The 56,359-nt window shown below is 72.3% G+C and carries 52 protein-coding genes and 1 tRNA gene (2 of these 53 running past the window's edge); 26 read left to right on the plus strand and 27 right to left on the minus strand.

Annotation, left to right across the window (positions count from 1 at the left end; all coding sequences use genetic code 11):
• Together AB0J76_RS04965 and AB0J76_RS04970 are read right to left on the minus strand one after the other, a co-directional pair.
• Positions 1-153: the 5' portion of a flotillin family protein gene (locus AB0J76_RS04965; RefSeq protein ID WP_352318339.1), read on the minus strand. It extends 1,944 nt beyond the left edge of the window; 153 of the gene's 2,097 nt are visible here — the first part of the coding sequence; the start codon lies at positions 151-153; its stop codon lies off the left edge, out of view.
• Entirely contained in the window at positions 153-704 is a 552-nt protein-coding gene (locus AB0J76_RS04970; RefSeq protein ID WP_352318337.1) for a hypothetical protein, read from the minus strand. The genes AB0J76_RS04965 and AB0J76_RS04970 overlap by 1 nt, the downstream gene beginning before the upstream one ends.
• A gap of 155 nt (positions 705-859) precedes the next feature.
• Here AB0J76_RS04970 and AB0J76_RS04975 point away from each other — a divergent pair, with 155 nt between their 5' ends.
• On the plus strand, positions 860-1,774 hold the full coding sequence (locus AB0J76_RS04975; RefSeq protein ID WP_352318481.1) for an NADP-dependent oxidoreductase: 915 nt from the start codon (positions 860-862) through the stop codon (positions 1,772-1,774).
• 78 nt (positions 1,775-1,852) lie between these two features.
• Here AB0J76_RS04975 and AB0J76_RS04980 read toward each other — a convergent pair whose 3' ends face one another.
• Complete coding sequence (locus tag AB0J76_RS04980) at positions 1,853-2,374, minus strand: CGNR zinc finger domain-containing protein (RefSeq protein WP_352318336.1); 522 nt, start codon at positions 2,372-2,374, stop codon at positions 1,853-1,855.
• A gap of 97 nt (positions 2,375-2,471) precedes the next feature.
• Here AB0J76_RS04980 and AB0J76_RS04985 point away from each other — a divergent pair, with 97 nt between their 5' ends.
• Together AB0J76_RS04985 and AB0J76_RS04990 are read left to right on the plus strand one after the other, a co-directional pair.
• Entirely contained in the window at positions 2,472-3,332 is an 861-nt protein-coding gene (locus AB0J76_RS04985) for an alpha/beta hydrolase (protein ID WP_352318334.1), read from the plus strand.
• A 12-nt stretch (positions 3,333-3,344) separates the two neighbouring features.
• Positions 3,345-3,992: an HPP family protein gene (locus AB0J76_RS04990; protein WP_352318333.1), complete on the plus strand. Its 648-nt coding sequence runs from the start codon at positions 3,345-3,347 to the stop codon at positions 3,990-3,992.
• Positions 3,993-3,996: 4 nt separating this feature from the next.
• Here the strand turns inward: AB0J76_RS04990 and AB0J76_RS04995 are convergent, their stop codons facing one another.
• Genes AB0J76_RS04995 through AB0J76_RS05005 form a run of 3 tightly spaced genes read right to left on the minus strand, consistent with a single transcriptional unit; the run spans position 3,997 to position 6,350 of the window.
• Positions 3,997-4,914, minus strand: a complete 918-nt coding sequence (locus AB0J76_RS04995) for an aminoglycoside phosphotransferase family protein (protein ID WP_352318332.1) — start codon at positions 4,912-4,914, stop codon at positions 3,997-3,999.
• A 34-nt stretch (positions 4,915-4,948) separates the two neighbouring features.
• Entirely contained in the window at positions 4,949-5,827 is an 879-nt protein-coding gene (locus tag AB0J76_RS05000; protein WP_352318330.1) for a 1,4-dihydroxy-2-naphthoyl-CoA synthase, read from the minus strand.
• Between the two features lie 10 nt (positions 5,828-5,837).
• On the minus strand, positions 5,838-6,350 hold the full coding sequence (locus AB0J76_RS05005; RefSeq protein ID WP_352318329.1) for a PadR family transcriptional regulator: 513 nt from the start codon (positions 6,348-6,350) through the stop codon (positions 5,838-5,840).
• Between the two features lie 76 nt (positions 6,351-6,426).
• Between AB0J76_RS05005 and AB0J76_RS05010 the strand changes: the two genes are divergently transcribed.
• Positions 6,427-6,990 (plus strand): hypothetical protein, encoded by a 564-nt coding sequence (locus tag AB0J76_RS05010; RefSeq protein ID WP_352318327.1) that lies wholly within the window; start codon positions 6,427-6,429, stop codon positions 6,988-6,990.
• On the opposite strand, the gene AB0J76_RS05015 is transcribed toward AB0J76_RS05010, so the two are convergent.
• On the minus strand, positions 6,983-7,315 hold the full coding sequence (locus AB0J76_RS05015; RefSeq protein ID WP_090938046.1) for a metalloregulator ArsR/SmtB family transcription factor: 333 nt from the start codon (positions 7,313-7,315) through the stop codon (positions 6,983-6,985). The two genes, AB0J76_RS05010 and AB0J76_RS05015, sit on opposite strands and share 8 nt — an antisense overlap.
• A gap of 86 nt (positions 7,316-7,401) precedes the next feature.
• Here AB0J76_RS05015 and AB0J76_RS05020 point away from each other — a divergent pair, with 86 nt between their 5' ends.
• Entirely contained in the window at positions 7,402-7,572 is a 171-nt protein-coding gene (locus tag AB0J76_RS05020; RefSeq protein ID WP_352318325.1) for a DUF3073 domain-containing protein, read from the plus strand.
• Positions 7,573-7,760: 188 nt separating this feature from the next.
• Here the strand turns inward: AB0J76_RS05020 and AB0J76_RS05025 are convergent, their stop codons facing one another.
• Positions 7,761-8,588, minus strand: coding sequence for an alpha/beta hydrolase (locus AB0J76_RS05025; protein ID WP_352318323.1), 828 nt, complete (start codon positions 8,586-8,588; stop codon positions 7,761-7,763).
• 115 nt (positions 8,589-8,703) lie between these two features.
• Here AB0J76_RS05025 and AB0J76_RS05030 point away from each other — a divergent pair, with 115 nt between their 5' ends.
• Positions 8,704-9,270, plus strand: coding sequence for an NAD(P)-binding domain-containing protein (locus AB0J76_RS05030; protein ID WP_352318322.1), 567 nt, complete (start codon positions 8,704-8,706; stop codon positions 9,268-9,270).
• Positions 9,271-9,351: 81 nt separating this feature from the next.
• On the opposite strand, the gene AB0J76_RS05035 is transcribed toward AB0J76_RS05030, so the two are convergent.
• From AB0J76_RS05035 to AB0J76_RS05045, 3 genes are all read right to left on the minus strand, one after another.
• Positions 9,352-10,761 carry an LCP family protein gene (locus AB0J76_RS05035; protein ID WP_352318320.1) on the minus strand — a complete coding sequence of 470 codons (1,410 nt, stop codon included), beginning with the start codon at positions 10,759-10,761 and terminating at the stop codon, positions 9,352-9,354.
• A 135-nt stretch (positions 10,762-10,896) separates the two neighbouring features.
• Entirely contained in the window at positions 10,897-11,568 is a 672-nt protein-coding gene (locus tag AB0J76_RS05040) for a response regulator transcription factor (RefSeq protein WP_352318318.1), read from the minus strand.
• On the minus strand, positions 11,565-12,695 hold the full coding sequence (locus tag AB0J76_RS05045; RefSeq protein WP_364388801.1) for a sensor histidine kinase: 1,131 nt from the start codon (positions 12,693-12,695) through the stop codon (positions 11,565-11,567). The genes AB0J76_RS05040 and AB0J76_RS05045 overlap by 4 nt, the downstream gene beginning before the upstream one ends.
• 166 nt (positions 12,696-12,861) lie before the next feature.
• Here AB0J76_RS05045 and AB0J76_RS05050 point away from each other — a divergent pair, with 166 nt between their 5' ends.
• Positions 12,862-13,899, plus strand: coding sequence for a carboxymuconolactone decarboxylase family protein (locus tag AB0J76_RS05050; RefSeq protein WP_352318313.1), 1,038 nt, complete (start codon positions 12,862-12,864; stop codon positions 13,897-13,899).
• On the opposite strand, the gene AB0J76_RS05055 is transcribed toward AB0J76_RS05050, so the two are convergent.
• Positions 13,888-14,370, minus strand: coding sequence for an MSMEG_6728 family protein (locus AB0J76_RS05055; protein WP_352318311.1), 483 nt, complete (start codon positions 14,368-14,370; stop codon positions 13,888-13,890). The two genes, AB0J76_RS05050 and AB0J76_RS05055, sit on opposite strands and share 12 nt — an antisense overlap.
• A gap of 88 nt (positions 14,371-14,458) precedes the next feature.
• Between AB0J76_RS05055 and AB0J76_RS05060 the strand changes: the two genes are divergently transcribed.
• Positions 14,459-16,738 carry a xanthine dehydrogenase family protein molybdopterin-binding subunit gene (locus AB0J76_RS05060; protein ID WP_352318309.1) on the plus strand — a complete coding sequence of 760 codons (2,280 nt, stop codon included), beginning with the start codon at positions 14,459-14,461 and terminating at the stop codon, positions 16,736-16,738.
• A gap of 61 nt (positions 16,739-16,799) precedes the next feature.
• A complete protein-coding gene (locus AB0J76_RS05065) occupies positions 16,800-17,483 on the plus strand; it encodes a DUF2267 domain-containing protein (RefSeq protein ID WP_352318307.1) in 684 nt (227 codons plus the stop codon).
• Here AB0J76_RS05065 and AB0J76_RS05070 read toward each other — a convergent pair.
• Complete coding sequence (locus tag AB0J76_RS05070) at positions 17,480-17,779, minus strand: hypothetical protein (protein WP_352318305.1); 300 nt, start codon at positions 17,777-17,779, stop codon at positions 17,480-17,482. The two genes, AB0J76_RS05065 and AB0J76_RS05070, sit on opposite strands and share 4 nt — an antisense overlap.
• A 195-nt stretch (positions 17,780-17,974) precedes the next feature.
• Here AB0J76_RS05070 and AB0J76_RS05075 point away from each other — a divergent pair, with 195 nt between their 5' ends.
• The 4 genes from AB0J76_RS05075 to AB0J76_RS05090 all read left to right on the plus strand — a co-directional run bounded on the left by AB0J76_RS05075 (position 17,975) and on the right by AB0J76_RS05090 (position 26,449).
• Entirely contained in the window at positions 17,975-18,442 is a 468-nt protein-coding gene (locus AB0J76_RS05075) for an ATP-binding protein (protein ID WP_352318303.1), read from the plus strand.
• Between the two features lie 74 nt (positions 18,443-18,516).
• Positions 18,517-21,780, plus strand: a complete 3,264-nt coding sequence (locus AB0J76_RS05080; protein ID WP_364388807.1) for a BTAD domain-containing putative transcriptional regulator — start codon at positions 18,517-18,519, stop codon at positions 21,778-21,780.
• A gap of 67 nt (positions 21,781-21,847) precedes the next feature.
• Positions 21,848-23,572, plus strand: a complete 1,725-nt coding sequence (locus tag AB0J76_RS05085; RefSeq protein WP_352318486.1) for an acetolactate synthase large subunit — start codon at positions 21,848-21,850, stop codon at positions 23,570-23,572.
• 90 nt (positions 23,573-23,662) lie between these two features.
• Entirely contained in the window at positions 23,663-26,449 is a 2,787-nt protein-coding gene (locus AB0J76_RS05090; RefSeq protein ID WP_352318488.1) for a BTAD domain-containing putative transcriptional regulator, read from the plus strand.
• A gap of 93 nt (positions 26,450-26,542) precedes the next feature.
• Here the strand turns inward: AB0J76_RS05090 and AB0J76_RS05095 are convergent, their stop codons facing one another.
• The gene (locus tag AB0J76_RS05095) at positions 26,543-27,922 is read right to left on the minus strand and encodes an MFS transporter (RefSeq protein ID WP_352318490.1); all 1,380 of its coding nucleotides are present in this window, start codon (positions 27,920-27,922) and stop codon (positions 26,543-26,545) included.
• A gap of 85 nt (positions 27,923-28,007) precedes the next feature.
• On the opposite strand from AB0J76_RS05095, the gene AB0J76_RS05100 reads away from it, so the two are divergent.
• A complete protein-coding gene (locus tag AB0J76_RS05100) occupies positions 28,008-28,988 on the plus strand; it encodes an Lrp/AsnC family transcriptional regulator (protein ID WP_352318492.1) in 981 nt (326 codons plus the stop codon).
• A 94-nt stretch (positions 28,989-29,082) separates the two neighbouring features.
• Positions 29,083-30,057, plus strand: a complete 975-nt coding sequence (locus AB0J76_RS05105) for a zinc-binding dehydrogenase (protein ID WP_352318494.1) — start codon at positions 29,083-29,085, stop codon at positions 30,055-30,057.
• Positions 30,058-30,232: 175 nt separating this feature from the next.
• Here the strand turns inward: AB0J76_RS05105 and AB0J76_RS05110 are convergent, their stop codons facing one another.
• The 6 genes from AB0J76_RS05110 to AB0J76_RS05135 form a co-directional block, all read right to left on the minus strand.
• Positions 30,233-32,371 (minus strand): peptidase domain-containing ABC transporter, encoded by a 2,139-nt coding sequence (locus AB0J76_RS05110; RefSeq protein ID WP_352318496.1) that lies wholly within the window; start codon positions 32,369-32,371, stop codon positions 30,233-30,235.
• The gene (locus AB0J76_RS05115) at positions 32,371-32,604 is read right to left on the minus strand and encodes a hypothetical protein (protein ID WP_352318497.1); all 234 of its coding nucleotides are present in this window, start codon (positions 32,602-32,604) and stop codon (positions 32,371-32,373) included. The genes AB0J76_RS05110 and AB0J76_RS05115 overlap by 1 nt, the downstream gene beginning before the upstream one ends.
• A gap of 155 nt (positions 32,605-32,759) precedes the next feature.
• Positions 32,760-33,446 carry a hypothetical protein gene (locus AB0J76_RS05120; RefSeq protein ID WP_352318499.1) on the minus strand — a complete coding sequence of 229 codons (687 nt, stop codon included), beginning with the start codon at positions 33,444-33,446 and terminating at the stop codon, positions 32,760-32,762.
• Between the two features lie 151 nt (positions 33,447-33,597).
• On the minus strand, positions 33,598-34,800 hold the full coding sequence (locus AB0J76_RS05125; RefSeq protein WP_352318501.1) for a cytochrome P450: 1,203 nt from the start codon (positions 34,798-34,800) through the stop codon (positions 33,598-33,600).
• Between the two features lie 9 nt (positions 34,801-34,809).
• Positions 34,810-35,469, minus strand: coding sequence for a helix-turn-helix domain-containing protein (locus tag AB0J76_RS05130; RefSeq protein ID WP_352318503.1), 660 nt, complete (start codon positions 35,467-35,469; stop codon positions 34,810-34,812).
• Positions 35,470-35,549: 80 nt separating this feature from the next.
• A complete protein-coding gene (locus AB0J76_RS05135; RefSeq protein WP_352318505.1) occupies positions 35,550-36,428 on the minus strand; it encodes an NAD(P)H-binding protein in 879 nt (292 codons plus the stop codon).
• Positions 36,429-36,537: 109 nt separating this feature from the next.
• On the opposite strand from AB0J76_RS05135, the gene AB0J76_RS05140 reads away from it, so the two are divergent.
• The 3 genes from AB0J76_RS05140 (at position 36,538) to AB0J76_RS05150 (ending at position 39,467) form a co-directional block, all read left to right on the plus strand.
• On the plus strand, positions 36,538-37,416 hold the full coding sequence (locus AB0J76_RS05140; RefSeq protein WP_352318507.1) for a LysR substrate-binding domain-containing protein: 879 nt from the start codon (positions 36,538-36,540) through the stop codon (positions 37,414-37,416).
• Positions 37,417-37,497: 81 nt separating this feature from the next.
• Positions 37,498-38,829, plus strand: coding sequence for a histidine kinase (locus AB0J76_RS05145; RefSeq protein ID WP_352318509.1), 1,332 nt, complete (start codon positions 37,498-37,500; stop codon positions 38,827-38,829).
• Complete coding sequence (locus AB0J76_RS05150; RefSeq protein ID WP_352318511.1) at positions 38,814-39,467, plus strand: response regulator transcription factor; 654 nt, start codon at positions 38,814-38,816, stop codon at positions 39,465-39,467. Before AB0J76_RS05145 ends, AB0J76_RS05150 begins: the two co-directional genes overlap by 16 nt.
• A 17-nt stretch (positions 39,468-39,484) precedes the next feature.
• Here AB0J76_RS05150 and AB0J76_RS05155 read toward each other — a convergent pair whose 3' ends face one another.
• The 4 genes from AB0J76_RS05155 to AB0J76_RS05170 all read right to left on the minus strand — a co-directional run bounded on the left by AB0J76_RS05155 (position 39,485) and on the right by AB0J76_RS05170 (position 44,320).
• Complete coding sequence (locus AB0J76_RS05155) at positions 39,485-40,930, minus strand: MDR family MFS transporter (protein WP_352318513.1); 1,446 nt, start codon at positions 40,928-40,930, stop codon at positions 39,485-39,487.
• 875 nt (positions 40,931-41,805) lie between these two features.
• Positions 41,806-43,518 (minus strand): transporter substrate-binding domain-containing protein, encoded by a 1,713-nt coding sequence (locus AB0J76_RS05160; protein WP_352318515.1) that lies wholly within the window; start codon positions 43,516-43,518, stop codon positions 41,806-41,808.
• Positions 43,439-43,831 carry a hypothetical protein gene (locus AB0J76_RS05165; protein WP_352318517.1) on the minus strand — a complete coding sequence of 131 codons (393 nt, stop codon included), beginning with the start codon at positions 43,829-43,831 and terminating at the stop codon, positions 43,439-43,441. Before AB0J76_RS05165 ends, AB0J76_RS05160 begins: the two co-directional genes overlap by 80 nt.
• Before the next feature lie 327 nt (positions 43,832-44,158).
• On the minus strand, positions 44,159-44,320 hold the full coding sequence (locus AB0J76_RS05170) for a hypothetical protein (RefSeq protein ID WP_352318519.1): 162 nt from the start codon (positions 44,318-44,320) through the stop codon (positions 44,159-44,161).
• Positions 44,321-44,472: 152 nt separating this feature from the next.
• Between AB0J76_RS05170 and AB0J76_RS05175 the strand changes: the two genes are divergently transcribed.
• Entirely contained in the window at positions 44,473-45,099 is a 627-nt protein-coding gene (locus AB0J76_RS05175; protein WP_352318521.1) for an ATP-dependent Clp protease proteolytic subunit, read from the plus strand.
• A complete protein-coding gene (locus tag AB0J76_RS05180) occupies positions 45,096-45,686 on the plus strand; it encodes an ATP-dependent Clp protease proteolytic subunit (protein ID WP_091081201.1) in 591 nt (196 codons plus the stop codon). The genes AB0J76_RS05175 and AB0J76_RS05180 overlap by 4 nt, the downstream gene beginning before the upstream one ends.
• Before the next feature lie 26 nt (positions 45,687-45,712).
• Here AB0J76_RS05180 and AB0J76_RS05185 read toward each other — a convergent pair whose 3' ends face one another.
• Together AB0J76_RS05185 and AB0J76_RS05190 are read right to left on the minus strand one after the other, a co-directional pair.
• Positions 45,713-46,075, minus strand: coding sequence for a helix-turn-helix transcriptional regulator (locus AB0J76_RS05185; protein WP_352318523.1), 363 nt, complete (start codon positions 46,073-46,075; stop codon positions 45,713-45,715).
• Positions 46,076-46,614: 539 nt separating this feature from the next.
• Positions 46,615-46,700 (minus strand) — tRNA-Leu (locus tag AB0J76_RS05190).
• 319 nt (positions 46,701-47,019) lie between these two features.
• On the opposite strand from AB0J76_RS05190, the gene AB0J76_RS05195 reads away from it, so the two are divergent.
• Together AB0J76_RS05195 and AB0J76_RS05200 are read left to right on the plus strand one after the other, a co-directional pair.
• A complete protein-coding gene (locus tag AB0J76_RS05195; RefSeq protein WP_352318525.1) occupies positions 47,020-47,601 on the plus strand; it encodes a hypothetical protein in 582 nt (193 codons plus the stop codon).
• A gap of 252 nt (positions 47,602-47,853) precedes the next feature.
• Positions 47,854-49,965 carry a chaplin family protein gene (locus AB0J76_RS05200; protein ID WP_352318526.1) on the plus strand — a complete coding sequence of 704 codons (2,112 nt, stop codon included), beginning with the start codon at positions 47,854-47,856 and terminating at the stop codon, positions 49,963-49,965.
• 122 nt (positions 49,966-50,087) lie between these two features.
• On the opposite strand, the gene AB0J76_RS05205 is transcribed toward AB0J76_RS05200, so the two are convergent.
• Positions 50,088-50,273 carry a DUF5703 family protein gene (locus AB0J76_RS05205; RefSeq protein WP_125641854.1) on the minus strand — a complete coding sequence of 62 codons (186 nt, stop codon included), beginning with the start codon at positions 50,271-50,273 and terminating at the stop codon, positions 50,088-50,090.
• A gap of 189 nt (positions 50,274-50,462) precedes the next feature.
• On the opposite strand from AB0J76_RS05205, the gene topA reads away from it, so the two are divergent.
• The 4 genes from topA to tmk all read left to right on the plus strand — a co-directional run.
• Entirely contained in the window at positions 50,463-53,147 is a 2,685-nt protein-coding gene (gene topA / locus AB0J76_RS05210; RefSeq protein WP_352318528.1) for a type I DNA topoisomerase, read from the plus strand.
• 13 nt (positions 53,148-53,160) lie between these two features.
• Positions 53,161-54,390, plus strand: a complete 1,230-nt coding sequence (locus tag AB0J76_RS05215; protein WP_352318530.1) for a metallophosphoesterase — start codon at positions 53,161-53,163, stop codon at positions 54,388-54,390.
• A 72-nt stretch (positions 54,391-54,462) separates the two neighbouring features.
• Positions 54,463-55,035: a helix-turn-helix transcriptional regulator gene (locus tag AB0J76_RS05220; RefSeq protein WP_352318531.1), complete on the plus strand. Its 573-nt coding sequence runs from the start codon at positions 54,463-54,465 to the stop codon at positions 55,033-55,035.
• A 142-nt stretch (positions 55,036-55,177) separates the two neighbouring features.
• Positions 55,178-56,359 carry the 5' portion of a dTMP kinase gene (gene tmk, locus AB0J76_RS05225; RefSeq protein WP_352318532.1) on the plus strand. The gene runs 855 nt beyond the window's last position, so the window shows 1,182 of its 2,037 coding nt (coding positions 1-1,182); its start codon is at positions 55,178-55,180; its stop codon lies off the right edge, out of view.

The following is a 56,359-nucleotide window of genomic DNA, read 5'->3' on the forward strand; positions in this document are numbered from 1 at the left end:
GAACGTCACGTCCACCTTGTTGACCTTCGACACGATCAGCGCCTTGCCCTGTTCCACCTTGCGGAAAAGGCGGCCGATGATGACCAGCAGGCCAATCACGATGACCAGGACGACGGCGAGAAATACGCCGAAGCCCGTGGAGATGACGTCCATCAGATCTCGCTTTCGTAGGGCATGACCCAGAAGAATTCGCCGTCTTTGTCGTATTCGAAGATGAGTGCTTTGTCGCCGCGGCCCAGGCGGTCCCGTCCGGTCGTCCGGACCTGGACGACCGCGGTCGAGCCGTCCTCGGCGGTGACCTCGGCCTGGCCGAAGTCGGGGGTGGCGGCCCCGGTGCGGATGACGCACGGGCGGCCCACGAGGTCGCCTCGCGAGTGCTGCCCGCCGTCCTGGAACGCCCTGCGCAGCGGCCTGATCAGGGCGCGCGTGGCGAGCCAGCCGCCCGCCGCCGCGGCGAACGGCACGGCGGCCAGCGCGGCGTCCGGCAGCACCTGGCTGCCGACCAGGCTCAGCAGCCACGCGACCGCGACCAGCAGGGAGATGACGATTCCGGCGGGGACGCCGCCGAACCCCAGCCATGGCGCGTCGTGGTCGAGATCCAGCAGGCCCGCGATGACGGCCAGCCAATAAGCCAGGACGGCCGCGAGGAGGAAAGTGAAAATGACGGTCGGAAAGCCCAGAGCGGCGTGGAAGAACTCGGTCATCAACCCTCGGTTTGCCCCATCCCCCGGTGTGTCCTGACGGACTATATACATATAAAGCGCGACTAAAGGGGAAAGTTCCCGACTTCATATCGAAAGTTGGCCGACTTGACCTCAAGGGCGGTTGAGGTAGCACGCTCGACGACATGACTGACGTGATGAGGGCGGCCGCGTTCGCCGAGCCGGGCGGCCCCGAGGTGCTGAAGGTGATGGAGGTGCCCGCGCCGCAGGCGGGCCGGGGACAGGTGCGCGTCCGCGTGCGGGCGGCCGGCGTGCAGCCGTTCGACACGGCCGTACGGGCGGGGTGGCTGCCGCCGTACCTGGGGGAGGTGCCCTGGCCGCGCATCCCGGGCAACGAGTTCGCCGGCGTGGTCGACCAGGTGGGCGACGGGGTCGCCGGGGTGTCGGCCGGGGACGAGGTGCTGGGGTTCTCGCGCCTGTTCGCCTACGCCGAGTACATCGTGGTCCCGGCGGCCGACGTGGCGCCCAAGCCCGCCGGGATCCCCTGGGAGGTGGCCGGCGGGCTGACCTCCGGCGTGCAGACGGCCGAGCTGGCCCTCGACGCCCTGGCGGTCGGCGCCGGCGAGACGCTGCTCGTGCACGGCGCGGCCGGGTCCGTGGGCACGGCGGCCGTGCAGATCGCCCGCATGCGCGGCGCCACGGTGATCGGCACCGCCCGCGAAGCCAACCACGACCACCTGCGCGACCTCGGCGCGATCCCGGTCGCCTACGGTGACGGGCTCGCCGACCGGGTGCGCGCGCTCGCCCCCGGCGGCGTGCACGCGGCCCTCGACGGCGCCGGCGGCCACGCCCTGGAGGTCTCGCTCGACCTGGTCGCCGACCGCGGGCGCATCGTCACGCTGGTCGAGCACGGCCGGGCGGCCGAGCTGGGCGTCAAGGTCGTCCAGGGCGAGCGCACGGCCGAACGGCTCGGCCGGTACGCCGCCCTGTACGCCGAGGGCCGCTTCGCCTTCCCGGTGCGGCGGACGTACCGGCTGGAGGAGGCCGCCGACGCCCACCGCGAGATCGAGACCGGCCACGGCCGGGGGAAGGTCGTCTTGGTGACGGACTAGAGGTCCGCCCCGATTTCCGGGCGGGCCGGTTCGGACGGCGTTCCTGTGACGCCGGTCGAGCCGGCCCGCCTTCGCGGTTCAGACGGCGTTCCTGTGGCGCTGGTTGAACCGGCCCGCCTTCGCGCGGTTGCCGCACACCTCCATCGAGCACCACCTGCGGCTGCCGTTCTTGCTCACGTCGAGGAACCACAGGACGCAGGCCGGGTTCGCGCACTTGCGCAGCCGTTCGGGACGTTCGCGCAGGAGCCGGACGAAGTCGGCGGCCGCCGTCCAGGCCGCCTCCCAGGCCGGATCGCTCACCACGACGGTCTCGCGCGGCCCGTCGTCGTCCATCCGCGGCCTGGTCGAGCCCTCGGCGAGCACCGCGTTGAGCGCGTCGTGCCCCCGGCCTTCGAGCGAGCCGCGCAGCGCGTCCCGCGTCCGGACGAGCCGGTCGCGCACCCGCTCCAGGTCGTCCTCGCCCGGCAGGCCGTGGTCGCCGAGCCAGGAGCGCACGCCTTCCAGGTCGTCGAACTGGTCGAGCAGGGCGCCGTGCTCCACCCAGACGGTGTCGACCAGGTCGAGCGCCATGGGCTCGTCGCGAAGCGGCCGTATCCTCACTGCCTCTAACCCCCAAAAGCGATTTGACCGGTTATCCATCGCCATGCTATCACTTAACCAGCAAAACGGATTTAGCCGGTTATAGCTGGAGGATGAGATGACTGTTCGGTACCGCACCGCTGTGGTGGACGGCCTCGACGTGTTCTACCGGGAGGCCGGTGACCCGTCGGCGCCCACGCTGGTGCTGCTGCACGGGTTCCCGACCTCGTCGGTGGCCTACCAGGAGCTGATCGCCGACCTGGCGGACGAGTTCCATCTGATCGCGCCCGACTACCCGGGCTTCGGCCACAGCTCGGCCCCCGCGGCCGACGAGTGGGAGTACAGCTTCGACCACCTGGCCGACGTGGTGGACACTCTCCTGGACACCCTCGGCGTCACCAGGTACGCGCTCTACGTGCACGACTACGGCGCCCCCGTCGGCTTCCGCCTCGCCGTCCGGCACCCGGAGCGCGTCACCGGCATCGTCACCCAGAACGGCAACGCGTACGAGGAGGGTCTGACGCCGTTCTGGGAGCCGCTGCGCAAGGCGTGGGCCGACCCGTCCGAGGAGAACACCTCCGCGCTGCTCGGCCTGCTCACCCCCGAGGCCACCCACTGGCAGTACACGCACGGCGTCCCCGACGCCGCCATGGTCAACCCGGACAAGGCGGCCCTCGACCAGGCCCGTCTCGACCGGCCCGGCAACCACGCCGTCCAGCTCGCCCTCTTCGTGGACTACGGCCGCAACCCGGGCCTCTACCCGCAGTGGCAGGAGTACCTGCGCACGCACCAGACGCCGGTGCTGGCCGTGTGGGGCCGGCACGACGAGATCTTCGGCCCCGACGGCGCCCTCGCCTTCGACCGGGACACCAAGCGCGCGCAGATCCAGCTCCTGGACGCCGGCCACTTCGCCCTGGAGACGCGCGGCCCGCAGATCGCGGCCCTGGTCCGCGACTTCCTCCGCCGCCTCTCCGACTGACGGGAGCCTCCGATGAGCCAGCCCCGCCGCCGCGGGAACACCACGGCCCGCACCGGCCTGTCCGCCGCCGCCGTCCACGCGCACCGATCCCTGGGCTCCCGCCCCGCCCCCGCCCCCCACGGGCGCGCGGCGGGCCCGGCGGCCGGGCCGCCGCCCTCCCGGAGGCGGGGGTGGGCCGGGACGTCGGGGGCGCCCGCCCGGCCGTCCGCCAGGGCGGTGGCCCTGGCCACCGCGGCGGCGCTGGCCGGACTGTCCTTACTGGCCCTGCTGGCCGGCCTCACCGGCATGGAGCTGTTCGCGCTGCCGTTCGCCGCCTCCGCCGGGATCGTGGCCCTGGCGCCCGCCGCGCCGTTCGCCCAGCCGCGCAGCATCCTCCTCGGCCACCTGAGCGCCGCCGCGCTCGCCCTGGCGCTCACCGCCCTCACCGGCCCCTCGGTGTGGACGGCGGTCGCCGCGGCGGCGCTCTCCACGGCCCCGATGTTGCTGCTGCGGGCCCCTCACCCGCCGGCCGGGGCCACGGCGGCGCTGGTCGGGCTCACCGCCCCCGACCCGGTGTACCTGCTCGACCCGGTCCTGGTCGCCAGCCTCGTGGTGATCGTCGCCGGGGTGGCGCTCGGAAGGGCGCTGCCGGGCCGCCGATACCCCGCCTACTGGCGGTGACCCGTCACTGGCGGCGGCGCATGGCCTCGGCGATCACCAGGGCGACGTCGTTGAGCTCGTGCTCGCCGTCCTCGACGTCCCAGAGGGCGTTCTGCAGGATCCGGCCGAGGGTCCAGCCGGCCGCCCTGGCGGGGTCGAGGCCCAGCCCGTCCACCATCAGGTCGAACCGCCGCAGCACGCCCCTGATCGGGTCGCCGGTGGCGACGACGGCGTCCCAGCGGTTGTCCAGGGCGGGCCACAGGTCGAAGCCGGGGTCACCGGCCAGCGGCTTGGGGTCGATGGCGAGCCACGGCTCCCGCTCGGCGGCCAGCACGTTGTCGTAGTGCAGGTCCCAGTGCAGCAGCCGGTCGCCCGGCTCGCCGACGAGCTCGGCGACCGCGTCGGCGCACCAGCGCAGCCAGTGCCTGTCCTGCTCGCGGGGCAGCGCGGCCGCCGCGCGATCGACGTCGGCCAGCATCTGCGCGGCGATGTCGCCCAACCGGCGCAGCCCCTGCGGGGCGGGGAAGGCGGTCAACCGGCCCAGCAACCCGGTCAGGATCGTCAGCGCCTCGGTGTCGTCAGGGACGGCCGACAGCGGGCGGCCGGAGTCGAGGCGTTCCAGCAGCAGGGCGCCGGTCTCGGGGTCGTCGTCGAGCAGCAGCACCGAGCCCTTCCCGGCCCACGTGCGCAGGCCCGGCGCCTCGGTGGCGTTCTCGTCGGTGACGGGCTGGAGCTTGAGCGCCGCCCTGGTGCCGTCCTCCCGCACGACGGGCAGCACGAGGGAGACCACGCCGTGCATGGGGCGGCCCTCGTCGAGCCGCAGCCCCCACTCCTCCAGGTAACGCTCGGCCAGCGCGGGCAGGCCGGCCGACCAGGCCCGCCCCCGCTCGCCGTCGATCTTCACGTGTGATGCGGTCAACGCCTCGGGAACCATGATCCTCATCGCCCCAGTCTGCCTCCGGCCGGGGCGCCCGCGGCTAGAAGTGCCAGGGGAAGGGCGACCAGTCGGGCGCCCGCTTCTCCAGGAAGGAGTCGCGCCCCTCGGCCGCCTCGTCCGTCATGTACGCCAGCCGCGTCGCCTCGCCCGCGAACACCTGCTGCCCGACCAGCCCGTCGTCGATCATGTTGAAGGCGAACTTCAGCATGCGCTGCGCGGTGGGCGACTTGCCGTTGACCTTGCGCGCCCACTCCAGCGCCGTGGCCTCCAGCTCGGCGTGCGGGACGACGGCGTTGACCATGCCCATGCGGTGGGCGTCGGCCGCGCTGTAGGTGTCGCCCAGGAAGAAGATCTCGCGCGCGAACTTCTGCCCGACCTGCCGCGCCAGGTAGGCCGAGCCGAAGCCGCCGTCGAAGCTGGCCACGTCGGCGTCGGTCTGCTTGAAGCGGGCGTGCTCGGCGCTGGCCAGGGTGAGATCGGCCACGACGTGGAGGCTGTGCCCGCCGCCCGCGGCCCAGCCGGGCACCACGCAGATCACGATCTTGGGCATGAACCGGATCAGGCGCTGCACCTCCAGGATGTGCAGCCGCCCGGTGGCGGGGGTGCCGTCGGCGTACTGGTAGCCGTCCTTGCCCCTGATGCGCTGGTCGCCGCCGGAGCAGAAGGCCCACCCGCCGTCCTTGGGCGAGGGGCCGTTGCCCGTGAGCAGCACGCAGCCGACGTCGGTGGCCTGCCTGGCGTGGTCGAGCGCCCGGTAGAGCTCGTCGACCGTCTGGGGCCTGAAGGCGTTGCGCACTTCGGGCCGGTTGAACGCGACCCGCACCGTGCCCTGGTCGAGGGCCCGGTGGTAGGTGATGTCGGTGAAGTCGAAGCCCTCGACTGCCTGCCACATCTTCGGATCGAACAGCTCGGAGACCATGGAGGCGAGCCTAACGGATCTGCCCCTCGGCCCACTCGGCCCACGCCTTCTGGGCGGCCCCGAGCCGCAGGCCGTACTCCAGGGCGAGCCGGCCGTAGACCGACAGGTTGTCCTGGCCGCTCTCGACGAAGCCCTTGATGGCCTCCATGTGCTCCATGTGCTTGCCCACCACCTCGGCCTGCCGGCGCAGGTAGGCGCGGGCCTGCTCGGGATCGACCTGGCCGAGGAAGAACACGCGCAGCAGCATGTCGCTGCGCCCGACCCGGACCGGCTCGACCTCGATGATCCAGCGGCGCAGCTCGGCCCGGCCCTCCTGGGTGATCGCGTACTCCTTGCGGCCGCGGGGGCCCTCGGCCGCGACGCTCACGAGCCCGGCGTCGGCCAGCTTGCCGAGCTCGGCGTAGAGCTGGCTCTGCGTGGCCGGCCAGACGTTGGACAATGAGACGTCGAAGGTCTTCAGCAGGTCGTAGCCGCTGGCCGGGCCCTCGGCGAGCAGACCAAGCACGGCGTGTCTCAAGCTCATATTCCTATATTGACATATCTCCACAGGAGGTTCTACATTCGACATGTCTACATAGGAATGTCAAAGGAGTTGCGCGATGCGCGGTCTGCTCGGTTTCCTCCCCTGGGTCGTCTACGCGGTCATCGCCACCGGCGACGAGTGGCGCTGGGGCGCCATCACCGGCCTCGTGATCGCCCTCGCCCTCGTGGCCATCGACCGCCGGTCCGGCCGGGCCTGGGACGAGATCGTCATCGAGACGAGCGCCGCCGCCTTCTTCGCCCTGCTCACGGTGCTCTCCCTGGCGGCCCCGCACTCGCCGCTCACGCCGTACGGGCCCGCGCTGGTCAACGTGTGGCTGGCCGGCACCGCCTGGGGCTCGCTGGCCATCGGCAAGCCGTTCACGCTGGGCATCGCGCGCACGATGGCGCCGAAGGAGATCTGGGAGACCCAGGCGTTCCGCCGCGTCAACGTGGTGATCACGACGGTGTGGGCGGCGGCGTTCACGCTCGCCGCCGTCTCGCTGACGTTCGTGCTGGCTGCGGCCCCCCACGCCACCACGGTCGTCATCGCGATCAAGGTGCTCTCGTTCGTCGTCCCCGCCGTCTTCACCGCCCGGTACCCGAAGGTCGTCAGGCGCCGCGCCGAGGCCGCCGCTAAGTGACCTCCGCCCGCAGCTCGGCCAGGAGCTCCCCCTGGTCGGCCAGCATGTCGGTGAGGATGCGGCGGGCGGCGCCGAGCAGGTCTGCCAGCTCGGGAGTGGCCAGGGTGTAGACCACCGTGCTGCCTTCGCGGATTGCGCTCACGATCCCGGCCCTGCGCAGGACCGCCAGCTGCTGTGAGAGGCTCGACGCCTCGATGTCGATCTGGGCCAGCAGGTCCCTGACGGGCAGTGGACCTTCCTGGAGTAGCTCCAACACTCTGATGCGAGCGGGGTGGCCGAGTGTCCGGAAGAAGTCGGCCTTGGCCTGGTGGACCTCCACGTGCATATTGCAAGACTAATCGAGCGCAGTTGCATAATTCTTCAAGTCACCATGTTGTTGGATAGCATGACAGCGGGGACTAGGGAGTAGCCATGGGCCGAGGAAGAGCCAAGGCGAAGCAGACGAAGGTCGCTCGCCAGCTGAAGTACGCCAACCACAACATCGACTACGACCGGCTGCGCGAGGAGCTGGGCGCGGACTCGCCACGCGAGGAGATGTACACGTCTACGGCGCCCGAGCAGGAGTCCGAGCGCGCGCAATGACGCGCGCCGGCTTCGCGGGGGCGTCCGCGACGTTCTCGGGCCGCCTGGCCTCCGGCGCCTGACCGGTCGCCGCGAGTTCCAGGCGGTGTTGCCGTGCCCGATGTCGTGCCTGATCCCGGGCCCGATCCCGTGCCCGCCCGGCGGCGTGCCGCAGGGTGCGGGGCGGGCCGCAGTGGTCCGGCGGGCTGCTAGCCCGTCACCGCTTCGAGCAGCCGGCGCGCGTCGGCGAGCAGGCGGCCGGTGGCGGCCTGCGACACCGGGTCGGCGTTCTGCTGGAATCCGTGCGTGAGGCCGGGCTCCCTGCGGCACGTGACCGGCACGCCCGCCTCGGCCAGCCGGCGGGCGTAGGCCTCGCCCTCGTCCCTGAGGGCGTCGTGCTCGGCGGTGACCACCAGCGTGGCGGGCATCCCGCTCAGGTCGGGCACGAGCAGCGGGCTCAGCCTCGGGTCGCCGCGCCGCGCCGGGTCGGGCGCCCACTGCCGCACGGCCCAGGCGAGGAAGCTCTCGTCGAGGCCGTGACCGGTGCCCTTCTCCCGCACGCTGGGGCAGGAGAGCGTGAGGTCGGTGTTGGGGCAGACCAGGATCTGGGCGGCGGGCAACGGGTCGCCCGCGTCCCGCAGCGCCAGGCAGGCCATCGTGGCCAGGTAGCCGCCCGCGCTGTCCCCGGCCACCGCCACCGGACGGGCCGCGCGCAGCACGTCCACGACGTCCTCGACGGCCGCCGGGTACGGGTGCTCGGGCGCCAGCCGGTAGTCCACGGCCAGCACCTCCACCCCGCACTCGCGGGCCAGCAGGCGGCAGATCCGGTCGTGCGTGTCCAGGCCGCAGAACACCCACGCGCCGCCGTGCACGTACACCACCAGCGGCCGCCGCTCCCGCGCGGGCCGGTAGTGCCGCAGCGGCAGCCCGCGCGGCCCGGCCAGGTCGCTCACCCGCGGCAGCTCGGGCCCCCGCGCACGCAGGTGCGCCCGCTCGGCGCTGCCCCTGCGCAGCTCGTGGACGTCGGGATCGTTCATGGACGACGAGTGTAGGGATCACCGGCGGGCAAAGATCTCGCGGCGCAGGCGCAAAGCCAGGCATGCGGGGAAGGCCGATGGGCAGGTGCCGATCGGCCGACAAGGAGATCCAGACATGCGCGTAGGAATCGTGGGTTCGGGCCGGCTCGGCGCGCCGCTCGGCCGGCTGTTCGCGGCGGCCGGCCACGACGTGCTCTTCAGCGACGCCCGGCCGGCCCTCGCCGAGGAGGCCGCGGCCGCCGCCGAGGGGCAGTCGGGCGTCGGTTCGCCGATCGAGTCGGCGCGCTTCGGCGAGGTCGTCGTCATGGCGGTGTGGTGGGAGGCGTTCCCGACCGTGGTCGAGGAGCTGGGCGCGGCGCTGGGCGGCAAGATCGTCATCGACCCCAGCAACCCGATCACCCGGCTCGACGGCGCCGAGGCGGTGGTGGCCGTGCCGGACGGGCTCACCAGCCCGCAGTACCAGCAGCACGTGCTCGGCCGCGAGGTGCGGCTGGTGCGCACGTTCAACACCAAGTACCCCAACGAGCTGCTGGACCTGGGCACGGCCGGGCAGCGGGGCGGCCCGCGGGCCGACATGCCCTACTGGGGCGACGACGAGGCCGCCAAGAAGGCCGTGGTGCCGCTCATCGAGGACGCCGGCTTCACCGCCATCGACGGGGGCGGCCTGGCCGACGCCCTGTGAGCCGGGCCGGGCCGAGCGGGGCTGGGCCCGGCCGGCCCTGCGTGAGCCGGGATGGGCCTGAGGGAGCCGAGGGTGGGCCGGTCAGGCCGCGCAGGTGTCGTGGGTGGCGTCGAAGCCCTTGATCGCCTCGGTGTCGTCGGCGCGCAGCGGCTTGAGCCCCTTCCAGTCGTCGCCGAGCACCAGCACCAGGTGGTTCGTCCGGGCGCCGGGGACCAGCTTCGGCGTGGCGGCGAGCAGGTCGTTGGTGAGGGTGGGCACCCGCGTCTCGGCGTTGGGGCCGTAGAGCAGCGTGGTCTTCGCCTGCGGCTTCCTGGCCGTGTCGCCGATCTTGCTGATGTGGTAGCCGCGCTGTTCCAGGAACGCGGCCACCTGCGTGCCGAGGCCGCCGCGGTAGGTGCCGTTGCGCAGCTCGACCTGGATCTTCGACCGCCCCACCTTGGCCTGGCCGCCCTTGACGCCCTGGACGCTCTGGTCCCTGGCGACGATCTGGAACAGCCGGCCCGCCTGCGGCTGCACCCACTCGACCCGGCCCGGCTGGGTCAGCGAGTAGTGCCAGGGGGTGGTGATGAACCGGATCTGCCCGGCGTTGAGGCCCTGGAGGCTGGTGGCGAGGTCCTTCATGACGCCCACCGACAGGTCGTCGTCGACGGTCACCGACTTGGTGCCGGCGTCGAGGAAGCCGAACAGCTTGGACGGGTCGGTGAGCGTCTCGCCGCTCATCACCTTCTTGAGCATCGAGGCGATGAACATCTGCTGCCGCTGGATGCGCCCGATGTCGGAGCCGTCGCCGAGGCTGTAGCGGGCGCGGACGTAGCCGAGCGCCTGCTCGCCGTTGAGCGTCTGCCGCCCGGCGGGCAGGTGGAGCAGGGCCTTCTTGTCGTTCACCGGCGAGGGCAGGCAGACCTCGACGCCGCCCACGGCGTTGACCATGCTCTTGAAGCCGGTGAAGTCGACCTTCACGAAGTGGTCGATGTGGATGCGGGTGAGCGACTCGATCGTCTTCCAGGTGCAGGCGATGCCCCCGGAGTTGAACGACTCGTTGATCATGCCCAGGTGCGGCTGCTGGCCGGGCAGGCCGCCCGTGGCCCGGCAGGCGGGCAGCTGGACCAGCGAGTCGCGCGGGAAGCTGATCACCATGGCGTTGTCCCGCTTGGACGACACGTGCGCCAGCATGATCGTGTCCGTGCGCTCGCCCGCGATGCGGCGGCCGTACCTGGCGTTCTTGCCGTCGCGCTGGTCGGAGCCCACGATCAGGACGTTCATCGCCGAGGTGGCGACCTTGGGGGGCCGCGTCTCGCCGAGGTCCTCCTTGGTGACCGTGGAGCGCTTGAGGTTGCCGCTGAGCTTGGCGGTGACGCCGACGGCCACGCCGGCGACCAGCAGGACGACGGCGACCGCGATCGCGATCACCCAGCGTAGCCAGCGCCGGCGGCGCCGCTTGGGGGCGCCGGGGTCGCTGGAGGGCGGAGCATCGACAAGCCCGCTGCTCACGTGACTCCAGAGGGACGGGGGCCGAGGGGCCACCGCCCCGGGCCAAGAGCCTCGCCGTACAAGTCTCGGCCGTTGAACGTGCCCGAGTGTACTCAGTCCGGGACGGGTATGCGGAGGGACCGTGTTCCTTGACGGTCAAGCCTCGCGTCCGCGCTCGCGCGGGGTCACCAGGCCGGACTCGTAGGCGAAGACCACGAGCTGGGCGCGGTCGCGGGCGTGCAGCTTGGTCATGGCCCGGCTGACGTGCGTCTTGGCGGTGGTCGGGCTGATCACCATCTGGGCGGCGATCTCGTCGTTGGACATGCCGCGGGCGACAAGGGCGGTCACCTCGCGTTCGCGGTTGGTGAGCACGTCCAGGCCCTGGGGTTCGGGTTCGGGGCGGCGGGCGACGTACTCGCCGATCAGGCGGCGGGTGATGGCGGGGGAGAGCAGGGCGTCGCCGCGGGCGGCCACCCTGACGCCCTGGAGCAGGTCCGCGGGCTCGGTGTCCTTGACCAGGAAGCCGCTCGCGCCGGCGCGCAGCGCGTGGAAGACGTACTCGTCCAGGCCGTAGTTGGTCAGGATCACCACGTGGACCTCGGCCAGGCGGTCGTCGGCGGCGATGCGCCTGGTGGCTTCGATGCCGTCCATGACGGGCATCTGCACGTCCACGAGCGCCACGTCGGGGCGGTGTTCCAGGGCGAGGGCGATCGCCTGCTCCCCGTTGGCGGCCTCGGCGACGACCTCGATGTCGTCCTCGGCCTCCAGCAGGGCGCGGAAGCCGCCGCGGATGAGGGCCTGGTCGTCCACCAGCAGCACGCGGATCACCGGGCCTCCTGCAGCGGCAGCTCGGCGCGCACGGTGAACCCGCCCTCGGGACGCGGCCCGGTCGCCAGCCGCCCGCCGAGGGCCGTGACGCGCTCGCGCATGCCCAGCAGGCCCACGCCGGGGTCGCAGGGGCCGCCGTTCGCGCGGCCGTCGTCGTCCACCTGCACGATCAGCTCCTCCTCGCCGTAGTCGACGCGTACCGAGGCGGTGGCGGGCCCGGCGTGCTTGGAGACGTTGGTCAGCGCCTCCTGGACGATCCGGTAGGCCGCCCGGTCGACCTCGGCCGGCAGGTCGCGGCGGTCGCCGGTAACCGTCACCGTGGCCGGGACGCCGGTCGAGCGGGCCCGTTCGACCAGGTGGGTGAGCCGGTCGAGGCCGCTGGCGGCGGGAGCGTCGTCGTCCTCGCGCAGCACCTCCAGCGTGGCGCGCAGCTCGCGCATGGCCTCGCCGCTGGCCTCCTGGATGGCCAGCAGCGCCGCCGGCACCTCCTCGCCGCGCTTGCGCGCGAGGTGCACGGCCACGCCCGCCTGCACCTTGATGACCGAGATGGTGTGGGTGAGCGAGTCGTGCAGCTCCCTGGCGATGCGCAGCCGCTCCTCGCCGGCCCGGCGCAGCGCCGCCTCCTCGCGGGTCCGCTCGGCCTCGGCGGCCCGCTGCTCGACCTGCACGAGGTAGGCCTGCCGGTGCCGGGTCACGGTCGCGGTCACCCCGGCCGCCAGGAACCAGCCGAGCAGCAGCGTCGTCTTCTGCACGATCTCCTGCGCGGTCTGCCCGTCGGGGGAGGCCAGGTTGACCGCCAGGGTCCCGCCCAGGAACAGCGCGCCGGCCGCCGTGGCGAGCGCCCGGTGACCGGCCCTGACCGTGGCGAACACGGTCACCATCACAGGGAAGGCGGCCGGCGGGCCGGGCTGCGCGTGCGCGGAGTAGACCAGCATGCACAGCGTGGTGACCAGCAGCGCCGGGATCGGCGCCCGCCGCCAGGCGACGAGCGCGAACGACCCGGCGAGCACGGCGGCGTAGTCCGCGGGCCCCGCGTCCGGCGTGGCCACCACGGTCGCCGTCAGCAGCACGGCCACCACGGCCGCGAGCGCCGCGTCCATGACGGCGGGGTGCCATCGCAAGCTCATGCCAAGCACAGTAAAGCCTGATGTGTCGATAATCGTCCTCACGTGGGCGGAATGGGGGACTACTCCCGCCGTCGTACTCCGCCCGCCTCTGCGCCCCGTGCCGTAGCCGCGGAAGTCATCCCGGGCAGGACGACTCCGGCCCGTCCCGCGCCCCACCATGGCGGCCATGAACACGACGCAGACGCCCGCAGGCCAGTTCCGCTACGTCACGCCCGTCCGGCCGCAGGACGCCACGGGCCGGGTGGCCCAGGTCTACGCGCGCCTCGCCGACGACTTCGGCATGGCCCGCATGGCGGTCTTCCTGACGTTGTCGCCCGCCCCCGCCGTGCTGGCCGGGACCTGGGCGCTGCTGCGGGAGTCGCTGCTGGCCGGGCCGGGGTCCAGGACCGGCAGGGAGGTGGTGGCGCTGGGGGTGTCGCTGGCCAACCGGTGCCCGTTCTGCGTGGCCGCGCACACGACGCTGCTGCACGCCACCGGCGACCACAGGCTGGCCGAGACCGTCGCGGCCGGGGGCGTGCCGGCGGATCCGGAGCACGCCGCGCTGCTGCGGTGGGCCAAGGACCGGCGGGTGCCCGCGCCCTTCCCCGCGGACCAGGCGCCCGCGTACGTCGGCACCGCGCTGACCTTCCACTTCGTCAACCGGATCGCCTCGTCCCTGCTCACCGAGAACCTGCTGCCGGGCAACCTGCAGAAGTCGCGCCTGGTGCGCAGCGTGGGCGGCCGGGCCATGTCCCGGACGGTGCGCAGGCAGCTGCCGCCCGGCGCGGGCCTGGACGTGCTGGACGGCCTGCCCTCGTCCACCGAGCCCGCCTGGGCGGCCGGCACGCCGGTCGGCACGGCGTACGCCACGCTCATGGCCGTCGCGGGCACGGGCGGGGAGCTGCTCGGCGAGGCGGCCAGGACGGCCGTCACCGAGGCGGTCGCCGCCTGGGACGGCGAGCACCCGCCGATGGGCGGCGACCGGCTGTCGGGCCCGCTGGCCGGCGTGCCCGACGACGAACGGCCCGCAGCCAGGCTCGCGCTGCTCGCCGCCCTCGCGCCCTACCGGGTCACCGACGCGGACGTCGCCGCCTGGCGCGGCGCCGCGACGACGGACGAGGACCTGGTGCGGCTCGTCGCCTTCGGCGCCGCCACGGCGACGCGGCACGTGGAGGCCGCACTCACCGGGACCCGCCTGGACGCCGGAGGGCGGTCAGGTCGGTAGGCAGGCGGGCGGGCGGCCCGAGACGGGCCAGACGTATGCGAGGTCGTCGGGCTCGTCGCCGAAGAGGGGGCGGTAGTGGCCGGGGTCCTTGCGCAGGAGGGCGGAGCGGTGGCTGCGGTGGAAGGCGTCGTCGCCGAGCCAGGGCGGCAGCTCGCCGGCCGCCGCCAGCTCGTGCTGGGTGCGGATGACGGGCGTGCCGCAGGCGCGGCCCAGCTCGACGGACATCGTGGCCGCGCAGGTGTCGGCCCGGCCGGTCGAGCACCAGCGGTCGCAGACGTCGAGCCCGTAGCGCACGAGGGCCTCCTCGTAGCCGGCCCACATCTTGACGGCGGGGTGGTGGCGCCAGCCGTAGCCGGGGACGATCAGGGCGCGCAGCACCTGCAGGGCCTCCACCCGCTGCTTGCCCAGCCGCAGCGCATCCAGGACCCCAGCACTGGCCGTGAAATCCGGATATGGAAGAAAAGTCTGCATCGACGCCCCCGCTGACCTGGTCTTTCTCGCCTTCCGCCCCGCGAGATCGTATATGGACCGCACGCCTCGCGGCGCGCACAATCGGCCCATGGGCTATGTCGGCGCGCGGACGCCTCGCAGGGAAGACGCCAGACTGCTGACCGGAAAGGGGAGATACGTCGGCAACGTACGCCTGCCTGGCATGGCGTACGCGGTGGTGGTGCGCAGCCCCGTCGCGCACGGACGGCTCCTCGGCTGCGACGCCAAGGCGGCCTGGACGGTCGAGGGGGTGCTCGACGTGATCACCCCCGCCGACGCCGCGGAGCTGCTGCTGCCCTGCGTCACCCTCGCCCCCGGCCAGCGGCTGACCTCCTACCGGGTGCTCGACGACACGATCAGGTACGCCGGCCAGCCGCTGGCCGTCGTCGTGGCCGGCACCCCCGCCACCGCCCGCGACGCCGCGGACCTGCTGGACCTGGAGCTCGACCAGTCGCCCGCGACCGTCGGCGCGGAACGCGCCCTCGACGAGGACGCGCCGCTGCTCTACCCCGAGTGGGGCACGAACCTGGTCACCGACTTCCTGCTCGGCGACGCCGACTGCGCGGAGTTCGTCGAGTCCGCCGAGCACGTCGTCGAGATGACGTTCAGGATGGGCCGGATCTCGCCGCATCCCGTCGAGCCGCGCGGCGTCGTGGCCTCCTACGCCGACGACGAGCTGACCGTGCACCTCTCCTCCCAGGCCCCGCACCACGTGCGCGAGCACCTGGCCGACGCGTTCGGGCTCACCCACGACCGGGTACGCGTGATCAGCCGGGACGTCGGCGGCGGGTTCGGCGGCAAGGAGCACGTCTACCCCGACGAGGCGCTCGTCTGCCTGGCCGCGATGCGGACGGGCCGCCCGGTGAGCTGGACCGAGTCGCCCGGCGACCGGCTGTCGGCGACCCTGCCCGCGCGGGCCGCCGTCCACCGGGCCAGGCTGGCGCTCGACGGCCGGGGCCGGTTCGTCGCCCTGGACGCCGACATCCTCGGCGACCTCGGCGCCCATCCCTCGAACGTGGGCATCTCGCCCTTCGCGGTCTCGGCCACCCTGCTGCCGGGGCCGTACCGGTTCGAGCGGGTCGGCGTACGGGTGCGCGGGGTGGTCACCAACACCACCCCGACCGGCTCCTACCGCGGCTTCGGGCAGCCGGAGTGCACCTGGACCAGGGAGCGCCTGATCGACGAGGCGGCCCGGCGGCTCGGCCTCGACCCGGTCGAGCTGCGGCTGCGCAACATGCTGACACCGGACGAGCTGCCGTGCACGAGCCGCGTCTACCAGCAGTACGACTCCGGCGACTACCCCCGGGCCCTGCGCACCCTGCGCGACCTGGTCACCCCGGTCACCGGCGTGGACGACGGGCGCCGGCGCGCCATCGGCTACTCCTGCCACGTCGAGACCACCGGCCTGGGCCCGTCGATGGAGATGAAGGCGTCGGGCATCCAGGCGGGCGGCTACGAGACGGCCGTGCTGCGGATGGAGCCGGACGCGTCGGTGGTGGTGTCGGCCGGGGTGGTCTCGATCGGGCAGGGCATCGAGACCGCGCTGGCCCAGGTCGCGGCCGACCGGATGGGGGTGCCGATCGAGCGGGTGCGGGTGGTGCTGGGGGACACGGCGGCGACGCCGTACTCGTCGATCGGGTCGATCGCCAGCCGGTCGCTCGCGGTCGGCGGCGGGGCGCTCGTCCAGGCCTCCGCCCGGCTGCGGGACAAGCTGCTGGCCATCGCCGCCCACCGGCTGGAGGCGGCGCCCGGCGACCTGGAGATCGCCGAGGAGTGCGTGCGCGTCAAGGGCGACCCGCGGGCGTCGGTGTCGCTGCGGGAGCTGGCCACGTCCGCCTGGCGGGCCTGGGACCTGCCGGAAGGCGTCACGCCCGGCCTGGAGGAGCGGGTCAGCTACGACCCGGCCGCCTACACCTTCGCCTACGGCGCGCACGCCGCCGCCGTCGCCGTGGACCCCGAGACCGGCGCGGTCGAGGTGGAGCGCTACTGGGTGGTCAACGACGCCGGGACGCTGGTCAACCCGGCCGTGGTCGAGGGCCAGATCCGCGGCGGGGTCGCGCAGAGCATCGGCATGGCGCTGACCGAGGAGATCGTCCACACCGAGGACGGGCAGCCGCTCGCCGAGTACCTGCTGCCGACCACCCGCGAGGTGCCCGACATCGAGGTCGTGCTGCTGGAGACCCCCTCGCCGCTCACCCCGGGCGGCATGAAGGGGGCCGGCGAGGCGGGCACGATCGGGCCGCCCGCCGCCATCGGCAACGCGGTCGCCGCCGCCATGCCCGAGCTGGCCGGACGCCTCACCGACGTGCCCCTCACCCCCCAGGTGGTGTGGAGGTGTCGGCAGCCCTGACCTGGGCACGAGGAGCCTGAAGGTTCGGATCGGGGGACGAATCATGGAATATCGTGCACTCTTGGCGTCCATCGGCCGCATGACGGGCCTGGGCGCCGGCCCGGCCAGAGCGGCGGCGGAGGCCACGCTGACCACGCTCGCCCGCACGCTCGACGACGACGACCGGCGCGAGCTCATCGACGCCCTGCCGCCCGAGCTGACCGACGACTTCCCCATGGACCATCCGCGCAACGACGGCACCGAGGAGGGCTTCGTCCGGCAGGCGGCGCTGCTCGGCCGCCGTCCGCCCGAGCAGGCCAGGATCAGGGCCCAGGCCGTGCTGGCCGCCGTCGCCGAGCAGGATCCCGAGCTGATCGCCCGGCTGCACATCCCCGAGCAGGTACGCCCCCTGTTCGACCCGCCGGACAGCGGCGGCGGCATCACCGGCCCCAAGGGGCACGCCGCCCCGCTCACCGCCGACGAGGTCGCCGCGGCCCTCGCCACCCTGCCGCTGTGGTCGGGCGACCGCTCGGCGCTGCGCCGGGAGATCTCCCTGCCGCGGGAGAACCTGCGTGCCGTCCGCCGGGCGCTCGACCGGCTCAAGACCACCTACGGCCGGCAGCCCCAGCTCCACGACACCGCGGACGGCCTGGCCATCGTGGTCAGGACCGTCTCCGTGGGCGCGGTGACGGCCCTCGACGTCCAGCTGGCCCGGCGGGTGGACGACCTCATCGAGGAGGTGGGCGCCGGCATCGGCCGGCCCTAGCCGCGGGCCCGGCCGGTTCCGGGGCGCGGGCCGGCCCGGTGCCGGTCGGGCGCCTCGCCGGTCAGGTCCTCCAGGTGTTTGCCCGACTGCGACAGGGCCTGTTCCAGCGCCGCCTGCCCGGCGGTCCTGTGCCCCGCCGGGCTCCTCCCCGCCTCGCCCGCCTTGCCGGGCCGCCCGGCCGCACGTTCGGCCGCACGTTCGGCCGCACGTTCGGCCGCACGTTCGGACGGACGCCTGGCCGCGTCGGGGAGCGGCTTGGCGTCGGTCTTGGGGGTGCTCTCGTCAGGACTGCTCATGGCCCTGTCCGTACCCGCTGACCTGGGAAGACATGTCGAGCTGCGAAGAAAGTCAGGATTTCTCGGAAAACGTTCGACCCGAACCGCCCTTCCGTGCGTACAGGTTTGGACAGCCGCATGTCCGACAAATCGGAGGCAGGTCTCGTGTTGACTGAAACGAGCATTCGTCGCCGCCCTTCCCAGGATGGAGAGGCCATGTCCAGGCTGCGGTCGGCCCGGCGGAGCCGGATGCAGTACGTATGGCCGTTGCGCCCGGACGCCCGGACCGTCGGCCACGCCCGGTCGATCATCCGGGAGGAGCTGTCCGGGCTCGACCTGCACGACGACGTCGTGGACGACGCCGTCCTCATGGTGAGCGAGCTGGTCACCAACGCGTTCATGTACGGCGAGGGCCCCTACGAGCTGCTGCTCCACGTGGACGCCAAAGAGGTCATGTGCGTCGTCGTGGACGCCGGGCCGCCCCTGCCCGCACCCTCGGTCCCCGACCCGTCCGCCGAGCACGGGCGGGGGCTGCGCATCGTCGCCCGGCTCTCCGACGGCTTCTACGGCTGCCATCCCCAGCGTTACCTGACCCACCCCGACCTGGTCGGCAAGGCCACCTGGTTCGCGCTGCCACGCCGTGGCGGGCCCGGCAACGTCGTGCCGATCAGGGCGGGCACGTAGAGGGCTTCCAGTCTCCTGCAAGTCGGCCCGACCATACTGTGATCAATTAGGACGAAGCCGATGAGTGGGACAACGTGGAATTCCGAGTTCTGGGACCGCTGGAGGTCCGCGACGCCGACGGGGGCGTGGTCGGTCTCGGCGGCCCCCGTCCGCGAGCCGTGCTGGCCCGGCTGCTGGTCGCGCAGGGGGCCGTGGTCCCCGCCGAGACGCTGATCGACGACCTGTACGGCGACGCCGCCCCGCCCAGCGCCCTGCCCACCCTGCACTCCTACGTCTCCAACCTGCGCCGCGCGATCGAGCCGGACCGGGGGCCGCGCGCCCGGCCCAGGACGCTGGTCGCCCGCCCGCCCGGCTACCTGCTGGCCGCCGCCGACGTGGACGCGCTCCGGTTCGCCGAACTGGTGAACCGGGCCGAGTTCCGGTCGGCCGAGGAGGCGCTGGCCTGCCTGGAGGAGGCGCTCGGGCTGTGGCGCGGCTCGCCGTATGAGGAGTTCCAGGACGAGCCGTGGGCGATCATCGAGGTGAGCCGCCTGCGCGAGCTGCGCCTGGTCGCGGTCGAGCGGCGGGCCCGCGCGCTGCTCGACCTGGGCCGTCCCCAGGCACTGATCACCGAGCTGGAGGCCGAGACCGTCGCCAACCCGCTGCGCGAGCGCCTGTGGTGCCTGCTCGCGCTGTCCCTGTACCGCACCGGGCGCCAGGCCGAGGCGCTGGCCGTGCTGCGCACGGCGGCCAGGCGGCTGTCCGAGGAGCTGGGTCTCGACCCCGGGCCGGAGCTGCGGTCGCTGGAGTCGGACATCCTGCGCCAGGCCGGCTCGCTCGCGCCGGTGGACGACACCCCGGCGCTGGTGGCCGCGCCACGCCCGCCGGACGTCCCGCACGGGCGGGAGGCCGAGCTGGCCGAGCTGGTGGCGGTGGCCGAGCGGGCCACGCCCGCCGGGCTCGCGGTCGCCGAGGTCAGCGGTGAGCCGGGGATCGGGAAGACGCGGCTGCTGGAGGCGTTCGGCGAGCACTGCGCGCGGCTCGGCCGGCTCGTGCTGCGCGGACGCTGCCACGACGCCGAGGGCACGCCCGCGCTGTGGCCGTGGACGCAGGTGTTCCAGGCGCTGGAGCCGCACTGCCCGCCGCCGGACCGCGAGCCCCTGTCCGGCCTCCTCGACGCCCGCCCCGAAGCGCCGCCGGACGCCGGGGGACCGGCCGAGGCGTTGTTGTCGCGCCGGAACCAGGCCGCCGCCCGGTGGCTGGTCACGGCCTCGCGCGCCCAGCCGCTCGTCATCGTCCTGGACGATCTCCAGTGGGCCGACCCCGCCTCGCTCGACCTGCTCAGGCACCTGGTCATGCTGCTGCGCGGCGGCGCGGTCACGCTGGTCGCGGCCTTCCGCACCGGGACCGGCGACGTGCTCGGGCGGCTGGTCCGCTACGACCTGTCGCGGCTGCGCCTGACCGGCGTCGGCCCCGAGGCGGTCCGGGCCATCGCCGCCGACCTCGGCGTCGAGCTGGACGACGAGTCGTGCGCCAGGATGGCCGACTGCACCGGCGGCAACCCGTTCTTCCTGCGCGAGAGCCTCAGGCTGCTGGCCCAGGACCCGGATGTGAACGAGGTGCCCGAGGCGGTGACCGAGCTGGTCCGCCTGCGGCTGGACGCGCTCGCCGGGGTCACGGACGTGCTGGCGGTCGCGGCGCTGGCCGGACGGGAGTTCGACCCGGCCGTGGTGGCCCGGGTCGCCGGGGAGGAGGCGTACGGGCCGCTCGACCGGGCCGTGCGCGGCGGCCTGCTGGCGGCGCGGGCCGGCGGGCGGCTGGCGTTCGTGCACGACCTGGTGCGTGAGGCGCTCGTCAGGGATCTGCCGCCGCTGCGCAAGGCCGCGCTGCACCGGGACCTCGCCGCCGCGCTGGCCGCCCGTCCGGCGACCGACGTCGAGGTGATCGCCCACCACGCCGTGCAGGCCGGGCCGGTGGCGTACGCGGAGGCGGTGCGGTGGGCGCGGGCCGCGGCCGAGCAGGCCGAGCTGCGGCTGGGCTACGCCGAGTCCGCGTCCTGGCTGGGCCACGCGGTGACCGCGCACGACGCCTGCGGCGGCGACCCGGCCGAGCACGTGGAGCTGCTCCTGCGGCAGGTGCGCGCGCTGCTCGCGGCGGGCGAGCCGGCCGGCGCCCGCCGGGTCAGGGACCAGGCCGTGCGGGCGGCCGACCGCATCACGGAAGGGGGCGCGGCGCTCCGGGTCCGGGCGCTGACCTCGTTCGACACGCCGTCGATCTGGACGCTGCGCGACCCGTACGGCGCGGCCGACCCGCTGCTCGTCCGCCGCTTCGAGGACGCGCTGCGCGAGCTGCCGGAACCGGACGGCCCCGAGCGCGCGATGCTGCTGGCCGGGCTGGCCCAGGAACTCTACGACGCCTCCGGCGACCCGCGGGCCGACGAGCTGTCCGCGCAGGCCGTGGCCATGGCCCGGCGGCTGGGCGACCGGCGGCTGCTGATGCGCGCGCTCAACGCCAGGCACCTGTCGCTGCCGCGTCCCCTGCACGTGCACGAGCTGGCCGACCTCGCCGCCGAGCTGCACGAACTGGCGGACGGCGAGCCGGCCTACCAGCTGCTGGCGAACATGATGGACACCCACAACCGGCTGGAGCTCTTCGACGTCACCGGCGCCGACCTGGCCGCGGCCCGCTGCGACGACCTGCTCGACCGGCTCCCGCTGCCCTGGCCGCGCTTCCAGCACACGCTGTGGCGGGCGGGCCGGCTGGTGCTCGGCGGCCACTTCGACGAGGCGGACGACCTGTACGCCGACGCCGCCGACCAGGCGACCGGCCTCGGCATCTGGCACGCCGCCCGCGCCGTGACCGCCGGCCGCCTGGCCCTGGACTACCACCGGGGCACGATGGCCGCCGCGGGCCCGCTCATCGATGTCCTGCGCGGCGCGAACCACGCCCTCGACCAGGCCGTGCGCACCCTCCACCGGCACGCCCAGGGCCGCATGGACGAGGCCCGCAAGCTGAACGGCCAACCGCTGCTCGACCGGTCGCGCCCGTCCACCCTGTGCCTGCGGGCCGCCGCCGCGGCGGCGCTCGGCCGGGTGCACGAGTGCCGCCTGCTCTACGAGGCGCTGCTGCCCTTCGGCGGCCGGATCACCGTCCTGTCGGCCTGCGCCTGGGTGGGGCCGGTGGACTGGCACCTCGCGCTGCTGGCCGAGGCGACCGGCCGGCACGAGAGCGCGGTCCGGCACCTGACCGAGCTCGAACGGCTGGCCGCCCGCAACGGCCTGACCTGGTGGCGCGACCGGGCGGCCGAGGCCCGCCGGGGGCCCGGCCGCAAGCACCTGCAACTGGCCACCAGCGGATGACAAGGGCTCCCTGGTCGACTCTCCTGACGATCGCCAGGGGAGCCGATCGCCGGGAGGGGAGTGCGGGATGACGGGTGCGCAGGCTTTGGTGCGGGCGCTTGAGCGGGTCGGCGTGGACACCGTGTTCGGCATCCCCGGCGGCGCCGTCCTGCCCGCCTACGACCCGCTGTACCGCTCGACCTCGATCAGGCACGTGCTGGTCCGGCACGAGCAGGGCGCCGGGCACGCGGCCGAGGGTTACGCGCAGGCCACCGGCAAGGTCGGGGTCTGCATGGCGACCAGCGGCCCGGGGGCCACGAACCTGGTGACGCCGCTCGCCGACGCCTACATGGACTCGGTGCCGATCGTCGCGATCACCGGCCAGGTGCCCAGCTCGCAGATCGGCACGGACGCCTTCCAGGAGGCCGACATCACAGGCATCACCCTGTCGATCACCAAGCACAGCTTCCTGGTCACCGACGCGGCCGACATCCCCCGCACGATCATGGAGGCCTTCCACATCGCCTCCACGGGCCGTCCCGGGCCGGTGCTGGTGGACATCACCAAGGACGCGCTCCAGGCCGAGACCGCCTTCGTCTGGCCGCCGGTCATGCGGCTGCCCGGCTACCGCCCGGTCGCCCGGCCGAACGCCCGGCAGATCAGGGCCGCCGCCGAGCTCATGGCCGCGGCCCGGCGGCCGGTCCTGTACGTCGGCGGCGGCGTGCACAAGGCGGGCGCGTCCGCCGAGCTGCTGCGCCTGGCCGAGCTGACCGGCATCCCGGTCGTCACCACGCTCATGGCCCGCGGCACGTTCCCCGACAGCCACCCGCTGCACATGGGCATGCCCGGCATGCACGGCTCGGTCGCGGCCGTCGGAGCCCTCCAGCGGGCCGACCTGATCGTCGCGCTCGGCACCCGGTTCGACGAGCGTGTCACCGGCGACCTGGGCACGTTCGCGCCGCACGCCAAGGTCGTGCACGCCGACGTGGACCCGGCCGAGATCTCCAAGAACCGGCACGCCGACGTGCCCGTCGTGGGCGACTGCAAGGAGGTGCTGACCGAGCTGACGGCCGCCCTGGACGCCCTGGCCCGCCGGCCGGGCGACCGTGCGGACTGGTTGCGCACGCTGGAGGGCTACCGGCGCACGTACCCGCTGGGCTACGAGACGGTCGAGGGCACGCTCGCCCCGCAGTACGTCATGCAGCGGCTGAGCGCCCTGGCCGGTCCCGAGGCCATCTACACCTCCGGCGTGGGCCAGCACCAGATGTGGGCCGCCCAGTTCATCAACCACGAGCGGCCGGGCTCGTTCGTCAACTCCGGCGGCGCGGGCACGATGGGCTTCGCGGTCCCCGCCGCGATGGGGGCCAAGATCGGCTGCCCGGACCGCACGGTGTGGGCGATCGACGGCGACGGCTGCTTCCAGATGACCAACCAGGAGCTGGCCGTGTGCGCGCTGGAGGGCGTGCCGATCAAGGTGGCCGTCATCAACAACGGCAGCCTCGGCATGGTCCGCCAGTGGCAGACCCTCATGTACGGCGGCCGCCACTCCAACACCGACCTGCGCGCCGCCCGCCGCATCCCCGACTTCGTCGCGCTGGCCGAGGCGTACGGCTGCCACGGCCTGCGCTGCGAGCGCCCCGAGGACGTGGACGCGGTCGTCGAGAAGGCCATGGCGATCGACGACCGGCCGGTGGTGGTGGACTTCGTCGTGCACCGGGACGCGATGGTGTGGCCCATGGTGCCCGCCGGCACGAGCAACGACGACATCCGGATCGCCAGGGACCTGGCTCCGAACTGGGGAGATGACGAATGAGTCAAGTCGCAACAAAGCAGCCAAAGGTGCCGAACCTCATTTAAGCTTCCTTGACCCGGGGTGGCCCGGGCCGCGGAACCGAGGTGGAAAGTGGCGCTGCGCGTCAAGGTGCTGGGGCCCATCGTGGCCGAGATCGACGGGGTGGAGGTCGCGCTCGGCGGCCCGAGACAGCGCGCGGTGCTCGCCGTGCTGGTCGCGGCGCGCGGGCAGGTGGTCTCGGCCGAACGCGTGCTCGACGCCGCCTGGGACGAGGGCGAGCCCGCCTCGATGCCCACCCTGCACTCCTACATCACCAGGCTGCGCAAAGCCCTCGAACCCGACCGGACCAGCCGGTCGCCGGAGAGCGTGCTGGCCCGCGTCGGCAACGGCTACACGCTGCGCGTCGAGCCCGACGCCGTGGACGCCGAGCGGTTCGCCCGCAAGGTCGCCGAAGGGCAGCTCCTGCTGGAGTCGGGCGACCACAGCTCGGCGCTGGCCGTGCTGAGCGAGGCCGTGGAGCTGTGGCGCGGGCAGCCGTACGGGGAGTTCGCGGGCGCGGCCTTCGCCGTGCCGGAGATCGCGCGGCTCCAGGGGCTGTTCCTGTCGGCGCGGGAGAGCCTGTTCGCCGCGCAGCTCGCACTCGGACGGCACGCGGTCGTCGTGCCGGAGCTGGAGAAGCTCACCGCCGAGCAGCCCATGAGCGAGCGCGGCTGGGAGCTGCTGGTGCTGGCCCTGTACCGGTCGGGCCGCCAGGGCGACGCGCTGGCCGCGCTGCGCTCCGCCCGCCGCGTGCTGGCCGAGGAGCTGGGCATCGACCCGGGGCCGGGGCTGCGCGAGCTGGAGGCGGCGGTGCTGGCCCAGGACGACGCGCTGCGCCCCGGCGTCGCCGCGCCGCTGCCGGAACGCGGCGGCAACCTGCCCTTCCCCGTGACCGCGCTGGTCGGCCGGACGGCCGAGGTCGAGCAGGTGGCCGCGCTGCTCGACGGGCACCGGCTGGTCACGCTCACCGGGCCGGGCGGCATCGGCAAGACCCGGCTGGCGCTGGAGACCGCACGGGCCAGGGACGACGCCGACGGCCCCTGGCTGGTCGAGCTGGCCGGGCTGGCCGACCCTTCGCTGGTGGCCGGGGCCATCGCCCAGGTGCTCGGGCTCACCGGGCCGGTCACCGGGCAACGCCTGGCGTACGCGCTGCGCGGCCGGAGCCCGCTGCTCGTGATCGACAACTGCGAGCACCTCGTGGCGGCCGTCCGCGACACGGTGTCCGAGCTGCTGGCCGGGACGGGCGGCGTGCGCGTGCTGGCCACCAGCCGCGAGACGCTCGGCGTGCCGGGCGAGGCCCTGTACGACGTGCCGCCGCTGTCCACGGCGGACGCCCGCGACCTGTTCCTGAGCCGGGCCAGGGCCGCCGCGCCCGGCTGGCAGCCGACGCCCGCCGAGCTGGCCAACGCCGAACGCCTCTGCCTAGGTCTGGACGGGCTGCCCCTGGCGGTCGAGCTGGCCGCCGGGCAGTGCCGCATGTTGTCGGTCGAGCAGATCCTCACCTCGATGGACGACAGGTTCAGCGTGCTCACCGACGGCGCCGGCCCGCAACGGCACCGCACGCTGGCCCGTACCGTGGAGTGGAGCTACGACCTGCTCGAACCAGCCGAACGGGAGCTGTTCCACCGGCTCGGCGCGTTCGCCTCCGGCTTCGACCTGGACGCCGCGGCCGCGGTGTGCGGGCGGCCGGTCCTGGGCGGCCTGGGCGCGCTGGTGCGCAAGTCGCTGGTCTCCGTCGAGCCCGGCACCTCGCCGCGCCGCTACCGGCTGCTGGAGACGATCAAGGAGTTCGCCCGCGCCCGGCAGGACCCGGCCGAGCTGGCCGAGGCCCAGGCCGCGCATCGTGCCTGGGTGCTGGCCCGCGCCGAGGCCGCCGACGCCAGGATCCGCGGCGAGGGGGCGACCGCCGCGATGGAGGTGCTCCTCGCCGACCAGGCCGAGCACCGGGCCGCGTTCACCTCGGCGATGCTGGCCGGGGACGGCGGGTACGCGCTGCGGCTCACCGGCCTGCTGTCCTGGTTCTGGTACCGCAGGGGCCATGTGGCCGAGGGGCTGGCCAGCCTGTCGGCGGCCATGGAGCTCTACCCCGACGCCGAGCCCGGCGTGCGCTCCCAGGCGCTGATCGGCATGGCCGGCCTGCACTACCTGGCCGGCGACTTCGTCGCCGCGAGCCGGCGGGCCAGGGAGGCGGCCGAGATGGCCCGCCTGGCCGACGACCTGGTCGCCGAGGGACGCGCCCTGACCTACCGCGCGCTGTTCGGCGGCCTGTGCGGGGCGCCGAACGCCCTGGCCGACGCCCGTGCCGCGCTCGACCTGGCCGAGGTGGCCGGCATGGAGTGGCTGCACGCCGAGGCGCTGATGGTGCTCGGCATGCTGCTGGTGTTCGCCCGGGAGACGGGCGAGGCGGCCGGCTGGCTGACCCGGTCGATCGAGGTGGCCACCAGGACGGGACACCGCTTCGTCACCGCCTCCTCGACCTGGCTGCTGATGAAGATCGACCTGCTGAACGGCCGTACCGACCGGCCGCTGGCGTCCGGGCTGCCGATCCTGCGCATGCTCGACGAGGACAAGGACGTCACGTCCTGGCTGGTCATGGCGCACACGCTGGCCGGGGTGCTCACCGCGGGCGGGCTGCCGCGCGACGGCGCCCGCCTGCTCGGCGCGGTCGAGGCGGTCGGGGCCCGGGTCGGCTTCTCGCCGCCGGAGCTGGACCCGGCCGACGGCGCCGAGCGGGAGGCGCTGATCCGGGGCGCGCTGCCCGCCGCCGAGCTGGCCGAGTGCCTGCGCGAGGGCGCCGCCCTGTCACCCGCCCAGGTGCACGGCCTGCTCGACCGGCTGATCCGGAGCCGCGTCCACTGACCGGGGATCCCGCTCTCACCGGGCCGGGGATCCCGCTCTCACCTGACCGGGGATCCCGCTCTCGCCTGGCCGGCCCGCGAGCCGCCGCCCCGCTCACGCCGACCGCGCGGGCCGGACGGCGGCCAGCACCAGCAGCCCGGCGAGCAGCCCGGTGACCGCCGCGGCCAGGTAGACGGCGTTCAGCGCCGCAGGGAACGAACCCGGCCCGGTCATGCCGTCCTGGAACAGGATGCCGAAGGCGGCGACGCCGAGGGCGTACCCGAGCTGCCGGACGGTGTTGACCGCGCCCGCCGCCATCCCCGCCCGGTGCGGCGGGACGTGCGCCATGGCGGCCGAGCTGAGCGCCGGGATGGCCAGGCCGACGCCGATCCCGGTCACCACCAGGCCCGGCGCGAGCGACGTCCACGTGGAGTGCTCGTCGAGCATGCCCTGCAACAACGCGCCCGCGGCGATCAGCAGCAGCCCGCCGCCGACCGCGGCGCGCGCCGTCAGCCGGGGGAGCAGGCGGGCGACGGCGACCGAGACGACCAGCGAGGTGCCGGCCATCGGCGTCAGCGCCAGGCCCGCCTGGACCGGCCCGAGCCCCAGCCCGCCGGCCTGCTGCAACCAGAGCGAGGTGAAGGCCAGGCAGGCGAACGCGGCCGGCATGAGCAGCCCGGCCCCCGCCATGATCCCGCTGAACGCCTTGTCCGCGAACAGCCGCAGGTCCACCATGGGATGCGCGCTGCGCGACTCCACCAGCACGAACGCGGCGAACGCGAGCACCGCCACGGCGAGCGGCGTCAGCGTGCGCGCCGACGTCCAGCCGTGCGGCCCGGCCTCGATCAGCCCGTACGTGAGCGCGCCCGCCGCCAGGGTGAACGTGCCCATCCCGGCCACGTCCGGCCGGCCCCCGCCCGGCAGGCGGGACTCGCCGACCGTGCGCCAGGTCATCCAGGCGGCGGCCAGGCTGATGGGCAGGTTCACCAGGAAGACCGCCCGCCAGTGCAGGTGCTCGGTGAGCAGCCCGCCGAGCACGGGGGCGAGCGCCGCGGCGGCCCCGTTCACGCCGCCCCACACGCCGAACGCGATGCCGCGTTCCCGGCCGTGGTAGGTGGCGCTGATCAGGGCCAGCGTCGTGGCCATCATGGCGGCGCCGCCCGCCCCCTGGAGCACGCGGGCCGCCAGCAGCAGGCCCCCGGTGGGCGCGAGTCCGCAGGCCAGGGAGGCCAGCGCGAACACGCCCAGGGCGATCAGGTACACCTTGCGCCGCCCGGCGTGGTCGGCGACCGAGCCGGCCGCCAGCAGCAGCGCGGCCAGGGCCAGGGCGTAGCCGTCCAGGAGCCACTGGGCGTCGGTGAAGGACATCTTCAGGTCGGCGGTGATGCCGGGCAGGGCCACCATGACGATGGTCACGTCCACCAGGAGCATGAAGGCGCCCAGGCAGGCGGCGGCCAGCGGCCACCAGCTCGTACGGGTCAATGTCGTGTTCATGGCGGCAAGAATCCGGCCCCGACGGGGGATAACCCTAGCCGCCGAAGCAGTTCTGCCGGTTTTCCGCGCTCTGTAGCCTTCTCTGGTGGAAAACGTCACGCTCGACGAGGTCGACCGCGGGCTGCTGCACGCGTTGCAGGTGGACGGGCGGGCCTCGTTCAGCCGGATCGCCGAGGTGCTGGGGGTGTCCGACCAGCGAGTGGCCCGCCGCTACCGGCGGCTGCGCTCCAGCGGCGCGGTCCGGGTCGTCGGCGTGGTGGACCGGCAGCGGCTCGGCCACCAGTCGTGGGCCATCCGGTTGCGCTGCACGCCCGACGCCGGCGCCTCGATCGCCGAGGCACTCGCACGGCGGCCCGACACCTTCTGGGTGCATTTGCTGTCCGGCGGCACCGAGATCTCCTGCGGCGCCATCCAGCGCCTCGACCGGGAACGCGAGCCGCTGCTGCTGACCAAGCTGGCCAGGACCAACCGGGTGCTCGCGGTGTCGGCGCACCGGACCCTGCACATGTTCGTCGGCGGCCGCATCGGCTGGGCCGGGCTCGCCGCGCTCTCCGCCGACCAGGTCGCCCACCTGCGGGCCGGCCGCGTGTACGGCCCCCGCGACACCGGCGAGCACGTGACGCTCGGCTCCGGCGACGACGCGCTGCTGGCCGAGCTGTCCCGCGACGGCCGCACCGGCCACGCCGACCTGGCGGCGGCGACCGGCTGGTCGGAGTCCACGGTCAGGCGGCGGATGGACCAGCTCTGCGCGGCCGGCGCCCTGTTCTTCGACATGGACGTGCTGCCCCAGCTGCTGGACTACCGGGTCGAGGCCCAGCTGTGGATGTCGGTGCCGCCCGCCGACCTCGACGCGACCGGCCGGGCGCTGGCCGAGCACCCGGAGGTAGCCTTCGCCGGGGCGACCACGGGCCCGACGAACCTCGCGGCCAGCGTGGTGTGCCGCGACGACACCGCCTTCTACCGCTACCTCACCGACAGCCTGGGCGCGCTGCCCGCCATCCGGCACATCGAGACCGCGCCGATCATCAGGACCATCAAGCGGGCGGGCGCCGGGCTGACGAGTTGACCTCAAGCGGGCGGGCGCCGGGCTGACGAGTTGACCTCAAGTCGTCTTGAGGTTGCACGCTGGTCGTGGAAGTCGTTGCGGATGAGGAGTGGTCATGAGAGTGGTGCAGGTGACGCGGTTCGGCGGGCCCGAGGTGCTGGAGACGCGGACCGTCCCGGACCCCGTGGCCGGGCCGGGCGAGGTTGTGGTGCAGGTCGGCTTCGCGGAGATCAATTTCATCGAGACGCAGCTCAGGCGGGGGTTCACGCCGGGGCCGCCGCTGCCGGAGCCGCCGTACGTGCCGGGTGGGGGCGTGGGCGGGCTCGTGCTGTCCGTGGGCGATGACGTCGATGCCGGGCTGGTGGGGCGGCGGGTGGTGGCCCGTACGCCGGGCTTCGGCGGCGGGAACGCCGAACTGGTCGTGGTCAGGGCCGCGGACCTGATCGAGGTGCCGGACGGGCTCGCGCTGGCCGACGCCACGGCGCTGCTCATCGACGGCAACACGGCCATGGGCCTGTTCGCGAACGCCGCGATCCGGCCCGGCGAACGGGTGCTCGTCCAGGCCGCCGCCGGCGGGCTCGGCAGCCTGCTCGTGCAACTGGCGCGCGGGGCCGGCGCGCGGGTGGTCGGGGCGGCGGGCGGCGCGGCCAAGCTGGCGGTGGTCGCCGGGCTCGGCGCCGAGGCCGCCGTCGACTACTCGCGTCCCGGCTGGACCCAGGAGGTCCTCGACGCGACCGGCGGGCGCGGGCCCGACGTGGTCTTCGACGGCGTGGGCGGCGAACTCGGCCGCCAGGCGTTCGAGGTGACCGCGCGCGGCGGGCGGTTCTCCGTGCACGGCGCGTCCAGCGGCAGCGCCACGACCGTCGATCCGGCCGAGGCCGAGCGCCGGGGCGTCACCGTGCTCGGCCTGGAGCAACTGTTCGCCCTGGGCCAGGACGGGAACGAGCGGACCGTGCACGCGCTCGCCGAGGCGGCGGCCGGACGGCTCAAGGCGGTCGTCGGGCGCACGTTCCCGCTGGAGCAGGCGGCCGAGGCGCACGCGGCGATCGAGGCGCGCGCGGTGAACGGCAAGACCCTGCTGGAGGTCTGACCCACCCACGGCCCCCGGCGGGGTGCCGGGGTCATAATCGAGGCGTGCACCGGCCGTCCAGGCGACTCCTCCTCCAGGCGGGCGGCGACGGGCGACCGGCTGAGGCTCGCCTTCGGGGCGACGGCCGCGCTGGAGGGTGCTTCGGTGACGGTGACCGTCCGGCTGGCGTGACGGGTCAGGAGAGCACGGCCTGGGCGGCGACCAGCTCGGCGTACCTGCCGCCCATGGCCGTCAGCTCGTCGTGGGTGCCGCGTTGCACCACCCGGCCCGCGTCGATCACGAGGATCAGGTCGGCGTCCCTGACCGTGCTGAGCCGGTGGGCGATCACGATCCGGGTCTGGACGAGCCGGCTCAGGTTCGCCTCGATGGCCGCCTCCGTGGCGCTGTCGAGGTTGCTGGTGGCCTCGTCGAGCAGCAGCACCTTCGGGCGCGACAGGACGGCGCGGGCCAGCGCGAGCCGCTGCCGCTGCCCGCCGGACAGGCCGCCGCCGTCGGTGAGCATCGTCTCGTACCCCATGGGCATGTCCATGATCTCGTCGTGCAGCGCCGCCAGGCGGGCCGCGGCGACCACCCGCTCCAGGGACGCGCCCGGCTCGTTCAGCGCGATGTTCTCCCTGATCGAGCCGCTGAACAGGGACGGGTCCTGGGTGACCACCCCGAACTGGCGGCGCAGCGTGCGCAGGTTCAGCTCGGCGGCCGGGACGCCGTCGTAACGGATCTCGCCGAGCACGGGCGTGTGCAGCGCGAGCAGCAGCCGGGCCAGCGTGCTCTTGCCCGAGCCGGACGCGCCCACCAGCGCGACCTTCTGACCGGGACGGATGGAGACCGAGACGTCGCGCACGGTCCAGGGGGCGCGCGGGTCGTGCCGGAAGCTCACCCCGCGCAGCTCGACCGCGCCCCGCAGCCGCAGCACCTCGATGCCGTTGCTCGGCTCCGGCTCCGAGGCCAGGATGTCGGAGAGCCGGTCGAAGTGCGCGCCCGCCTGCTGGAGGCTCTGCAGCCCGGTCATCAGCGAGCCGAGCGGGGTCAGCGCGCCGAGCGCGATGGCGTTCAGCGCCACCAGCGCGCCCACCGTGAGCTGCCCGTCGAGCACCCGCCAGGCGCCCAGCCACAGCAGCCCGAGCGGCGCCGTCACCCGGATCGCGGCCAGCGCCGACTCCAGCAGCCCTCTGGTCAGCCCGGCCCGCACGTCCGCGCTGAGCTGCCTGGCGAAGTGGGACGACCACTGGTCCACGGCCCGCTTCTCGGCGCCCGACGCCTTCAGCGTCTCGATGCCGGTGATCGTCTGGATCAGGCTGGTCTGGGACGCCGACAGCGCCGTCAGCTCCTGCCGGGTGAGCGTGGCGATCCGGCTCGTCGTGGCCAGCAGCAGGACCGTCTGCAGCACGGCCAGCCCGGTCAGCGCCAGCCCGAACACCGGGTCCCACAGGTAGACCAGCACCAGATAGCCCACGGCCAGCGGGCCGTCCAGCAGCGCCGCCACGACCTGCCCGGTGAGGATGTCGCCGAGCGTCGAGACGCTGCCCGCCCTGGTCACCAGGTCGCCCTTGCCGCGCTGCTGGAAGTACCGGTACGGCAACGTCACCAGATGGCTGACCAGACTCTCGGTGAGCTCCTGGTCGGCACGGGCCCGTACGGCGACCAGCAGCGCCGCCCGCAGGTACCCGATCACCAGCTGGGCCGCCCCCGCGAGCAGCACGGAGACGCCCAGCAGGGACAGCACGTCCACCGCCCGCCTGGGCACGATGGAGTCCAGGAGGAGCTGCGAGAACATCGGCAGCGCGAGCCCGAGCACCTGCAGCAGCAACGAGGCCGCGATGAGCTGCGCGAGCAGCCCCCTGCGCCGCCGGAACAGCGTCCGGACGAACTCCCTGCGCCAGGCCCCCGCCGCCGACGTCGTGCCGCGCCGGAACCCCTCGCCCGGCTCGAACACCAGCAGCACGCCGGTGAACCCGGCCCCGAACTCCTCCGGCGTCAGCCTGCGGCGGCCGTGCCCGGGGTCGACGACGTCCACGCGGTCGGGGGACCAGCGTTCGACCACGATGAAGTGGTTGAACTCCCAGTGCGCGACGGCGGGGAGCGGCACGCGGGCCAGGTCCTCGGGGGCCAGGGAGAAGGCGCGGGCCTTGAGTCCGTGGTCGCGGGCGCCGTCCACGATCGCCTTGGCGCTCAGGCCGTCGCGGCCGATCTGGAGGCGCTCGGCGACCTGGTGCAGCGTGGTGCGCTGCCCGTGGTGGCACAGCACCATGGCCAGGCAGGCCGCGCCGCACTCGGTGTCGGTGTTCTGGAGCAGTACGGGCAGGCGGCGCAACATCAGGCGACCGCCTCGACCGCGGCCATGGTCAGCAGCAGGCCGGTGGCGAGGAGCACGGCCACCAGCAGCCACAGCGCGAGGAACGACGGGGTGCTGATCACCGGCGGCATCCGGGTGACCCGCGACATCGCCCGGTGCCGCAGCGCCTCCTCCCGATAGATGCCCTGTCCGTCCCGCGCGGGGGGCGCCGCGTGGCGCGGGGCAGGGCGCGTCCTGCCGTACGGATCGGTCATGGCCGGCGCTCCCCGCCCGGAACCGTCACCCGCCACCCCCATGGCTCACCTGCCTCTCCACTCAAGTCCCGGCAAGCCTAGGAACGGCTACTTGGAAGCCACTTGGGATCCACTTCTCGACGCACCGCCCGCCGGACGTGCGCCTGACAGGCGGGTCAGCGGAAGAGCAGGTCGCCGAAGTTCGGGTCGGCCGGCTCGCCCGGGTCCCTCTCGCTCGGCGAGGGCAGGGCGGTGGGGGCGGGGTCCGAGGGGGTGGCGTCCGGCGTGGCCGTGGGGGAGGGGCCGGCCGAGCCCGTCCCGCCCGGCGTGGGCGTCGGCGTGACCGTGACCGTCGCGGACGGCGTGGGCGTCGCGGCCGGGCCGGTGGACGGACCGGGGGACGGCGTCGGGCTCGGCGGCCGGGTCGCCGGACGTTCGTGCCGCGGCTCGCCGGCCGCCCGCCCGTCCCGGCGGTCCTTGCGGCCGGGGGCCCTGCCGGCCTCGCCCGGGGCCCGTCCGGCGACCTGGTCGGCCACCGTGCGGTCCGCGATGATCTCGTAGATCACGATGCTGCCCATGCTGACGGTGAACACCAGGGCCGCGGCCCCGCCCACCCTGGCCCAGCGCGGCCTGCGCCCGCGCAGGGCGACGGCCGTGCGCCGCTTCACCCTGTCGCCCGTGCGCTTGAGGTAATGCGTGTAGACGTCGGCGATGACGGTGCTGGCCACGCTCATCATCGCGGCGCCGATCACCGTCCCCGCCGTCCCGAGGTAGGAGGCCGCGACCGCGGCGGTGACCGCGGCCAGGGCGCTTCCCACGATCTGCGGCACGCTCAGCTCCAGCTTCCGCTGCTTGCCGCTCATAGCCAGGATCGTCCCCTCTTGTGGTGCGACGAAGGTGAACAAGCCACCTTGGCCCCCACGGGACGGGACGCCCACGGCGACGCGCGGCAGTTTGCCGCGTCCTGGACCCGCGCTTGACGAGGGCGGGAACCGGCCCGAGCGCGGCGGCGGGTCACCGCACGAGCGGAAGCCGGTTCACCCCCGTCATGGTCGGCGTGGGCATGAAGACCACCGGGTCGCCGGGATCGGTGCGCAGGACGCCGACCCGGTCGAGCAGGATGTTCAGCGCCACCCGCCCTTCCAGCCGGGCCAGGGGGGCGCCCAGGCAGAAGTGGATGCCCCGGCCGAAGGCGAGATGCGGGTTGGGGTCGCGGCCGGCGTCGAAGACGTCGGGGTCGGGGAACTGCCTGGGGTCCCGGTTGGCCGCGCCGAGCCAGAGCATGACCATCTTGTCGGCCGGGATCGTCGTCCCGCCCAGCTCGACCTCGCGGGTGGTCGACCGGGCCAGCCCGGCGAACGGGGTGAACAGCCGCAACGACTCCTCGATCACGGCCGGCACGGTGGAGCGGTCGGCCCGCACCTTGTCCTGCTGCCCGGGGAAGGCGTCCAGGCACACGACCGTGTTGCCGAGCAGCATCGTCGTGGTGATGTGCCCGGCCAGCAGCAGCAGTATCGCGAAGTTGACGACCTGCTCTTCGGGCAGGCGCTCGCCGTCCACCTCGGCCTCGACCAGCTTGGTGAGCAGGTCGGCGCGGGGCCGCGTGCGGCGCTCCGCGGCGTGCCCGGCGAGGTACTGCGTCATCTCCCGCCATGGTTTGAGGGTCTTCGCCACGTTCGCGCTCTGGTCCTCCACCGGCTCGGCGAGCGAGACCTTGGCGTCGCGCTGGAACAGCCCGTCGGCCCACTGCCTGAACAGGGCCCGGTCGCTGCTCGGCACCCCCAGCAGCTCGGCGATGACGATGACGGGGAGCGGGTAGGCCAGGTCGCCCACCAGCTCCAGGCGGTCGCGTCCGTCGGCCGCGTCGAGCAGCTCGTGGGTGAGCTCGGCGATCCGCGGTTCGAGGTCCGCGACGACCTTGCGGGTGAACGCGCTGCTGACCAGCTTGCGCAGCTTGCCGTGCTCCGGCGGGTCGATCTGGGTGATGAACCCCGCCAGCGAGAAGTCCTCGCCCTCCGGCAGCACCCCCTTGGGCACCAGCCGCATGGTGTCGGAGGAGAACGTGCCGGGGTCGGCGAGCACGTCGTGCACTTCCTGGTAGCCGTAGACGTTGTACATCCCGGCGGCGGCGTCGTACTCGACGGACGGGCCCGATCGCGGCCCGTGCAGCCAGAAGTGCTGCTTGGAGATGTTGTACCGTTCGACGATGTCGGACATCGCCTCTCCTTAGTCGTAGATCCACTTTCGGTAGGGCGGGATCAGTTCCTCGAGAATTGCGACGTACTCCGCCGCCGCCGCCGCCAGAACCTCGGCGGACGGCTGCACGGCGGGCTCGAAGGCGTGGCGCACGGTGAAGGCGAGCGCGTCCGCCTGCTCCTCGACGCTCAGCTCCGTCCCGACGGTGTCGATGCCGTCGAGCAGGTAGAAGCCCGTGGACGCGGCGCTCAGCGTGTACCGGGGGTGTGGCATGTCGGGCCTGAGCAGGCCGTACCGGTCGGCCACCCGCTGGAAGCGCTCGGCCGCGAGGAGGTCGTGGCTGCGCAGCGGGTGCTTGGCCAGTTTGCCCAGCAGTTCGATGTCGGTGGTGAACAACGCCCGCAGCAGCGGCCGGCGGCTCATGGAGACGAAGGCCGCCCGCGAGAACCGATGCGGCAGCACCTGGGCGGGATCGCGCCGCAGCAGCGCCGCGAACTCCTCCACGACCTCGATGGACTCCCGCAGCAGCAGCGCCTCGAACAGCTCGTTCTTGGTCCGCCAGTGCAGGTAGATGGTGCCCTTGCCCACCCCGGCGCGGGCCGCGATGTCGTCGACGGTGACCCTGCGGTAGCCGTGACGCAGGAGCAGCTCGCCGGCGGCGTCGAGGATCCGGTCGGCCCTTTCCACCATGCGCCCCCACCTCGTGACTAGATATGAAATCTGGTCATCAGTCACGGTACGCCGCGCCGGGGCTCCGCACAAGGGATCGCTCAGCCCAGGACGGCCGGCCGCAGCTCGTCCTCGCACCACTGACGGAAACCGGTGGGCGTGGTGGCCTGCGGGGTACGCGGCTCGGCGTTGTCCAGCCCCTGGTTCTTGGCCTCCATCATGTCGGCCATCCCCTGGGCCATCGCCTCCGACCAGCCCTGCTCGGCGATCATGGCCCGGAACGCCGCGATCGGCACGTGCCGCAGCCCGACCGGCCGTCCCAGCACCTCGGACATGATCCGCGCCGTGTCCTCGCCCGACAGGTCCTCCGGGCCGAGCACCGGGACGTCGGCCCGCCCGGTCCAGTCGCGGTCGAGCAGCAGCCCGGCGGCCACCGCCGCGATGTCACGGGTGGCGCAGGCGGGGGCCTTCAGGTCACCGTGGATCGGCGAGAAGAACACGCCCTGGTCCCTGATCACCGCCGCCTGGTCGAGCAGGTTGTCCATGAACGAGGGCAGCGTCAGGGCCCGGTAGTGCACGCCCGTGGCGGCGATCAGGTCGTCCATGGCCAGCGAGGCCGTCACGAGACCGGCGTTCAGCGGCAGGCCGCGGCCCAGGGCCGAGACCCCCACCACCCGGCCGACCCCGTGGCGCACGAACGCCTCGCACGCCGGCCGGCTGAAGTCCAGGTAGGCGGCGTCGAGGCCGGCGGCCCGCGGGTTCGGCGGAACGACCCAGAACACGGCGTCGGCGCCCGCGAACGCCTCCTCGACGACGCGGGCGTCGCCGTGCGAACCCGGCACGACCTCCACCCGCTCCCGCACGGCCGCCGGCAGCCGGGCCGGGTCCCGCACGACGACGCGGACCGGCTCCTCCGCGGCCAGGACGAGGTCGAGAACCTGCCGGCCGATCCGGCCGGTGGGCGTGGTGATGACGATCAAGGAGAACTCCAAGGGAATCGGGGATGTCGTGCTGGGGGGCACGGCCAGTCAACCGATCACGGCGGCGAACCTGAAGGACCGATCCGATCGCCATTGATACCCTGCGGATATGAATGACCTGGAGGTCCGCGAGCTCCGCTACTTCGTGGCCGTGGCCGAGGAGCTGCACTTCGGGCGGGCCGCCGAGCGGCTGGGCATGGCGCAGCCCCCGCTGTCGCGGGCGATCCGCGAGCTGGAACGCCGGCTGGGCGTGCGCCTGCTGGAGCGCACCACGCGGCTGGTCACGCTCACCCCGCCGGGCGAGGTCTTCCTGCGCGACGCCAGGACCGCACTCGACGCGGTCGCCGCGGCGGCCCGCCGGGTCCGGCACGCGGCCCGTCCCGAGCCGGGGCTCCGGGTGGCGCTCAAGGCCGACTACGACGCCGGGCTGCTGCCCAGGATCCTCGCGGCCTACCGCCACGAGGACGGCGCGCTCCCGGTCGAGCTGCTGCTGGGCGGGCGCAACGAGCAGGCCCCCGCCCTGCGCGACGGCCGGGCCGACGTCGCGCTGCTGACCACCCCCTTCGACGACCGCGACCTCGACACCGAGCCGCTGCTGAGCGAGCCCCGCCTGGTCGCGCTGCCGGCCGCCGACCCGCTGGCCGCCCGGCCCGTGCTGGCCATGGCCGACCTGGCCGGCCGGCCGCTGCCCGACGGCACCCCCGCCGAGCGGGACGGCGCCGAACCCCTCCCCGGCCACCCGCCGCGTCGCACCGGCCTGGACCTGGCCCAGGTCTGCAACCTGGTGGAACTGGGGAGCGCCGTCTGGTTCGTCCCCGTCTCGGTGGCACGGCGGCACCCCCGGCCGGGCATCGCCTACCGAGAGGTCGCCGACCTGCCGCCGTCCGAGCTGGCCGTGGGGTGGCCGCAGGGGTCCCGCTCGCCGGCCGTGGCCGCGTTCGTCCGCGCCGCGGTCGCCGTCGCAGGCCCCCTTCGTACGGGGGCGTAGCGGGATGCCGGGGGAGGGCCCCGGCCCTCGCCAAAAGGGGCAGCCTGGCACAATTGGCGCCGTGCCGAAGGACGCTGGCAGGTGAGGTCGCCCGGGAGGGGCGGGCCCCTGCGCTGGGGCGCCGAGATCGTGCTCGGACTCTGCCGCTCGGCCGTCCTGGTCCTGCTGACCTGCCTGATGCCGATCGTCGGCGTCGTCGTCGGCCACTTCGGCGCCGAGCTGGCCTACTCCTGGTCGGCGAACCTGACCGCGCCCCCGTTCGTCGTGGCCCTGGCGCTGCTGGGCGAGACGCTGCTGGTGATCCTGTGGATCGCCGTGGCCCTGTGGGTCGTGCACCCGCTGACCAGCCGCGCCTTCAGCCAGGCCGCCCGCCGGCTCGCCGCGCGCTGGCTCGGCCTGCGCATCGAGGTCGCCTACCGCACCCCCTCGCCGGTCACCCGCATGGCCACCGGCCACTGGTGGGACGGCGAGGAGTACCACAAGTCCGAACGGGAGGCCCGCCGCCGCGCCCGGATGAACGCCCGCTTCCACGACCCCCAGCTGCACTGGGACGGGCTGTGGTGCCTGCTCGCCGGGCTGACCGTGCTGCCGGTCGCGGCCCTGCCGCTGATCGGCCTGGCCGGCGGCGGCTACCTGACGCTCGTCCCTGACCTCCGCGGCCTCGGCCTCGCCCTGATCGTGGCCGGGCTGGCCGCCGCGCCGTTCGCCTGGCGCGTCCTCGGCCCCCTGGCCGGCCGTTTCCTCGGCCCGATCCCGGACTCGCGGCTCGGCCGGCGGGTGGCGGAGCTGGAGTCCGTGCGCGCCGACCTGACCCAGACCCAGGCCGCCGAGCTCGAACGCATCGAGCGCGGCCTGCACGACGGGGCCCAGGCGCGGCTGGTCGGCATGGGCATGTCGATGCAGGCCGCCGAACACCTCCTGGAGAGCGACCCCGCCGCCGCCCGCGCCATCCTGGCCGACGCCCGCGCCTCGTCGATCGCGGCGCTGGCCGAGCTGCGCTCGCTGGTCCGCGGCATCAACCCGCCGGTGCTCACCGAGCGCGGCCTGGTCGACGCCGTCCGGGCCCTGGCGCTAGACGCGCCCGTCGAGGTGGACGTACGCAGCTCCGTGCCCGCGCGGCCCGAGCGTCCGGTCGAGTCCGCGGTCTACTTCGCCGTCGCCGAACTGCTGGCGAACGTGGCCAAACACGCCCGCGCCACCCGGGCGACCGTCGAGCTCGGCTACGAGCCGCAGGCGCGGACCCTCACCGCGACCGTCACCGACGACGGCGCCGGCGGGGCGAGCGCGTCCGCCGGCTCCGGGCTGGACGGCGTCAGACGCCGGATGGCTGCCTTCGGCGGCCGTCTGGACATCGACAGCCCCCTCGGGGGTCCCACCCGCGTCTCAGTGGCGGTGCCGTGCGACTTGTCATAGCCGAGGATCTCTTCCTGCTCCGCGACGGGCTCGTCCGGCTCGTCCAGGCGTACGGGCACACCGTCGTCGCGGCCGTCGACTCCGGGCCCGCGGCGCTCGAAGCGCTGGTCGGCCACCGTCCCGACGTGGCGATCGTGGACGTGCGGCTGCCGCCGACCTTCTCCGACGAGGGGCTCCAGGCCGCGCTCGCCGCCCGCCGCGAGGTGCCGGGCCTGCCCGTGCTGATCCTCTCCCAGCACGTGGAGCAGCTCTACGCCCGCGAACTGCTGGCCGACGGCCAGGGCGGCGTCGGCTACCAGCTCAAGGACCGCGTACTCGACGCCGGCCAGTTCATGGACGCGCTTGCCCGGGTCGCCGACGGCGGCACGGCGCTCGACCCGACGGTGGTCGCGAAGCTGCTCGGCCGCCCCGCCCACGCCGACCCCCTCGCCACCCTCACCGAACGCGAACGCTCGGTGCTCGAACTGATGGCCGAGGGCCTGTCGAACGCGGCGATCGCGGCCCGGCTGTTCCTCAGCGAGGGCGCCATCAGCAAGTACACGACCACGATCTTCGCCAAACTCGGCCTCGCCGCCGACGACGACACCAACCGCCGGGTGCGCGCCGTCCTCACCTACCTGGGCGCCACCGCCCCCTAGCGCTCGACGGCGCGCTGCTAGTGCTGCTCGACGGCGCGCTCCGCCCGGGACGGCAGCAGCAGCGCGGTCACCACCACCGCCACCGACAGGACCGCGCCCACCACGAACGCCAGCCGCATGCCGCCGAGCGTCGCCAGCGCCTGCGTGAGGCCCTCGGCCCGCAGGCTGTCGGCCCGCGCGCTCATCACGGTGATCACCATCGCGGTGCCGATCGCCGCGGCGACCTGCTGGAGCGTGCTCAGGATCGAGCTGCCGTGCGAGTACAGGTGCGGCGGGACCGCCCCCAGGCCGAGCGTGAAGACCGGGGTGAAGGTCGCGGCCAGGCTCACCATGAGCAGCGCGTGCAGGCCGAGCAGCTGCCAGTACGGCATCGTCATCGTGACCTGGGTGAACCCGGCCAGCGCGAGCATGATCCCGATCGCGCCGGGGATGACCAGCACCCGGCCGCCGTGGTTGTCGAACACGCGGCCGACGGCTGGCCCGAGCAGGCCCATCGCCAGGCCGCCCGGCATCACCAGGAGCCCGGTCTCCAGCGCGCTGAGCGCCCGGACGTTCTGCAGGTAGAGAGGCAGCAGGATCATCGACCCGAGCATCGCCATGAAGGCCACCGACATCAGGACCAGCGCCACCGTGTACGTGCGGTGGCGCAACGTGCGCAGGTCCATCAGCGGCGCGCCGCGCCTCTGCAGCACGAGCTGGCGCACCACGAAGACGGCGATGGCGGCCAGCCCGGCCGCCGTGATCGCGGCGGCGACGCGCACGTCCCCGCCCTCGAACCGGCTGAGCCCGTAGACCAGCCCGCCGAAACCGGCCGCCGCCGTCACCACGCTGAACCAGTCGATGGTGCTGACCTCGGGCTCGCCGGTGTTCCTGAGCTGCCTCAGGCCGCTCCACGTGATCAGCCCGGCGATCGGCAGCACCACCGCGAACAGCAGCCGCCACGACCCGAAGTGCAGGATCACCCCGGAGATCGCCGGGCCCATGGCCGGGGCGACGGAGATCGCCAGCGTCACGTTGCCCATCACCCGCCCGCGGTCCTTCTCCGGCACGACCTGCATCAGCGTGGTCATCAGCAGCGGCATCATCACGGCCGTGCCGGACGCCTGGATGATCCGGGCCCCCAGCAGCACCCCGAACACCGGCGCCACCGCGGCCAGCGCCGTTCCCAGCAGGAACAACCCCATGGCGGTGGTGTACGCCGTGCGGGTGGTGACCCGCTGCAGGAACCAGCCGGTGATCGGGATGACCCCGGCCATGGTCAGCATGAAGGCCGTGGAGAGCCACTGGGCGGTCTGCTCGGTGATGTGCATGGCGTCCATCAGCCGGGGGATCGCGTTGATCATGATCGTCTCGTTGAGCACGACCACGAACGTCGCCAGCACCAGCAACCGGATCACGGCGGGCGTACGGCCCGAACCGGCGGACACGCCCTTGGCGGATGATTCGAGCTGTGGGCTGGACACGGTACCTCTATCGGTCTCGGGCCTGACCTTGTCACGGCCGGCCGGGCGGTCTTGGGTCTCGCCAGTAGTCCTCGTCACCCCCATACTGACCACCCCCACCGACGAAACTCATCGCCGCACCCCCGCCAACCGCCCCCACCGCGTCGCCGTGCTGGTCAGACGCCGGAACCGTTGGCGGGGAGGGGAAGCTGAACGCCGCTTACGGTGGCGCAGCGCATCACCGTCATGGAGAAGAGAGTCCGGGGTCCCAAGGATGTGGGGAATTCGTGTACTGCCCCAGAAAGCAGAATGTGGAGGCCCGGTTAACCGGTGCCTCCACATGTGTGCGGTGTGTGTCCGAGGACTGAGCGCCACCGGACGCACATGGCCTGCCGCTTCCGCTGTCCTCAGCCTCGTACATCGCATCCGCATGACGTGATTCTGCTTGCTGTCTGTGCATGCCAATCGGTCTGTCGAGCGAAGGTCGAGTGGGCACACGCAGAGCTTGTGCAGTCGAATTCGTACGAGACCGAGGACCGCGGAGCCATGGTCAATACCTGTGGATCACGGATTCCTGGGCGGCTGTGGGGACGGGTGATTCTGAGGGGCGTTCGACGTCCAGGCCGTCGATGCTGTCTGCTCCCGCGAGCATTCCGACCACGATGCTGGTGACATTGACGTCCGCTGGGCACCCCCACTGTTCATCGTCCCGCTCGACTCCACCTTGTCCGCCATCAGACGGGCGAGCCCGCACCGCTCGGCAACTCGCATCACCGGAACCAGCCCGGCGCACGTACTCATGTCATCGAACGCGGCGGACACCGCCGTAGCAGCATGGGAGATCTCAGAAATGCCTTGTTGATCGCGCGTGAAGAACTCACGTCGTTGCAGGCCACTCAGTCTGCTGCGCTTGCTCGGCAGGACACTTCGTTGATCTGTTCCAGAGTGGGTTGCGCTTCGAGAAAATCCTGCTTCAAAGGCAGGCGTTCACTGAAGTGTTCCCGCCAATCCTTGCTGCCGACGTATTTTTGCAGGGCGATTCGGAGGCGTTCGCAAGTATCATGATCGCCCTTGGGTATCGCGAATCCGATGGATTCGCGAGGGCCGAACCTGATCCCATTGACAAATTTAGTGCCTTGTTGCTCTGCTAGCTCTATGCCGGCGAGTGTCAAGCGGTCTCCGACGATCGCGTCCACGGCATGTTGATACAGCCTGGTGAGGCAGTCACCAAGGCTCCGTTGCGCGGTGATCAGTACCCCCATTTCGTTCTTCAAATATTCGAGTGTCGTTGAACCGGCAACCGTGCATACACGCCGCCCGGAAAGGTCGGAAGTTTTTTCGACACCTCTTTCTTGGTGGCGAACCAGTACGCCCAGTCGCGCGGACGCGAGCGGGCCGACAAAGTCGACTTGTCTTTCTCTGGATGCGGTTATGCCCAGCGTGCCCGCGATGTGAACGCCGTTACTGACAAGCGTTCTTATCGCGTCCTCTCGCGCCACCTTCTTGAAGGTGATATCTCTCTTGAAGCCAGCGAGAGCAAGCAATCCCCTGATCACATCTTCGTTGTAGCTCGAATCTGCTGCGTTATTGCGATTTCCATCGTCTTTCCAGACTCCGGCCACTACGCGCGCGGCATCGAGGAATGAGTCGGGCGCGTAGGTGCTGCCCGGGAGCAGAACGAGCGGCAACATCGCGAGCAGGGCACGGCCGGTCTTCGCCGTAGCGCTCGGCGCCTTCTTGTGGGAGCGGGAAGTGGCCGGACGAAGTCCTTGTCGAGAAGACAGTTCGGCGACAGCAGGCGGGGGCGGGGGTTTGATCGGCCCCCGTGTCACGGTGAGATTTCCGGCGGTGCCGACGGAGCGGCGTTGCGGGCGGGGGAGGCCTCGGCCAACCAGTTCTTGGTCGATGTGGCGGTGGATCTGATCCAGGGTGAGCGGGCCGGGCATGCGTAGTGCGTTCAGCAACGCTCCGGTGAAGGCGGTGTTCCGGGCACCAAGTGGGGCGTGAGAGAGAGCGGTCGCAGGCGTGGACGTCAAGGTGTAGGTGCCCGTCAGATCAAGCTGCCCCAGGGCGAGGCTCCTCCGGTTGCTCATGACTGTGACGGCTTGGCCGGAGAAGCAGCAGTCCAGTAGGAGCACGCGAGCTTTGGCGCGAGCGCTGCCGACCATGCGTTTGACAAGGTCTACGTGGATGGCAGAGAAGCCGACGTGTTCGGCATCCGTGCCGGTCAGAGCGAAGTGCAGTACGCCGGTGTCGTCGAGGACTCCGTGTCCACAGTAATAGACCAGCAGGAGATCCTCCGCCTCACGGACAGCGGCGGTCAGGGCCACGCCGACAGCGGCCTGGTCTGCGGGGTCGGCCAATATCTGACAATGATCGGCTGTCAGGAGACCATGTACGGGATGCGTCAGCACTTCGCGCAGGTCTTCCAGATTCCTGCGCACAGCCGGAATGTCAGGCAACTCCGGGTCGTGGAAGGTACCTGCCCCGATGAGTACCGCCCGGCTGCCACCGGCGTCCAGGAGCGGCTTACGACTCACTCTGCCGCTCGACAGCCGCCGGGAACTGTTCCGCCACCTCCCGCAGCACCGCCGCCGGGTCCGCAGCACGACGGATATCCACCTCGATACGCCGCCCGTCGGCAGCAGTGACGATGACCTTGACGTCGGTACGGCGGGAGGTGAGCCAGGTGCACACCGATTGGATCAACACCGCCACCGCGCCACCGGAGCCCACCGCCACCGTCAGCAACTCCACCGACGCGCCCATCTCTCCCGGCTCTGGCGCTCGCCGTTGAGGCCGTACCCGCCCTCGCAGTTCATCCTCCGAACCAAGCCAGTTGAACAACTCCACAGCGTGGAGCGCGGCCTCCGCACCCTCGACGACTACTTGCAGGTCCACTGCATCGGACAGCTCAGACACGAGGCCACGTCCTTTGAATTACGGCTACTTGGTATAGATCATGCTAACGGCCTGGATGTGCCTGAGCCTTGTCATGTCGCTGATCGAACGGCCCGCAGCCTCAAGTGATCTGCGCCAGACCAGATTGACAGCGGCCACGACATCTCTGCTGGTGTGTCCAGTAAACGGCTCATCCAAGAGTCCGGAGGTGACGGACGGTCACGCGAGGAGTATTCGCTTTCGGAGGAGGGCGAAGCCGACGCGCCCGTACATCTGTCGTTTGATCATTTCGTCTTGTTGACGACGCCCCGGTGGGTCCATTGCTGTAGAGCATGGCGAGCCCGGCGGCTACGGAGCGTCGTGGTCGATGAGCAGCCCTTCGGCGAAGGACCGCAGGGCAGGAACGGTGGTATCGGCCTGCGTGGCGGTGATCCACTCGTCCAGCCGGCCGGTGTGAGTGTCGAGGTCGCCGTCGTGGCCAGCGGTGAGCAGGGCGGCGAAGGCGCACACGTGACCAACGGCGGTCGTCAGTTCAGGGCGCCACCTTCCCCAACCCGTTGGCCGCCAAGTCGTCCCAGCTCAGGAGATCGATCAGCTCACAGCAGATCTGCCCCAGGCAGATCGCGTCACCCCTGGTCCGAATCGCTGCACATGATGGACGCATGAGCGAAGAATCAAAACTCCCGCTGTTGAACGCGCAGGTAAGACGCGAGCTTTATGAGCAGCGTGTTCTCGTTCTCGACGGCCCTCTCGACGATGACAACGGGACGCTGCTGGCCACGCAATTGATGACACTCGCCACGCAGGACGCGGCGACCGACATCGCATTGTGGATCCACTCCCCGGGCGGCTCGGTTCCCTCGATGCTGGCGATTCGCGACGTCATTCGACTCATTCCCTGCGACGTATCGACCCTCGTGTTGGGCATCGCCTACAGCGCCGGGCAATTCCTGCTGTCCTCGGGAGCCCGCGGGAAGCGCCGCGCCCTGCCGCACTCACGCGTCCTGATGCACCAGGGCTCGGCGGGAATCGGCGGCACCGCGGTTGACATCGAACTGCAGGCCAACGACCTTCGGCATACGCGCGACACGGTGCTCGGCCTCATTGCCGAGGACACGGGACAACCCGTCGGGCGCATATTCGAGGATTCCCTGCACGATCGTTGGTATACAGCGCAAGAAGCACTCGACTACGGCTTCATCGATGCGATCGTGCAGAACTTCGGCGAAATCGCGCCCCACCATCGCCCGCGGCCTGGATTCGGCATCACCGAAGGAGTCGGCAAGTGACCTCATATACGATCCCGAACGTAATCGCCCAGAATCCTCGCGGCGAGCGGATCATGGATGTCTACTCGCACCTGCTCACCGAGCGCATCGTTTATCTGGGCACCGCCATTGACGCGGGCGTTGCGAACGCGCTCATCGCGCAGCTGATCTTTCTGGAGTCGGACAACCCGGATGCTGAGATCCAGTTCTATATCAACTGCGAAGGCGGCGACCCGAGCGCGATGCTCGCGATCTACGACACGATGCGTCATATCCGCCCGCGGGTCTCGACCACCTGCGTCGGACAGGCCGTCGCCGTGGGCGCTGTCCTTCTCGCCGCAGGCGCCGAGGGAAAACGTGCCGCTCTCCCACACGCACGGGTGATCTTGCACCAACCGGCCGCTCAAGGACGCGGAACGATCCCCGATCTCATCTTGCAGGCTGACGAGGTCGTACGTGTCCGGGCGGACATTGAGCGCATCCTGTCACGCCACACCGGCCAGACGATCGAGACCCTACGCGCCGACACCGATCACGATCGCGTGTTCACCGCGACCGCGGCCTTGGAGTACGGGCTCCTCGACCAGATCATCGAGGAGCACTCCTAACCCCGTGGACACCCCGGCAAGCCGCGCTATGCGGCCAGTGCGTACGTCGTCGCCGCCGAGCAGGTGGCGCCTCTTGACACGCTGTGCTGAGCGGGGCGCAGGCTCTCGGCCACGGCAAGGGTCAGATCGACCAGGGTCACATCCAGCGCTCCGGCGACCGCAGCGATCATCTCGCTCGACGGCTCTTTGAGCCCTCGTTCTATCTCGGAGAGGTATTGCGGTGAGACTCCGGCGCGACTCGCCGTCTCGCTCAACTTCTCGCCTCGCTCGTGACGAATGCCTCGCAGACACTCACCGAGCACCTGCCTCCACAGCCGCTCGCGAATCGGAGAGAACTCGGGGGCGGTCCGATCGATCGCCGGACGCAGCGGCGGGATGGAGGAGGCCATGCCTACACCATAGGGAGACCTCACGTTCGAGTCCTGGCGGCTTCGCGTAGAGCAGAACCAGGGACTGGCCCCTCCGCCGGCCCTTAGGGCGCCTCCGCCCGCTCACGAGTGGGCGCTGCGGCGGCGACCACTCGGTGACACCGGTCACCCGGCCACGTGACCAGGGCGCACACCGCGCTCTGCAAGGTGAGGCGGGGTCCGGAAGCTGGGTTGCGGTCCTTCCAACGCCAGGCCGGCCACTCGTGTGAGGCGCGGGCATCCTGAACGCCATGTCCGTCGCCGGTGCCGACCGCCCCTCCCGCACTCGCCGTACCGACCCCCAGGCCCAGCACCTCGGCGCTTCAGGACCCGAGGTGCTCAGCCCGCCGCCAGCTCTTCACCGACGGCGTACTGAGGGCCATGGGCTTACCGTGCATGTCGGAGGGGGAGATGAACCCCCATACGCCTGGCCTGGGGCTATAAGTTCCCCGACTTGAACCCTCAGCGCCAAGACAAAGCAAAAGCGCCAGGTCAGAGACCTGGCGCTTTTATATGACCGGTGTCCGAGGGGGGACTTGAACCCCCATGCCCATCACTGGGCACTAGCACCTCAAGCTAGCGCGTCTGCCTATTCCGCCACCCGGACTTGGTGCCTGCACGCGGGACCGTCATCTCGCGTCGGCTCCGTAAGGTTAGCAAACTCTGGGGGGTGAGTCATACCAAGTATCGGCACAGGGGAGAGGCACCGCCTCTCCGGCGGCCCGCCGGCGGACCCGCCGGACCGTCCTGATGACCCTCCCGGGTGCCTTCCGTGAAGCGGACCCGCGTGTCCTTGGCCTTTTTCGGGGTCTCTGCTGAAAAGCCCTTGCGGCAACTTTGAGTGCTGCTACGGTTACGGATCGTTGAGGGGTGAGTCCACGGGCCGGCCTCACGACGTGAGGCCGGTTCCGAAGCTGGGAGGTCACGTGGCACGCACGAAGGTCGGGCAGTCGAGGGCGTCGTCCCTCGCTGCGCGCCGCGTGCCCACGACGCTCCCGGAGCAGGACACGACCGCCGAGCGGGCCGACCGGATGGCGCGGTTCGCGGCCGGTGCCCGCAGGGTTGTCGTGCGAGCAGTCGCGATGGGCGCCCTCGTGGCGGCCGGATGGCTGCTCGCCGTCGTGTTCGGAGCCATGTCCGCCGCTCCGGCGGCCGCGGACGCCACCGCGGCCACCACAGGAGCCGCCGACGCGGCCCCCGCTCCCCTTTCGGTCCCCGGCTACCTCTCGGCGTCGGACAACGCCGAGGCGATGGCGGGCCGCACCGTGGACGGTCTCAACAGCCAGCAGGATCCTGGTCTGCCACCACCATCCTCCGCCGGAAAGATCTTGGACACCGATGGACTGGTGCCCAACGGTGGTGGCAGTGGCCCGTTCGGGCCCGGTATGGGGGATGTCGCGAGGTCCGGTGTCGACCCGCGGCTGCAGTACCAGTCCGCCGTCATGGCGCGAGTGCTGCCCCCCGTCGTCCGCACAGCGGCGGACGACCCTTCCTTCTCACCTGACTGATCCCGCCATCTCGACACGCCCCGGACGTCCCGTCCGGAGAGCGACGGCGGAGCGTGGTCAGATCCCCTCCGCCGGCGGGTGAGACGTCAGTCAACCTGTTCGCGAATCCGAGGTCACCGTTGTGTGCGACCTCGCACGGCCTCGGCTGCCCGCGAACCGTTTCAGGTATCCCCCCAAGAACCACTAGGAGCATTCACCATGCGTACGTGGGCTAGAGCATCTACTCCCGCGGCCCTTCTGGCGGTCGCGGTCATGTCGTTCGGCAGTGGCGCGGCCTTCGCCGACACCTCGGGCAACTCCTCCGTCGGCGGCGGCAACCAGGTCAACCTGCCGATCAACCTGCCCATCGACATCAGCGGCAACGCCGTCGGCGCGGCCGGCCAGTCGTCCGCCGGGTCCCAGGGCGGCGCCTCGGTCGAGAACGCCGGCCCGAGCGACATCCCCAACCGCACCTCAGGAAACTCCAGCGTGCTGGGCGGCAACCAGGTCAACGCGCCGATCACCGCGCCGCTGAACGCCTGCGGCAACGCGGTCTCCCTGTTCGGCAAGTCGGACGCGGGCTGCCGGGGCGGCGCGACCGTCCGCAACAGGGGCAAGGGCGGCGCCGGGGGCAACCAGACCTCGGGCGACTCCAGCCTCATCGGCGGGAACCAGCTCACGGCGCCGATCACGGCTCCGATCAACGCCTGCGGCAACGCGCTGGCCATCTTCGGCGACGCCACCGCGGGCTGCAAGGGCGGCGCCTCCGTGCACAACAGCGGCGTCGGCAACGCGGGCGGCAACCGGACGTCCGGGCGGTCGTCGGCGCTGGGCGGCAACCAGGTGATCGCGCCGGTCAACGGGCCGATCAACATCTGCGGGAACGCGGTGGCGGTGTTCGGGCGGGCGTTCGCGGGCTGCCAGGGCGGCGCCAGCGTCACCAACTCGGGCGGCGGCGGCTGGCTGCACCACATGGCCGCGCCGGGCTCCACGGGCAACGACACCGACGGGCGTTACGGCGCCGGCAGCGGCAACCAGGTGATCGCCCCCGTCAACCTGCCCATCACGGCCTGCGGCAACGCCGTCGGCAACGCGGTGGCCAACTGCCGGGGCGGCGCGACGGTGCTGAACACCCGCGCCGGTTCCGGGGCGGGCGGCAACACCACCTCCGGGCGTTCGGGCGTGCTGAGCGGCAACCAGGTGATCGCGCCGATCACCGCTCCGCTCAACGTGTGCGGCAACGCGGTGGCCGCGTTCGGCAAGGCGTTCGCCGGGTGCCGGGGCGTCGTGTCGGTCAAGAACGGCGGCCGGGGCGCCGGCGGCAACCACACCTCCGGGCAGTCGGGCGTCGGGGCGGGCAACCAGGTCGTGGCTCCGATCACCGCGCCGCTCAACGTCTGCGGCAACGCCGCCGCGGTGCTCGGCGCCTCCAACGCCCACTGCAAGGGCGGCGCGGCCGTCTGGCCGCACAACGGTGTGGGCGGCGGCGGCAACACGACCTCCGGGCGTTCGGGCGTGCTGAGCGGCAACCAGGTGATCGCGCCGATCACGGCTCCGGTCAACGTCTGCGGCAACGCCGTGGCCGTGCTGGGCGACGCCGCGGCGGGCTGCCTGGGCGGCGCGCACGTCGGCAAGCCGGGCAACCCGGGCGGCTACGGCCAGTTCCTGCGGTCCACCGGCCACCAGGCCGCGGCCAAGAGCGGGCTGCTGCCCGCGGTGCCCGCCGTCCCGGCGCTCAACGGTGTCAACGGCACCGGCGGCGTGCCCGGGCTGCCCGACGTCGGCGGCCTGTCGAAGGCGGGCGGCCTGCCGGTTCCCGGCAACGTGACGCAGCAGCTCCAGAGCTCAGGCCTGCCGCTCCCCGGCAATGTGACGCAGCAGCTGGGGGGCTCGGGCCTGCCGGTCGGCGGCGGTCTGTCCTCGCTGCCGCTCGTGGACGACGCGTCCAAGACCCTGGGTCTGCCCGCCCTGCCCGAGCTGCCCGGCCTGCCCGGCCAGGCGCAGGCTCCGGTGCAGGGTCCGGCGCAGGCCAGGCCCGGCGAGGTCGACATGCCGGCCAAGTCGTGGGAGAAGCGGGTGCCCGTCCGGCCCGGCAAGCGTCACATGGCCGACAGGACCGACCACGTGCGCAGGGCGCCGGCCCGGCCCTCGTCGCCGCTCTCCCCGGCCACCGACCTGCTCTCCTCCACCCCGGTCGGCGGCGCCGTCACCTCCGCCACCGGCGGCCTGCCGGTCGGCAACCTGGGCCTGATGAGCGCCGCCCAGCCCGCCGGTCTCACCGGGATGAACTCCAGCTCGCTGCTCGCGCTGCTGCTCGGCTCGATGTTCGCCGCATCGGCCACGCTGTTCGCGACCGCCCGCCGGTTCCGGTTCGGCCGTAAGTAGATATACGGCATAGGTCGGTAACCACAGATACCGCTACCGCTCCACCGCCTGGGAGCGGTAGGCGATAGATGCTTTGCCCGTTCCGGGGGCGCGGCCCGGAGCGGGCAAAGCCATGTCCAGGCTCAGAGCGTGCTGCGGACACGGATGACCTTGCGTCGCAGCCGTACGTGCCGGCTCCCGTCGGGGTGCACCCGCACCCGGGCGAGCTCCCACTGGCCGTACTCTGCGTGTTCGGTCAGCAGTTGACGTGCGGCTTCGCGAGTGAGGTCGCGCGGGATGAAGATATCCATGTAGGAGTAGTCGAGCACAACGATTAGTCTCCAGGGTGAGTCAGGGCGCCATGCCGCTCGATGGGGCTTATTCTGCGTGCTTGTGGGTGGACCCGGAAGCTAGTGGGTAGCCCGGGGGAAGGAAATTTCCGCGAGTCGGGTTACCTTTCAGATCTATGCCGACTCCCGGCAGGGGGATTGCAAGCGAACAGTGAGGTAGGAAGCAGCGTGCCAGCCAAGAACGGCAGCTCCGGCGGAACACGCCTGGTGATCGTCGAGTCGCCCGCCAAGGCGAAGACGATCGAGAAATACCTCGGCGCCGGCTACACGGTCGAGTCCAGCATCGGCCACATCCGTGACCTGCCGGAGCGGGCCGACGACATCCCCGAGGCCTTCAAGAAGGAGTCGTGGGCACGCCTTGGCGTGAACGTCGAGCACGAGTTCGAGCCGCTGTACGTCGTCAACCCCGACAAGAAGGCGCAGGTCAGCAAGCTGCGTCAGCTGTTGAAGGGTGCTGACGAACTCTACCTGGCCACTGACGAGGACCGGGAGGGCGAGGCGATCGCCTGGCACCTGCGCGAGGTGCTCAAGCCGACCGTGCCCGTCCACCGCATGGTGTTCCACGAGATCACGCCGCAGGCCATCCGCGACGCCGTCGCGAACCCGCGCGATCTCAACCTCCGCCTGGTCGACGCCCAGGAGACCCGCCGCATCCTCGACCGGCTCTACGGTTACGAGGTCAGCCCGGTCCTGTGGAAGAAGGTCAAGCCGCGGCTGTCGGCGGGCCGGGTGCAGTCGGTGGCGACGCGGCTGGTGGTCGAGCGCGAGCGGGAGCGCATGGCGTTCACCTCCGCCCACTACTGGGACCTGCAGGCGCTGTTCGACTCCGGCAAGCCCGAGGAGCGGCCGCGTGACTTCACCGCGACACTGACCTCGGTCGACGGCAAGAGGGTGGCCCAGGGGCGCGACTTCGCCAGCACCGGGCAGCTCAAGACGGCCGACGTGCTGCACCTGTCAGAGGCCGCCGCCGGTGAGCTGGCCGGCCGGCTCCAGGGCACGTCGTTCGCGGTCAGGTCCGTCGAGCGCAAGCCGTACACGCGCAAGCCGTACGCGCCGTTCCGGACGACCACATTGCAGCAGGAGGCCAGCCGGAAGCTGGGCTTCTCCGCCAAGTACACGATGCAGGTCGCCCAGCGGCTGTACGAGCAGGGCTTCATCACCTACATGCGTACCGACAGCATCACGCTGTCGGAGACCGCGATCGCCGCCGCCCGCTCGCAGGCCATCAAGCTCTACGGCGCCGCGTACGTGCCCGACAAGCCGCGCGTCTACACCAGCAAGGTCAAGAGCGCGCAGGAGGCCCACGAGGCGATCCGGCCCTCCGGCGAGGAGTTCCGCACGCCGGGCGAGACCGGGCTGTCCGGCGACATGTTCCGCCTGTACGAGCTGATCTGGCAGCGCACCGTCTCCTCGCAGATGAAGGACGCGGTCGGCGAGTCGATCAGCGTCAAGGTCGGCGGCCGTTCGGCTTCCGGCGAAGACGTCGAGTTCAGCGCCTCGGGCCGGACGATCACCTTCTACGGGTTCCTCAAGGCGTACGTGGAGGGGGCCGACGATCCCTCGACCGACCGCGACGACTCCGAGAAGCGGCTGCCCAACCTCGCCGAGGGCGACGCGCTGACCGTGTCGCGGCTCGACGTGGCCGCCCACTCCACCAAGCCGCCCGCCCGCTACACCGAGGCCTCGCTGGTCAAGGAGCTGGAGGACCGCGAGATCGGGCGGCCCTCGACGTACGCGTCGATCATCGGCACGATCCTCGACCGCGGCTACGTGTTCAAGAAGGGCACCGCGCTGGTGCCGTCCTTCCTGGCCTTCGCCGTGGTCAACCTGCTTGAGCAGCATTTCGGCAACCTGGTCGACTACGACTTCACGGCCGAGATGGAGAAGGTGCTCGACGACATCGCCAACGACCGCGCCGAGCGGGTGCCCGAGCTGCAGCGTTTCTACTACGGCGCGGGCGACGGCGACGAGGGCCTGAAGGAGATGGTCACCGACCTCGGTGACATCGACGCCAAGGAGATCAGCTCGTTCCCGATCAGGGGGACGGACATCGTCCTGCGGGTCGGGCGTTACGGGCCGTACCTGGACAGAGACGGCGCGCGGGTCAACGTGCCCGAGGACACCACGCCCGACGAGCTGACGGCGGAGAAGGCCGAGGAGCTGTTCTCGCGCCCGACCGGCGACCGCGAGCTGGGCAAGGACCCCGTGACCGGGCACACGATCGTGGCCAAGGACGGCCGTTACGGCCCGTACGTGACGGAGATCCTGCCCGAGCCGGCCGAGGACGAGACGCCGAAGAAGCGGACGAAGAAGGCAGACGCCCCCAAGCCGCGCACCAGCTCCCTGTTCAAGACGATGTCGCTGGACACGATCACCCTCGACGACGCGCTCAAGCTGCTGGCCATCCCCCGGGTGGTGGGCGAGCTCGACGGCGAGGAGGTCGTGGCGCACAACGGGAAATTCGGGCCGTACATCAAGAAGGGCACCGACTCCCGCTCGCTCACCTCGGAAGAGGACCTGCTGACGGTCACGATCGAGCAGGCCAAGGAGCTGTTCGCGCAGCCCAAGCAGCGCGGCCGGCGGGCCGCGGCGGCGGCGCCGCTGCGGGAGCTGGGCGACGATCCGGTGTCGAAGAAGCCGGTCGTGGTCAAGGAGGGGCGTTTCGGCCCCTACGTGACCGACGGCGAGACGAACGCGTCGCTGCGCAAGGGCGACACGGTCGAGGACATCACCATCGATCGGGCCGCCGAGCTGCTGGCCGAGCGCCGCGAGCGGGCGCCCGCGCCGAAGAAGACCACGCGGAAGGCCCCGGCGAAGAAGACGACCGCGAAGAAGCCGGCGGCCAAGTCGTAAGTAGCATCGACGTGTGATCGTGCTGGTCTTCGTCGCTCTCGTCGTGGTGGCGCACCTTTATCTGTGGCATCGGATGGTGCGCTCCGCGACCCGCCCCGGGCGCGTCCGCAAGGCGCTGACCTGGGGCCTGGTGGGGCTCGTCCTGCTCGTGGTGGCCGCGTTCGCGGGCACGCGGATGGAGCTGGGCAACTGGCTGGCCTGGCCGGGTTACCTGTGGGTGGCGCTGATGTTCTACCTCGTGGTGTTCCTGCTCGTGCTGGAGGTGCCGCGGGCCGTCGCGTCGATGATCATCCGCAGGGGCGAGCGCGGGCCGGTGGCGGTCAAGGAGCCGGTTCCGGTCGCGGCGGTGACGTCCGCCGGCCCGCCGTCCGGGCCCGCCACTGAGCCTGTTCCCCCTACCGTGCCGCCCATGAGCAGGCGGCTCTTCCTGGGGCGCACCACCGCGGTGGTGGCCGGGGTCGGCGCGCTCGGCACGGTCGGTTACGGCATGACCAGCGCCCTCGGCGACCCGGTGCTGGAGCCGGTGCGGGTCCGGCTGCCCAAGCTCGACCCGAGGCTGAACGGCCTGCGCTTCGCCGTGGTGAGCGACATCCACCTGGGCCCGCTCACGGGCGTCGGCCACACCGAGCGCATCGTCAGGATGATCAACGCTCTGCGTCCCGACGTGGTGGCCATCGTCGGCGACCTGGTGGACGGGTCCGTGGCCCAGTTGGGCGCCCTCGCCAAGCCGCTCAAAAGCCTTGAGTCCCGCTACGGGGCATATTTCGTGACCGGTAACCACGAGTACTACACCCAGAACGGCCCCCAGGAATGGATCGAGGAGCTCGACCAGCTCGGCGTTCGCTCGTTGCGTAACGAGCGCGTGGAGATCAGCCACCAGGGCGCCGTACTCGACCTGGCCGGGGTGAACGACCTCAACGGCGAGGCCGTCGGCGACGGGCCCGACTTCGCCAAGGCGCTCGGCGGCCGGACGCCGGGGCGGTCCACCGTGCTGCTCGCGCACCAGCCCGTGCAGGTGGACCAGGCGGCTGAGTTCGGCGTCGACCTGCAGTTGTCGGGGCACACGCACGGCGGGCAGATCGCGCCGTTCAACCTGGTGGTGGGCCTGCAGCAGCCCGTGGTGTCGGGTCTGGCCACGGTCGACGGCGTGCAGGTGTACGTGACCAGGGGCGCCGGGTTCTGGGGGCCGCCGGTACGGGTCGGCGCGCCGCCGGAGATCACTATGCTTGAGCTGCGTTCCTGACTTTGCGCGACGCGGTCGCCACGTGGTGTCATCTTGGCGTAGTATCCGACCGGATACTCGCAGGAGGTGAACATGGTGTCCTCCCCGGCCGAAGGGGCGTTGCGCCAGGCGGCTTCGCTCGCGCCCGACGTCGCCTTCTGGGCCAGGCGCGGCGGGCTGCTGTTCAGGCAGGCGCGCCACGCGGCGAGCATGAACCAGAGGGCGCTGGCCAGCAGGAGCGGCACCTCGCGCACCACCCTGTCGGCCTACGAGCACGGCAGGAAGTCGCCGACCCTGGAGACCGCCGGGCGCATCCTCGACGCGGCCGGGTTCCGGCTGGCCCTTGAGCCCAAGGTCGAGTTCGCCGTGAAGTCGGCGGGCGGGCGCAGCTTCCACGTCCCGAGCCGGCTGCGGCGGCTGCCGGTGGCCGCGGCCCTCGGCGTCCTGCGGTTCGGCGGCCGGGTCTACGACCTGGCCGACCGCGACCAGCGCCGGGCGGCCTACTCGGCGCTCCTGAGCGAGGGCGGCCCCGCCGACCTGCTCGACCACGTCGACGGCGCGCTGCTCGTCGAGCTCTGGGGCGAGCTGGCCCTGCCGGCCGCCGTCCGCGCCGCCTGGGCGCCTCTGGTGGCGGAGATCAGGCAAGAGGCCGGAGTAATGAATTGACGACGTTTTCGACGGCCTATTCCATGCGGGTAACCTGCACGCCCACCCGCGAACGTAATACCCTCAGCCACGGACAAGCGGGTAATTTCCGCGTTGTCTCCTGCCTTCCCATGTCCGGCCGACACCTGGATACGCTGAAAACATGACTGCCCCTAGGCGCGCCGCACATGTGCTGGCCCATGCGCCGTTCCGCCGGCTCTGGACGGCCATGTCGGTGTGCAGTCTGGGCGACTGGCTCAACATCCTGGCCCTGACCGCCCTCGCCGGAAACCTCAACCAGGGCGACTACCGCATGCAGTCGCTGGCCGTGGGCGGCGTGTTCATCGCCAAGATGTTGCCCGCGGTGCTGCTCGGCCCGCTGGCCGGGGTGTTCGCCGACCGGTTCGACCGGCGGCTGACCATGTTCACCGCGGACCTGGCCAGGTTCGCGGTCGTGTTGTCGATCCCGGTCATCGGCACCTACCAGTGGGTGATCGTCGCGACCGTCCTGGTCGAGTGCGTCAACCTGTTCTGGGTCCCGGCCAAGGACGCCACGGTGCCCAACCTGGTGCCCAAGGACCAGCTCGAATCAGCCAACCGGCTCAACCTGCTGGTCACCTACGGCAGCGCGCCGATCGCGGCCCTGCTGTTCGCCGCGCTGTCCCTGGCCGGCGACATGGGGCGCAGCGTCCTGCCCCTGCTGAGCGGCATGGACCCGACCGCTCCGGCGCTCATCGTCAACTCCCTGGCCTACCTGGTGTCGGCCTTCCTGATCTTCACGTTGCGCGGCATTCCCAAGCGCGACGGCGCGATCTCGACGCCCTCGGTGCTCAAGCAGGTCGTCGAGGGCTGGCGCTTCGTGGGCGGCAACCGGCTCGTGCGCGGCCTGATCATCGGCATGCTCGGCGCGTTCGCCGCGGGTGGGGCCGTGGTCGGCGTGGCGAAGATCTACGTGGTGGCCCTCGGCGGCGGCGACGCGGCCTACGGCGTCGTGTTCGGCGCGGTCTTCGTCGGCATGGCGCTGGGCATGTTCGTCGGCCTCAGGCTGCTGCGCGGGCTGTCGCGGCGGCGGCTGTTCGGCCTGGCCATCACCGTGGCCGGGGTGGTGCTCGTGGCCATCGCGCTGATCCACAACCTGCCGATCGTGGTCATGCTGACCGTGCTGCTCGGGGCGTGCGCGGGCATCGCGTGGATCATCGGCTACACCTTGATCGGGCTGGAGGTCGAAGACGCGCTGCGCGGGCGCACGTTCTCGTTCCTGCAGTCCACGGCGCGGGTCACCCTGCTGCTCGTGGTGGCGGTGGCCAACCCGCTGGCGGCGCTCTTCGGCGCCCACGAGTTCGGC

Origin of the sequence: Nonomuraea sp. NPDC049624, from assembly GCF_040675255.1 — a bacterium.
GTDB lineage: Bacteria > Actinomycetota > Actinomycetes > Streptosporangiales > Streptosporangiaceae > Nonomuraea.

Excerpts from the sequence above, each read along its gene's own strand:
- AB0J76_RS04970 (WP_352318337.1), bottom strand. The coding sequence starts at position 704 with ATGACCGAGTTCTTCCACGCCGCTCTGGGCTTTCCGACCGTCATTTTC.
- AB0J76_RS04975 (WP_352318481.1), top strand. The coding sequence starts at position 860 with ATGAGGGCGGCCGCGTTCGCCGAGCCGGGCGGCCCCGAGGTGCTGAAG.
- AB0J76_RS04985 (WP_352318334.1), top strand. The coding sequence starts at position 2,472 with ATGACTGTTCGGTACCGCACCGCTGTGGTGGACGGCCTCGACGTGTTC.
- AB0J76_RS04990 (WP_352318333.1), top strand. The coding sequence starts at position 3,345 with ATGAGCCAGCCCCGCCGCCGCGGGAACACCACGGCCCGCACCGGCCTG.
- AB0J76_RS04995 (WP_352318332.1), bottom strand. The coding sequence starts at position 4,914 with ATGAGGATCATGGTTCCCGAGGCGTTGACCGCATCACACGTGAAGATC.
- AB0J76_RS05000 (WP_352318330.1), bottom strand. The coding sequence starts at position 5,827 with ATGGTCTCCGAGCTGTTCGATCCGAAGATGTGGCAGGCAGTCGAGGGC.
- AB0J76_RS05005 (WP_352318329.1), bottom strand. The coding sequence starts at position 6,350 with ATGAGCTTGAGACACGCCGTGCTTGGTCTGCTCGCCGAGGGCCCGGCC.
- AB0J76_RS05010 (WP_352318327.1), top strand. The coding sequence starts at position 6,427 with ATGCGCGGTCTGCTCGGTTTCCTCCCCTGGGTCGTCTACGCGGTCATC.
- AB0J76_RS05015 (WP_090938046.1), bottom strand. The coding sequence starts at position 7,315 with ATGCACGTGGAGGTCCACCAGGCCAAGGCCGACTTCTTCCGGACACTC.
- AB0J76_RS05020 (WP_352318325.1), top strand. The coding sequence starts at position 7,402 with ATGGGCCGAGGAAGAGCCAAGGCGAAGCAGACGAAGGTCGCTCGCCAG.
- AB0J76_RS05025 (WP_352318323.1), bottom strand. The coding sequence starts at position 8,588 with ATGAACGATCCCGACGTCCACGAGCTGCGCAGGGGCAGCGCCGAGCGG.
- AB0J76_RS05030 (WP_352318322.1), top strand. The coding sequence starts at position 8,704 with ATGCGCGTAGGAATCGTGGGTTCGGGCCGGCTCGGCGCGCCGCTCGGC.
- AB0J76_RS05045 (WP_364388801.1), bottom strand. The coding sequence starts at position 12,695 with ATGAGCTTGCGATGGCACCCCGCCGTCATGGACGCGGCGCTCGCGGCC.
- AB0J76_RS05050 (WP_352318313.1), top strand. The coding sequence starts at position 12,862 with ATGAACACGACGCAGACGCCCGCAGGCCAGTTCCGCTACGTCACGCCC.
- AB0J76_RS05055 (WP_352318311.1), bottom strand. The coding sequence starts at position 14,370 with ATGCAGACTTTTCTTCCATATCCGGATTTCACGGCCAGTGCTGGGGTC.
- AB0J76_RS05060 (WP_352318309.1), top strand. The coding sequence starts at position 14,459 with ATGGGCTATGTCGGCGCGCGGACGCCTCGCAGGGAAGACGCCAGACTG.
- AB0J76_RS05070 (WP_352318305.1), bottom strand. The coding sequence starts at position 17,779 with ATGAGCAGTCCTGACGAGAGCACCCCCAAGACCGACGCCAAGCCGCTC.
- AB0J76_RS05075 (WP_352318303.1), top strand. The coding sequence starts at position 17,975 with ATGTCCAGGCTGCGGTCGGCCCGGCGGAGCCGGATGCAGTACGTATGG.
- AB0J76_RS05085 (WP_352318486.1), top strand. The coding sequence starts at position 21,848 with ATGACGGGTGCGCAGGCTTTGGTGCGGGCGCTTGAGCGGGTCGGCGTG.
- AB0J76_RS05095 (WP_352318490.1), bottom strand. The coding sequence starts at position 27,922 with ATGAACACGACATTGACCCGTACGAGCTGGTGGCCGCTGGCCGCCGCC.
- AB0J76_RS05105 (WP_352318494.1), top strand. The coding sequence starts at position 29,083 with ATGAGAGTGGTGCAGGTGACGCGGTTCGGCGGGCCCGAGGTGCTGGAG.
- AB0J76_RS05110 (WP_352318496.1), bottom strand. The coding sequence starts at position 32,371 with ATGTTGCGCCGCCTGCCCGTACTGCTCCAGAACACCGACACCGAGTGC.
- AB0J76_RS05115 (WP_352318497.1), bottom strand. The coding sequence starts at position 32,604 with ATGACCGATCCGTACGGCAGGACGCGCCCTGCCCCGCGCCACGCGGCG.
- AB0J76_RS05120 (WP_352318499.1), bottom strand. The coding sequence starts at position 33,446 with ATGAGCGGCAAGCAGCGGAAGCTGGAGCTGAGCGTGCCGCAGATCGTG.
- AB0J76_RS05125 (WP_352318501.1), bottom strand. The coding sequence starts at position 34,800 with ATGTCCGACATCGTCGAACGGTACAACATCTCCAAGCAGCACTTCTGG.
- AB0J76_RS05130 (WP_352318503.1), bottom strand. The coding sequence starts at position 35,469 with ATGGTGGAAAGGGCCGACCGGATCCTCGACGCCGCCGGCGAGCTGCTC.
- AB0J76_RS05140 (WP_352318507.1), top strand. The coding sequence starts at position 36,538 with ATGAATGACCTGGAGGTCCGCGAGCTCCGCTACTTCGTGGCCGTGGCC.
- AB0J76_RS05175 (WP_352318521.1), top strand. The coding sequence starts at position 44,473 with ATGAGCGAAGAATCAAAACTCCCGCTGTTGAACGCGCAGGTAAGACGC.
- AB0J76_RS05185 (WP_352318523.1), bottom strand. The coding sequence starts at position 46,075 with ATGGCCTCCTCCATCCCGCCGCTGCGTCCGGCGATCGATCGGACCGCC.
- AB0J76_RS05200 (WP_352318526.1), top strand. The coding sequence starts at position 47,854 with ATGTCGTTCGGCAGTGGCGCGGCCTTCGCCGACACCTCGGGCAACTCC.
- AB0J76_RS05220 (WP_352318531.1), top strand. The coding sequence starts at position 54,463 with ATGGTGTCCTCCCCGGCCGAAGGGGCGTTGCGCCAGGCGGCTTCGCTC.